General features: G+C 63.1%; 56 protein-coding genes (1 of these 56 running past the window's edge). 29 read left to right on the plus strand and 27 right to left on the minus strand.

Going from position 1 to position 57,671, the window contains the following annotated elements; all coding sequences use genetic code 11:
• The 3 genes from RE4_RS11335 to RE4_RS11345 all read left to right on the plus strand — a co-directional run.
• Window positions 1–1,266, plus strand: a 1,266-nt coding sequence (locus RE4_RS11335) for a nucleobase:cation symporter-2 family protein (protein WP_060938599.1), incomplete at its 5' end; no start/stop codon positions are given.
• Window positions 1,247–2,311, plus strand: coding sequence for an isopenicillin N synthase family dioxygenase (locus RE4_RS11340; protein ID WP_060938600.1), 1,065 nt, complete (start codon window positions 1,247–1,249; stop codon window positions 2,309–2,311). The genes RE4_RS11335 and RE4_RS11340, both read left to right, overlap by 20 nt.
• On the plus strand, window positions 2,308–3,093 hold the full coding sequence (locus RE4_RS11345; protein ID WP_060938601.1) for an alpha/beta fold hydrolase: 786 nt from the start codon (window positions 2,308–2,310) through the stop codon (window positions 3,091–3,093). The genes RE4_RS11340 and RE4_RS11345 overlap by 4 nt, the downstream gene beginning before the upstream one ends.
• On the opposite strand, the gene amaB is transcribed toward RE4_RS11345, so the two are convergent.
• Together amaB and hglS are read right to left on the minus strand one after the other, a co-directional pair.
• The gene (amaB, locus tag RE4_RS11350) at window positions 3,044–4,549 is read right to left on the minus strand and encodes an L-piperidine-6-carboxylate dehydrogenase (protein WP_060938602.1); all 1,506 of its coding nucleotides are present in this window, start codon (window positions 4,547–4,549) and stop codon (window positions 3,044–3,046) included. The two genes, RE4_RS11345 and amaB, sit on opposite strands and share 50 nt — an antisense overlap.
• Window positions 4,546–5,862: a 2-oxoadipate dioxygenase/decarboxylase gene (hglS, locus tag RE4_RS11355; protein WP_060938603.1), complete on the minus strand. Its 1,317-nt coding sequence runs from the start codon at window positions 5,860–5,862 to the stop codon at window positions 4,546–4,548. Before hglS ends, amaB begins: the two co-directional genes overlap by 4 nt.
• 30 nt (window positions 5,863–5,892) lie before the next feature.
• On the opposite strand from hglS, the gene RE4_RS11360 reads away from it, so the two are divergent.
• Together RE4_RS11360 and lat are read left to right on the plus strand one after the other, a co-directional pair.
• Window positions 5,893–6,357 (plus strand): Lrp/AsnC family transcriptional regulator, encoded by a 465-nt coding sequence (locus RE4_RS11360; RefSeq protein WP_019747732.1) that lies wholly within the window; start codon window positions 5,893–5,895, stop codon window positions 6,355–6,357.
• A gap of 66 nt (window positions 6,358–6,423) precedes the next feature.
• The gene (gene lat, locus RE4_RS11365; RefSeq protein ID WP_047890259.1) at window positions 6,424–7,752 is read left to right on the plus strand and encodes an L-lysine 6-transaminase; all 1,329 of its coding nucleotides are present in this window, start codon (window positions 6,424–6,426) and stop codon (window positions 7,750–7,752) included.
• On the opposite strand, the gene RE4_RS11370 is transcribed toward lat, so the two are convergent.
• The 6 genes from RE4_RS11370 to uraD form a co-directional block, all read right to left on the minus strand.
• A complete protein-coding gene (locus tag RE4_RS11370; protein WP_060938604.1) occupies window positions 7,749–10,460 on the minus strand; it encodes a molybdopterin-dependent oxidoreductase in 2,712 nt (903 codons plus the stop codon). The two genes, lat and RE4_RS11370, sit on opposite strands and share 4 nt — an antisense overlap.
• The gene (locus RE4_RS11375; protein ID WP_060938629.1) at window positions 10,457–11,266 is read right to left on the minus strand and encodes an FAD binding domain-containing protein; all 810 of its coding nucleotides are present in this window, start codon (window positions 11,264–11,266) and stop codon (window positions 10,457–10,459) included. Before RE4_RS11375 ends, RE4_RS11370 begins: the two co-directional genes overlap by 4 nt.
• A 7-nt stretch (window positions 11,267–11,273) precedes the next feature.
• The gene (locus tag RE4_RS11380) at window positions 11,274–12,587 is read right to left on the minus strand and encodes an 8-oxoguanine deaminase (RefSeq protein WP_232816936.1); all 1,314 of its coding nucleotides are present in this window, start codon (window positions 12,585–12,587) and stop codon (window positions 11,274–11,276) included.
• 53 nt (window positions 12,588–12,640) lie between these two features.
• The gene (gene pucL, locus RE4_RS11385) at window positions 12,641–13,558 is read right to left on the minus strand and encodes a factor-independent urate hydroxylase (RefSeq protein ID WP_024487453.1); all 918 of its coding nucleotides are present in this window, start codon (window positions 13,556–13,558) and stop codon (window positions 12,641–12,643) included.
• A gap of 64 nt (window positions 13,559–13,622) precedes the next feature.
• The gene (gene uraH, locus RE4_RS11390) at window positions 13,623–13,952 is read right to left on the minus strand and encodes a hydroxyisourate hydrolase (protein ID WP_020907070.1); all 330 of its coding nucleotides are present in this window, start codon (window positions 13,950–13,952) and stop codon (window positions 13,623–13,625) included.
• Window positions 13,949–14,467 carry a 2-oxo-4-hydroxy-4-carboxy-5-ureidoimidazoline decarboxylase gene (uraD, locus tag RE4_RS11395; RefSeq protein ID WP_060938605.1) on the minus strand — a complete coding sequence of 173 codons (519 nt, stop codon included), beginning with the start codon at window positions 14,465–14,467 and terminating at the stop codon, window positions 13,949–13,951. Before uraD ends, uraH begins: the two co-directional genes overlap by 4 nt.
• Before the next feature lie 116 nt (window positions 14,468–14,583).
• Here uraD and RE4_RS11400 point away from each other — a divergent pair, with 116 nt between their 5' ends.
• Entirely contained in the window at window positions 14,584–15,384 is an 801-nt protein-coding gene (locus RE4_RS11400) for a tyrosine-protein phosphatase (RefSeq protein ID WP_060938606.1), read from the plus strand.
• Here RE4_RS11400 and RE4_RS11405 read toward each other — a convergent pair whose 3' ends face one another.
• The 9 genes from RE4_RS11405 to RE4_RS11445 all read right to left on the minus strand — a co-directional run bounded on the left by RE4_RS11405 (window position 15,385) and on the right by RE4_RS11445 (window position 24,329).
• Window positions 15,385–15,747, minus strand: a complete 363-nt coding sequence (locus RE4_RS11405; RefSeq protein WP_019747741.1) for a VanZ family protein — start codon at window positions 15,745–15,747, stop codon at window positions 15,385–15,387.
• Window positions 15,744–16,094, minus strand: a complete 351-nt coding sequence (locus tag RE4_RS11410) for a hypothetical protein (RefSeq protein WP_003940792.1) — start codon at window positions 16,092–16,094, stop codon at window positions 15,744–15,746. Before RE4_RS11410 ends, RE4_RS11405 begins: the two co-directional genes overlap by 4 nt.
• On the minus strand, window positions 16,094–16,519 hold the full coding sequence (locus RE4_RS11415) for a DUF1707 SHOCT-like domain-containing protein (RefSeq protein WP_020907074.1): 426 nt from the start codon (window positions 16,517–16,519) through the stop codon (window positions 16,094–16,096). Before RE4_RS11415 ends, RE4_RS11410 begins: the two co-directional genes overlap by 1 nt.
• Before the next feature lie 76 nt (window positions 16,520–16,595).
• Complete coding sequence (locus tag RE4_RS11420; RefSeq protein WP_019747743.1) at window positions 16,596–18,392, minus strand: acetyl/propionyl/methylcrotonyl-CoA carboxylase subunit alpha; 1,797 nt, start codon at window positions 18,390–18,392, stop codon at window positions 16,596–16,598.
• A gap of 138 nt (window positions 18,393–18,530) precedes the next feature.
• The gene (locus RE4_RS11425) at window positions 18,531–19,931 is read right to left on the minus strand and encodes a condensation domain-containing protein (RefSeq protein WP_020969197.1); all 1,401 of its coding nucleotides are present in this window, start codon (window positions 19,929–19,931) and stop codon (window positions 18,531–18,533) included.
• 4 nt (window positions 19,932–19,935) lie between these two features.
• Entirely contained in the window at window positions 19,936–20,352 is a 417-nt protein-coding gene (locus RE4_RS11430) for a SufE family protein (RefSeq protein ID WP_003940804.1), read from the minus strand.
• Window positions 20,349–21,254, minus strand: a complete 906-nt coding sequence (locus RE4_RS11435) for a sulfurtransferase (protein ID WP_019747746.1) — start codon at window positions 21,252–21,254, stop codon at window positions 20,349–20,351. The genes RE4_RS11430 and RE4_RS11435 overlap by 4 nt, the downstream gene beginning before the upstream one ends.
• A gap of 118 nt (window positions 21,255–21,372) precedes the next feature.
• Window positions 21,373–22,836, minus strand: coding sequence for a condensation domain-containing protein (locus tag RE4_RS11440; RefSeq protein ID WP_060938607.1), 1,464 nt, complete (start codon window positions 22,834–22,836; stop codon window positions 21,373–21,375).
• Entirely contained in the window at window positions 22,836–24,329 is a 1,494-nt protein-coding gene (locus RE4_RS11445; RefSeq protein ID WP_020907077.1) for a condensation domain-containing protein, read from the minus strand. Before RE4_RS11445 ends, RE4_RS11440 begins: the two co-directional genes overlap by 1 nt.
• A 150-nt stretch (window positions 24,330–24,479) precedes the next feature.
• Between RE4_RS11445 and RE4_RS11450 the strand changes: the two genes are divergently transcribed.
• Window positions 24,480–26,177, plus strand: a complete 1,698-nt coding sequence (locus tag RE4_RS11450; RefSeq protein WP_046378326.1) for an MFS transporter — start codon at window positions 24,480–24,482, stop codon at window positions 26,175–26,177.
• Between the two features lie 63 nt (window positions 26,178–26,240).
• Window positions 26,241–27,551, plus strand: coding sequence for an HNH endonuclease signature motif containing protein (locus tag RE4_RS11455; protein WP_060938608.1), 1,311 nt, complete (start codon window positions 26,241–26,243; stop codon window positions 27,549–27,551).
• A 154-nt stretch (window positions 27,552–27,705) separates the two neighbouring features.
• Here RE4_RS11455 and RE4_RS11460 read toward each other — a convergent pair whose 3' ends face one another.
• From RE4_RS11460 to RE4_RS11470, 3 genes are read right to left on the minus strand one after another with little or no spacing between them, the layout of a single operon-like run.
• Complete coding sequence (locus RE4_RS11460) at window positions 27,706–28,347, minus strand: Maf family protein (protein ID WP_007731146.1); 642 nt, start codon at window positions 28,345–28,347, stop codon at window positions 27,706–27,708.
• A 15-nt stretch (window positions 28,348–28,362) separates the two neighbouring features.
• Window positions 28,363–28,704: an acyl-CoA carboxylase subunit epsilon gene (locus RE4_RS11465; protein ID WP_019747751.1), complete on the minus strand. Its 342-nt coding sequence runs from the start codon at window positions 28,702–28,704 to the stop codon at window positions 28,363–28,365.
• Window positions 28,701–30,341, minus strand: a complete 1,641-nt coding sequence (locus RE4_RS11470; RefSeq protein WP_060938609.1) for an acyl-CoA carboxylase subunit beta — start codon at window positions 30,339–30,341, stop codon at window positions 28,701–28,703. The genes RE4_RS11465 and RE4_RS11470 overlap by 4 nt, the downstream gene beginning before the upstream one ends.
• A gap of 115 nt (window positions 30,342–30,456) precedes the next feature.
• On the opposite strand from RE4_RS11470, the gene RE4_RS11475 reads away from it, so the two are divergent.
• The 5 genes from RE4_RS11475 to RE4_RS11495 all read left to right on the plus strand — a co-directional run bounded on the left by RE4_RS11475 (window position 30,457) and on the right by RE4_RS11495 (window position 34,713).
• Window positions 30,457–31,311: a biotin--[acetyl-CoA-carboxylase] ligase gene (locus RE4_RS11475; protein WP_019747752.1), complete on the plus strand. Its 855-nt coding sequence runs from the start codon at window positions 30,457–30,459 to the stop codon at window positions 31,309–31,311.
• A 118-nt stretch (window positions 31,312–31,429) separates the two neighbouring features.
• Window positions 31,430–32,005 carry an HdeD family acid-resistance protein gene (locus RE4_RS11480; protein WP_046378328.1) on the plus strand — a complete coding sequence of 192 codons (576 nt, stop codon included), beginning with the start codon at window positions 31,430–31,432 and terminating at the stop codon, window positions 32,003–32,005.
• A 74-nt stretch (window positions 32,006–32,079) separates the two neighbouring features.
• Window positions 32,080–32,646 carry a PH domain-containing protein gene (locus RE4_RS11485; RefSeq protein ID WP_021343702.1) on the plus strand — a complete coding sequence of 189 codons (567 nt, stop codon included), beginning with the start codon at window positions 32,080–32,082 and terminating at the stop codon, window positions 32,644–32,646.
• A 37-nt stretch (window positions 32,647–32,683) separates the two neighbouring features.
• Window positions 32,684–33,364 (plus strand): response regulator transcription factor, encoded by a 681-nt coding sequence (locus RE4_RS11490; RefSeq protein WP_003940916.1) that lies wholly within the window; start codon window positions 32,684–32,686, stop codon window positions 33,362–33,364.
• A gap of 26 nt (window positions 33,365–33,390) precedes the next feature.
• Window positions 33,391–34,713: a sensor histidine kinase gene (locus RE4_RS11495; RefSeq protein WP_021343703.1), complete on the plus strand. Its 1,323-nt coding sequence runs from the start codon at window positions 33,391–33,393 to the stop codon at window positions 34,711–34,713.
• Between the two features lie 26 nt (window positions 34,714–34,739).
• Here RE4_RS11495 and RE4_RS11500 read toward each other — a convergent pair whose 3' ends face one another.
• Window positions 34,740–35,357: a GtrA family protein gene (locus tag RE4_RS11500; RefSeq protein WP_021332550.1), complete on the minus strand. Its 618-nt coding sequence runs from the start codon at window positions 35,355–35,357 to the stop codon at window positions 34,740–34,742.
• 191 nt (window positions 35,358–35,548) lie between these two features.
• Between RE4_RS11500 and RE4_RS11505 the strand changes: the two genes are divergently transcribed.
• The 7 genes from RE4_RS11505 (at window position 35,549) to RE4_RS11535 (ending at window position 42,959) form a co-directional block, all read left to right on the plus strand.
• The gene (locus RE4_RS11505) at window positions 35,549–36,748 is read left to right on the plus strand and encodes a 5-(carboxyamino)imidazole ribonucleotide synthase (RefSeq protein ID WP_020907084.1); all 1,200 of its coding nucleotides are present in this window, start codon (window positions 35,549–35,551) and stop codon (window positions 36,746–36,748) included.
• Entirely contained in the window at window positions 36,732–37,244 is a 513-nt protein-coding gene (purE, locus tag RE4_RS11510; protein WP_019747756.1) for a 5-(carboxyamino)imidazole ribonucleotide mutase, read from the plus strand. Before RE4_RS11505 ends, purE begins: the two co-directional genes overlap by 17 nt.
• Window positions 37,245–37,251: 7 nt before the next feature.
• A complete protein-coding gene (locus RE4_RS11515) occupies window positions 37,252–37,629 on the plus strand; it encodes a hypothetical protein (RefSeq protein ID WP_020907086.1) in 378 nt (125 codons plus the stop codon).
• 35 nt (window positions 37,630–37,664) lie between these two features.
• Window positions 37,665–38,852 carry a sensor histidine kinase gene (locus RE4_RS11520; RefSeq protein WP_019747758.1) on the plus strand — a complete coding sequence of 396 codons (1,188 nt, stop codon included), beginning with the start codon at window positions 37,665–37,667 and terminating at the stop codon, window positions 38,850–38,852.
• Between the two features lie 35 nt (window positions 38,853–38,887).
• On the plus strand, window positions 38,888–39,580 hold the full coding sequence (locus tag RE4_RS11525; protein ID WP_019747759.1) for a response regulator: 693 nt from the start codon (window positions 38,888–38,890) through the stop codon (window positions 39,578–39,580).
• A 134-nt stretch (window positions 39,581–39,714) separates the two neighbouring features.
• Window positions 39,715–40,512 (plus strand): ABC transporter ATP-binding protein, encoded by a 798-nt coding sequence (locus tag RE4_RS11530; protein WP_019747760.1) that lies wholly within the window; start codon window positions 39,715–39,717, stop codon window positions 40,510–40,512.
• Window positions 40,509–42,959 (plus strand): ABC transporter permease, encoded by a 2,451-nt coding sequence (locus RE4_RS11535; protein WP_020907089.1) that lies wholly within the window; start codon window positions 40,509–40,511, stop codon window positions 42,957–42,959. Before RE4_RS11530 ends, RE4_RS11535 begins: the two co-directional genes overlap by 4 nt.
• Window positions 42,960–42,962: 3 nt before the next feature.
• Here RE4_RS11535 and RE4_RS11540 read toward each other — a convergent pair whose 3' ends face one another.
• Window positions 42,963–43,676 (minus strand): TIGR03089 family protein, encoded by a 714-nt coding sequence (locus RE4_RS11540; protein WP_020969208.1) that lies wholly within the window; start codon window positions 43,674–43,676, stop codon window positions 42,963–42,965.
• 21 nt (window positions 43,677–43,697) lie between these two features.
• Entirely contained in the window at window positions 43,698–45,230 is a 1,533-nt protein-coding gene (locus RE4_RS11545; protein ID WP_020907091.1) for an LCP family protein, read from the minus strand.
• A 66-nt stretch (window positions 45,231–45,296) separates the two neighbouring features.
• On the opposite strand from RE4_RS11545, the gene rfbD reads away from it, so the two are divergent.
• The 4 genes from rfbD to RE4_RS11565 are packed head-to-tail and all read left to right on the plus strand — an operon-like array spanning window position 45,297 to window position 48,976.
• Complete coding sequence (rfbD, locus tag RE4_RS11550; RefSeq protein ID WP_060938610.1) at window positions 45,297–46,136, plus strand: dTDP-4-dehydrorhamnose reductase; 840 nt, start codon at window positions 45,297–45,299, stop codon at window positions 46,134–46,136.
• Window positions 46,137–46,179: 43 nt separating this feature from the next.
• A complete protein-coding gene (locus RE4_RS11555) occupies window positions 46,180–47,094 on the plus strand; it encodes a glycosyltransferase family 2 protein (RefSeq protein WP_060938611.1) in 915 nt (304 codons plus the stop codon).
• Window positions 47,091–48,173, plus strand: a complete 1,083-nt coding sequence (gene manB / locus RE4_RS11560) for a mannose-1-phosphate guanylyltransferase (protein WP_019747766.1) — start codon at window positions 47,091–47,093, stop codon at window positions 48,171–48,173. The genes RE4_RS11555 and manB overlap by 4 nt, the downstream gene beginning before the upstream one ends.
• Before the next feature lie 32 nt (window positions 48,174–48,205).
• Window positions 48,206–48,976, plus strand: coding sequence for an SGNH/GDSL hydrolase family protein (locus RE4_RS11565; RefSeq protein ID WP_019747767.1), 771 nt, complete (start codon window positions 48,206–48,208; stop codon window positions 48,974–48,976).
• Here RE4_RS11565 and RE4_RS11570 read toward each other — a convergent pair.
• Genes RE4_RS11570 through cofD form a run of 3 tightly spaced genes read right to left on the minus strand, consistent with a single transcriptional unit; the run spans window position 48,967 to window position 51,905 of the window.
• A complete protein-coding gene (locus tag RE4_RS11570) occupies window positions 48,967–49,527 on the minus strand; it encodes an NUDIX hydrolase (RefSeq protein ID WP_019747768.1) in 561 nt (186 codons plus the stop codon). The two genes, RE4_RS11565 and RE4_RS11570, sit on opposite strands and share 10 nt — an antisense overlap.
• A gap of 3 nt (window positions 49,528–49,530) precedes the next feature.
• Window positions 49,531–50,916 carry a coenzyme F420-0:L-glutamate ligase gene (locus tag RE4_RS11575; RefSeq protein WP_060938612.1) on the minus strand — a complete coding sequence of 462 codons (1,386 nt, stop codon included), beginning with the start codon at window positions 50,914–50,916 and terminating at the stop codon, window positions 49,531–49,533.
• Window positions 50,913–51,905: a 2-phospho-L-lactate transferase gene (cofD, locus tag RE4_RS11580; RefSeq protein WP_003940958.1), complete on the minus strand. Its 993-nt coding sequence runs from the start codon at window positions 51,903–51,905 to the stop codon at window positions 50,913–50,915. Before cofD ends, RE4_RS11575 begins: the two co-directional genes overlap by 4 nt.
• Window positions 51,906–52,285: 380 nt before the next feature.
• Here cofD and RE4_RS11585 point away from each other — a divergent pair, with 380 nt between their 5' ends.
• The gene (locus tag RE4_RS11585; protein WP_020907098.1) at window positions 52,286–52,564 is read left to right on the plus strand and encodes a WhiB family transcriptional regulator; all 279 of its coding nucleotides are present in this window, start codon (window positions 52,286–52,288) and stop codon (window positions 52,562–52,564) included.
• A gap of 175 nt (window positions 52,565–52,739) precedes the next feature.
• On the opposite strand, the gene RE4_RS11590 is transcribed toward RE4_RS11585, so the two are convergent.
• On the minus strand, window positions 52,740–53,228 hold the full coding sequence (locus tag RE4_RS11590) for a metallopeptidase family protein (protein ID WP_003940797.1): 489 nt from the start codon (window positions 53,226–53,228) through the stop codon (window positions 52,740–52,742).
• Between the two features lie 80 nt (window positions 53,229–53,308).
• Here RE4_RS11590 and RE4_RS11595 point away from each other — a divergent pair, with 80 nt between their 5' ends.
• The 4 genes from RE4_RS11595 to manA all read left to right on the plus strand — a co-directional run.
• Entirely contained in the window at window positions 53,309–53,695 is a 387-nt protein-coding gene (locus RE4_RS11595) for a DUF3499 domain-containing protein (protein ID WP_020969213.1), read from the plus strand.
• A 127-nt stretch (window positions 53,696–53,822) separates the two neighbouring features.
• Entirely contained in the window at window positions 53,823–55,196 is a 1,374-nt protein-coding gene (locus RE4_RS11600) for a phosphomannomutase/phosphoglucomutase (protein WP_019747772.1), read from the plus strand.
• A gap of 163 nt (window positions 55,197–55,359) precedes the next feature.
• Window positions 55,360–56,454: a hypothetical protein gene (locus RE4_RS11605; RefSeq protein ID WP_060938613.1), complete on the plus strand. Its 1,095-nt coding sequence runs from the start codon at window positions 55,360–55,362 to the stop codon at window positions 56,452–56,454.
• Window positions 56,455–57,671 carry the 5' portion of a mannose-6-phosphate isomerase, class I gene (manA, locus tag RE4_RS11610; protein WP_060938614.1) on the plus strand. The gene runs 31 nt beyond the window's last position, so the window shows 1,217 of its 1,248 coding nt (coding positions 1–1,217); the start codon lies at window positions 56,455–56,457; the stop codon falls past the right edge of the window.

Below are 57,671 nucleotides of genomic sequence, written 5' to 3' on the forward strand. Positions count from 1 at the left end.
GGTGCCGCAGTCGGGCTGGACCGCAGCACGGTCGCGATGCTGATCAGTGCGGACTTGCTCGTTGCAGGCATCATCACGATCATTCAGAGCCTGGGCGTCGGCAAGGTTGCCGGTGTCCGCCTGCCGATCGTCTGCGGTGCGACGTTCGCCGGGCTGACGCCGATGATTCTGATCGCCAAGGAGTACGGCCTGCAGGCCGTGTACGGGTCCATGCTGGTCGGTGGCGTGGTCGGCATAGCGTTGGCCGTCCCGTTCGCCAAAATCGTCCGATACTTCCCACCCCTGGTCACCGGCGTCGTCCTCACAGTCATCGGCATCTCGTTGATCGGTGTCGCGGGAGGACTGATCGTCGGAAACGACCCGACCTCCCCGTCGTTCGCCGATCCGAAGAATCTGGCGCTGGCTGCCGCAGTCGTTGTGGTCGCGGTGGCGTTCATCTGCCTCGGTCGCGGGATGTGGACGCAACTCGGTGTACTGATGGCACTGGTGATCGGTACCGTGATCGCCATCCCGATGGGTCTGATCGATCTGAGTGGCGTCGGCGGCTCGGCCTGGGTGGGCTTCCCGATGCCGTTCCACTTCGGCGCTCCGGAGTTTCCCGTCACCGCCGTGGTGGCGATGAGTATCGTCATGGCAGTCGTCTTCGCAGAATCGACGGCGAGCATGCTGGCGGTCAGCGAGATCACCGGAAAGCCTTTGAAAAAAGCAGATCTCGCACGCGGGCTGGTGGCCGACGGCATGTCGGGAGTTCTGGGCGGAATCTTCAATGCCTTTGTCGACACCGTTTTCTCGCAGAATGTCGGCGCCGTTGCCACGACCCGGGTGTACAGCCGGTACGTGACCGCTACCAGCGGTGCCATTCTGATCGTTCTCGGCCTCATCCCGAGAATGGGTGAAGTGGTTGCAGCCCTGCCTGATCCGGTGGTCGGCGGCGTCGGAATCATCTTGTTCTCCACTGTCGCCGTGGTCGGAATCAACACACTGCGCAAGGTCGATCTCAGTGACCCGATCAACACCACGATCGCCGCCGTATCGGTGGGGATCGGTATTCTGCCGGAATTTGCGGAGGGGATGTTCGAGCGATTCCCCTCCTCGGCTCAGATCCTCCTCGGTAGCGGCATCACCTTGGCTGCGGCCTCTGCCTTTTCACTCAATCTGCTGTTCAATCACACCCGACTCGGTGAACTCGCGAGGCGATCGCGAGAGAGCCTTCCTGAACCCGCTACCAGCTCTGCAGGAGACGCCAGTGTCACAGTCCCAGTCTGATCCCTTCGAAGTTCCCGTCATCGACATCTCGCCCTACGTACTCGGTGGTGCCGACCGGGACAAGGCGCGCGTGGCCGCCGAAGTCGACCATGCCTGTCGGACTGTCGGTTTCATCCAGATTCGGGGCCACGGTGTTCCGGCCGATGTTTCTTCCGGCCTCGCCGAAGCCATGGACGACTTCTTCGGGCTGTCGATGGAGACGAAGTCGGGCTACCGAATCGAGGGCGCGAATCGTGGATACAGCCCGCCCAAGAGCGAGTCGCTGAGCTTGAGCCTCGGCGTCGAATCCGCGACTCGGATGAATGACTTCTTCGAGGCCTTCAACGTCGGAACCGAAGCCAGATCATTCACCGAACTCGAACTGTCGGAGGATGATTACGGAATCAATCTGTGGCCCGCAGTGCCAGGTTTCACGGAACGAGTGGAGAATTACTATGCCCATGGCGAGCGGGTGGCACGCACACTGACCACCATTTTCGAAGATGCGCTCGGTCTGACCCCAGGATTCTTCGAGTCGATCACCGATCATTCCATCGACGTACTGCGGATGAACAACTACGCATTACCCGAAGGGACGGTGACATTGGACGGTGAGTTGAAGGGTATGGGCGAACATACCGATTTCGGGCTGGTCACCGTGCTGTGGGCGGATCAGGTCGAAGGTTTGCAAGTACTCGGGAGCGACCGACGCTGGCACGATGTCTGGCCGGTCGACGGCGCGCTACTGGTCAATCTCGGGGATCTCACCGCGCGACTGACCAACGACAGGTGGATGTCCACGCTGCACCGAGTTGCGCCTCCGGTGGTGAACGGCACCATCAAGCGTCGGCGATCGGCGGCCTTCTTCCACGACGGAAACGTCGACGCGGTGATTGCGACTCTGCCGAGTTTTCAGGACGACTCCGGCTTGGAGTACGAATCCATTACCGTTCGCGATCACATCAAGGCCAAATTGGCCGGGTCGAGGCAGGGAAAGTCCAACGCCGCCGCAGGTCGTGAGGCGGCTCGGGTACTTTCGGCTGCAGAGCTCGAGATCAAGCAGTGAGTGCACGGAACATCGTCCTCATCCACGGAGCGTGGGCCGGCGGTTGGGTCTGGGATCGTGTGTGTGGCCCACTGAAATCGGCCGGCTTCAATCCCGTTGTGGTGGAGCTTCCAGGCTCGGGAAGTTGGAACCCCGACGACGTGATCGATCTCGACGCAGTTGCCGAACATGTTGTGGCAGTAGTCGATTCCCTGGACGGGCAGTGCGCCCTCGTCGGTCACTCCGGCGGAGGCATCGTGGCCTCACAGGTGGCTGAGTTACTGCCTTCGCGGGTAGCGGGTCTTGTGTACGTCGCGGGGATGATGCTTCCATCGCAGATGGACTTCGGGATGCTCTGCATCGAAGTCGGTCTGGCAAGTCCGGTCGGGATCTCACGTTGGTTGGTCCCCGTGGACGACGGGAATGCGACGGTGGTTCCGCCCGAAGCCGGTGCCGCTGTGTTCTTCCACGAAGCGCCAGTGGCTGATGCGATCTTCGCCGCGCGCATGCTCGTTCCACAACTGGAGTCGGCCCGCCTGATGGCACCCGTCTGGACGGAAGAACGATTCGGAACCGTCCCGCGTTTGTATGTCGAATGCACGCTCGATCGAACCGTGCCGATCGAAGCTCAGCGTGCCATGCAGAAACTTGTTCCCGGTGCCCAGGTGGTCAGCCTGGACACCGACCACGCCCCGCAGTTGTCGAGGCTCCCGGAGTTGATCGAAGCGATCGCCGATTTTGCCCAGAACGCGTTCAGCCGAACTCGACGCCTTGAGCCAGCGGCAACTGGTCCGAGTAGTTGACGGTATTGGTGGCTCGGCGCATGTAGGCCTTCCATGAATCCGAACCCGATTCGCGCCCGCCGCCCGTCTCCTTCTCGCCGCCGAATGCGCCGCCGATCTCCGCACCGGACGTTCCGATGTTCACGTTCGCGATGCCGCAATCGGAGCCGTCGGCGGCGAGGAAGCGCTCTGCTTCTCGCTGATCGAGTGTGAAGATCGAGGATGAAAGTCCTTGAGGTACACCGTTGTGCAGCGCAATAGCGTCGTCGAAGTCGGTGTAGGTCAAGACATAGAGGATGGGTGCAAATGTTTCCGCCCGTACCACCTCGGTCTGTGCGGGCATGCGAACGAGAGCAGGTGTCACGTAGAACCCGGATTCGCCGACGCGATCACCGCCACACACCACGGTTCCGCCGTCGCCGCGCGCGGCCGAGAGGGACTTCTGCATTGCCTCGTACGCGGCTTCGTTGATCAGCGGTCCGACCAGAACACCGGAATCGAAGGGACTACCGACCTGGAGTTGCGCGTACGCGGACGCAATGCGGTCGACGACGTTGTCGGCGATCGACTCGTGAACGATGAGTCGGCGCAGTGAGGTGCAGCGCTGCCCGGCAGTTCCCGCGGCGGAGAAGACAATTCCGCGCACGGCAAGCTCGAGATCCGCCGACGGCGTGACGACTGCGGCGTTGTTCCCACCCAACTCCAGAAGACTTCGTCCGAAGCGCTCGGCGACCCGCGGAGCCACGGCGCGGCCCATCCGCACGGAACCCGTGGCGCTGACCAAGGCCACGAGTGGGTTGTCCACCAGCGCCTCACCGACGTCACGTCCGCCGACGACCAACTGGTGCACGTCGATCGGTGCTTCACAATCCGCGAGCGCACGTCGCAGGAGCGCATGACATGCCAGAGCGGTCAACGGAGTGGTTTCCGAAGGCTTCCAGACGACGGAGTCGCCGCAGACCAGAGCAATGGCGGTATTCCACGACCACACCGCTACCGGAAAGTTGAACGCAGAGATGACCCCGACAACGCCGAGCGGGTGCCACGTTTCCGACAACCGGTGGCCGGGACGTTCGGACGGCATGGTGCGCCCGTAGAGCTGCCTGGAGAGACCGACCGCGAACTCGCAGATGTCGATCATCTCCTGTACCTCGCCGAGAGCTTCCGAGGTGACCTTGCCTGCCTCCAGCGTCACGATCTCCGCGAGATCCTCCTTGTGCTCGGTAAGTAGGCTGCCCAGCCGCCGCACCACCGCGCCGCGCGCCGGAGCGGGGACGGTGCGCCAGGTGAGGAACGCTCGATGAGCCGCCTCGACGGCGTCGTCGACCTCTCGGCCGGAGTGCTGCCGGACCGTACGCAGCTGTGTGCCGGTGATCGGCGTGTGTGCGCTCAGATCACCGGCGGGCCACTCGACACCACAGGCAGCGAGGGCTCTCTCGGCGCGATCGGCGAGGCTCGAAGGATCAGGCAGGTTCACGGGGAGTCCTCTGTGTTAGAAGGCGGAAGTGTTTGTAGGCGGGAGTGGTTGTTGGCGGGAGAAAGCAGGGCACGTGATGCCTCTTGTTGTGCGCGGTACAGCTCGAACGGATCTTCAATGGTGCGGTCGATGGCGCCCTCCAATCGATCCTGCCCGTATTCGGCGCCGGGCGCATCGGAAACGAATCCGGTCACGGAATCGAGATTGGACGCGAAGATCCCGGCCGCGGATGCCGGTAGGAAGTCCTCATAGACGATCGGGTCGCGGACGACAACAGTTCCTTCGTTTCGGTACGTGAAGTACGCCAACCCCGCGTCGTCGAGTCCGTCCTCGGTGTGCGGAAATTCGCTGCCCCAGTCGGCGTCCGCGGGCTTTGCGATCAGTCGGTCGTAGATCGCACGCCCGCTGGGGGTCAACGCGATTCCGCGTGCCTCGACCTCGCCGAATCTGACGCGGACAGGTTCTGTGGTGACCGATCCGTCCGGCCGCCGAAAACGTCTGTCTTCGGCGAGTGCGCGAAACGACGTCTGCCGCAGAAGCAGTGGCGGTCCATACCATCTCGGTGGGCCTTGGATGCGGTCGATCATGATGATGCCGCGCTCGGTCATTCGGCGGTACAACTCGTCGATGTCGAGCACTCGCGGGGTGAGGTGGTTGACATGTGTCGAGCCCTGGCCGGCGATGTCTGCGGCGACAGGTGAGATCGCGGCAAGTTCGCGATACCAACCGGCGTCGATGGGATCGGTGCCGAGCCGAAACGCCGAGGTCGCCGCTTCGACGAATTGTGTCGCCTCGGGCTCCGGTAGGCCGTACTCGCGGTTCGCTTGCCGTGCCCACTGCAGAAGTTCTGGAGAGAACAGGGTGCGGCGACGCAGGAACCCGGTGATCCGACGCTCGAGGTCGGTGTCGAAGAACCTGGAATCGGAGCCGGTCAGTACCGAAGTGAAAACACGAAACGGGTTCCGGGCGAGTTCGGCAGGTTCGGTGGGGCGAAACGCCGTCGAGACAACGGGAATGGGGGAGTCGGTGAGCCGGAGGTCGTAGTAGCCGACCGGAAACATACCGAATCCGCCGAAGACGGTGGCTACGTCACGTAGTTCGTCGAGAGTCCCCAGTCTGATGGCGCCGTGACGCTCGGCGCTGACTCTCGCCAGGCTGCCCAGGCGCTCCGCCGAATCCGGATGCTCGGCGGCAAAATCACGGTTCACCTGCATCGTTACATCTACCAAGGTGTTGTAAGCGGGGACCTCGTCCCCATACATCTTGGCGAGGGCCGCTGCGAACCGTGCACGTAGCTCCCAGGTTTCAACCATACGAATGTCCGATTGCGTTAGCCTGCGCAGGTGCGAGAAACAGAAACCAGTGACGCTGCCGGGGTTCCGGTCGACGAAACCGATCGACTTTTGATGCGTGAATTGGTCTTGGACGGCCGTGCCACTCTCGCGAGTCTTGCTGAGAAGGCCGGACTCTCGATCTCTGCAGTCCAGTCGAGAGTGCGTCGATTGGAGTCTCGCAAGGTGATCCGTGGCTACTCGGCGAAGATCGATCCGGAGGCACTCGGTCATAATCTGTCCGCATTTGTCGCCATCACTCCTCTCGATCCTTCCCAGCCCGACGATGCGCCTGCTCGCTTGCGTCATCTACCGGCCGTCGTCTCGTGTCACTCCGTGGCCGGGAGCGAAAGCTACGTCCTCCTGGTCCGGGTGGCGTCACCTCGGGCGTTGGAACGATTGCTGCAGGAGATCCGTACGGCAGCCAACGTCAACACGCGAAGCACCATCATCCTACAAACTTTTTACGACGAATGACGGGGGTTCCGTAACTTTTACGGCTTCCTATCGACACTTTCGTAAAATTGACATAATCTTCGCAGTATGAGTACTGCGATGCGAGACTTCGGTGACAGTGCGCTCTTTCCGGTCTACGAGGTGCTGAAGGCCAGCATTCTCGTCGACGGATTCGATCTGATTCTCGATGTGCAAAGGTCGCAGGGTTCGTATCTCCGCGACCTGCGAGACGGCACCGAGTTTCTGGACATGTTCGGTTTCTTCGGCTCTTCCGCCCTGGGGATGAATCACCCCGCGATCGCCGACGACGAGGAATTCCAGCAGGAATTGGCCGTTGTCGCCTCCAACAAGCCGAGTAATTCCGACATCTACACCGAGCCTATGGCGCGCTTCGTTGCGGCTTTCGCTCGGGTCCTGGGGGATTCGGCGCTCCCACACTTGTTCTTCGTGGACGGTGGGGCACTTGCGGTGGAAAATGCGCTCAAGGTTGCCTTCGACTGGAAGAGTCGGTTGAACGAAAGCCGTGGATTGTCAAGCGATCTGGGGACGAAGGTCCTGCATTTGACCGAGGCCTTCCACGGTCGTAGCGGATACACGATGTCGCTCACCAATACCGAACCGGGCAAGGTCGCGAGATTCCCCAAGTTCGACTGGCCCCGGATCGACTCGCCGTATCTCGCAGACGGTCGCGATGTCGAAGCTGCGGAGAGGCAAGCTCTCGAGCAAGCGCACCGAGCGTTTTCCGACAACCCCGACGATATAGCCTGTTTCATCGCCGAGCCGATCCAAGGCGAAGGCGGTGACCATCACCTCAGGCCGGAATTCCTGCAGGCGATGCAAGAGCTGTGTCGTGAGAATGACGCCCTCTTCATTCTCGACGAGGTGCAAACGGGATGCGGAATCACCGGAACCGCTTGGGCCTATCAGCAATTGGGATTGCATCCGGATGTGGTTGCCTTCGGTAAGAAAACGCAGGTGTGTGGCATCATGGCAGGCGGTCGAGTGGATGAAGTGCGCGACAATGTGTTTCACGTCAGTTCCCGGATCAATTCGACGTGGGGTGGCAACCTCACCGACATGGTGCGCGCCCGGCGGATACTCGAAGTCATCGAGCAGGACCGACTGATCGACCGCGCGCGATTCACGGGTGCGCATCTCCTTGCCCGGTTGACCGAAGTCTGCGGGCGCTACGCGGCGGCGACCGAGCCGCGCGGTCGTGGTCTGATGTGCGCGATTACCTTGGCGGACAGTGACCTTCGTGATCGCGTCGTCCAGCGACTGCGAGAAGACGAGCATGTGATGATACTGCCAACCGGGAAGAGAGGAATCAGATTCCGTCCCGCGCTGACGGTGACCACCGGTGAGTTGGACGACGCGGTCGACGCAGTCGAGCGAGTGCTCGAGCGCGAAGTCTAGGCTCTGGCCTGGAGTTCGCTCCACACTCGATCCGGTGTCATCGGTGTGGAGTGCATACGCACTCCACACGCGTTGGCTATCGCGTTTGCCAACGCCGGTGCTACCGGATTGAAGGGGGCCTCACTCATCGATTTTGCGCCGAAAGGCCCGAGTTTGTCGTACGTGTCGGCAAACAGTACTTCGGTGATCGGCAAATCTCCGATCTGTGGAACGTGGTAATTGCGTAGCTGAGGATTGATCACTCGGCCTTCTTCGATGACGATTTCCTCCGACAGTGCAGCGCCGAGGGCCTGTCCCACACCGCCTTCCACCTGCCCTCGCAGTTGTGCCGGGTTCATGACGGTGCCGGCATCGGCGGCCTGAACCGACTGCAGGATCTTCACCCGGCCGGTATCCGTGTCGACGGCAACGCGAAAACCGTGAACGTTGAACGAGACCGAGCGCGGTGTTCCGTCGTGGCGACCGTCAGCGGCGAGCGGGCCACCTTCGAGTAACGTCGCGAAATCGAGGCAACCGTGGGACGTTTCGACCCCGTCCGGCGAAAGATCGTCGATCTGCGCGCCGCGGCCACTCAATCGCACCGCACGGGTCAGTATTCGCTCGCGAAGGCGCTCGCAGGCGATCAGGAGCGCCTTGCCGGCGACCACCGTTCCCGTCGACCCGAATGCTCCGGTGTCGTATCCGCCGGCATCGGTGTCGGATTGAACAATCGTGATGCGATCGACTGTCGTCCGCAATTCGGTGGCCGCGATCTGTTGGTGAATCGTGGTGGTTCCGTTGCCGAACTCAGCGGTGCCGATGTTCACGACGTACCGACCGTCGGCCTCGAGTGCGACAGTGGTGTCGGAGAAGTGACCACGCGGCGGGATCGTCGCGATCATGGCAATTGCCATGCCCCGACCGATCTGCCAACGCGACCCTGCCGGTGCAGCCTCGCCGCGTCCGCTCGACAGTGCACTGTCGACGAGGTCGATGCACTGGTCCAGTCCGTAGCTGCCGAATTCGAGATCACCGTCCTCGACGTGCCAGTCGACAAAATCGTCTCCGGGTACGACGACGTTTCGCCGCCGAAACTCGAAGGGGTCCATGCCGAGACGATCAGCGAGCTGATCCATGGCCGACTCGACGGCGAAGATGATCTGGCCGAGCCCGTAACCACGGAAGGCGCCGGACGGAACGTTGTTCGTGTAGACCGCTTCGGCGTCGACGCGTTTGGTTGCAGCGCGATAGACCGCCATGGATTCGGCGCAACCGTGGAACATGACTCCGATCGAATGGTTCCCGTACGCCCCGGCGTCGGAAAGGACGTCGATGGCCAGTGCAGTGAGAGTTCCGTCGGCATCGGCGCCGGCGCGAACCGAAACTCGCATCGGGTGCCGTGACGGTGCGATGGTGAACTGATCGCTGCGGCTGAACTCGTAAGCAACGGGCCTACCCGTTCGCAGGACGGCGAGTGCGACCAGATCTTCGGTGAGTAGTTCCTGCTTCCCGCCGAAGCCTCCACCGACCCGCTTGGCGAACACCCGGATTCGGCTGCGATCGAGATCGAAGATGTGCGCCAATTCGTCCCGAACCAGAAACGGCACCTGTGTGCTGCTTCTGATGACGAGACGGCCGTCCTCGTCGAGCCACCCCACTGCGCCGTGAGTTTCCAAGGCCACGTGCTGGACTCGCGCAGTTTTCCACGTACCTTCGACGACTGCAGTGGCATCCGCGAGCGCACGGTCCAGATCGCCGACACCATCGTGAAGCGCGGCAACCACGTTGCGAGGGACTTCTGCGATCCGCGAGCTCTCGTCTTTGTCGCCGTGCAGAAGCGGAGCGCCGGGGGAACGCGCCAGATCTGGTTCGAATACCGCGTCGAGTACCTCGTAGTCGACTTCGATCAGCGAGAGTGCACGTTCCGCCTGCGTCGGGGTTTCGGCGATGACCGCGGCGACGCGCTGGCCGCGGAAACGGACGGTCCTGTCGAACACCCGCGTATCGTCCGGATCGTCGTTGCGGTCCTCGTGCCGGGCGGTCGAGAACAGCACGTCCGGACTGTCCTGAAAGGTGAGGACCGCGGCGACGCCCGGCGCCGCTTCCGCCGCTGCCGTGTCTATCCGGGTTATGTGTGCGTGTGCGTGCGGACTGCCGAGTACTGCGACGTGAAGCAGGCCGATCGGCTTCTCACCCGGGGAGAAGTCCATGGTGTACTGCTCGGTCCCCGTGACGATGCGTGCGGACGCCGGGGCTGCGATGGAACGCCCTTGTGCCCCGCCTGTTTTGGCGGTCTCGGTATTGGATGTACCCGCGAGGGCGTCACGAATGGACCGATAACCGGTGCAACGGCACAGGTTACCTTTCATCGAGCACGCGAGATCGGATTTTTGTTCGACCGACAGCGCTGATGCGGTGACTACCATTCCCGCTGTACAGAAACCACATTGGAATCCACCGGCGTCCACGAATGCCTGTTGAATGGGGTGAAGTTTCTCCGGTGTTCCGAGGCCGGCGGCGGTGACGACGTCGCGGCCGCCGAGGCGGTGGGCGGGAAATATGCACGAATGGGTGGGGTGTCCGTCGACCAGAACCGAGCAGGCGCCGCAGTCTCCGGCATCGCACCCCTTCTTGACGGAGTTCGCTCCGTGCTCGCGGAGGAAGGTTCGCAGGCACTGTCCGGGGCGGGGCTGGTCGTCGCGGGGAACTCCGTCCACCGAGTACTTCATTCCAGTTCACCTCGGATTTCTTCGGCGAGAAGGTCAGTCATCGCCTTCCGCCACGGCGCAGTTCCATGGACATCGGTGAAGTAAGCGTCTTCCGGAATCCTGCTGTGCAACGCATCCGCAAGTGCAGCGGCGTCGGGGAGTTCGTCGAATTTCAGAGCGTACGGACGGCGGGTCGCGGCGGTGATCGCCAGTGTGAAACCGTCGGCACCGCAGCGTCCGGCAACGGCTACGGCCGATCGCCCGAGTGACGTCTGTGCCAGTTTTCGCATCGCGGTACGTGCGGTCAGTGCATGCACGGGAATCCGGATACTGCGGATGATCTCGCCGGGGCCGAGCACGTTGCGAGAATCGTCGATGACGAAATCGACTACGGGGACTGAGTATTCGGTACCGTCCGGACGCCAGATCGTCAGTTCGGCATCGAGAGCGGTGCACAGAGTCGTCATCGCTCCGGCCGGGAAGGAGAGCGCGATGTTGCCGCCGACGGTCGCGTATCGCAACACCTTCCACGATGCGAGCAGTGCGTCAGCGCAGTGTTGGAACAGCGCTGCGGCGGACCATGAGGTGGGAAGACCGGCGCGGCACAGTTCCTCGATGGTGCAGGTGGCCGCGATTTCGAGACCGAGATCGCCGACCACGACAGCTTTCCAGTCGAAGCCCGCAAGGTCGACAAGAGTGGTCAGGTGCGGCTGCGGTTCCGAGTACAGCCAGGTGCCGCCGCCGATGAACCCGATACCGGGTGAGGCACAGGGGAGCTCGGAGCGGGTCCGCGGCACCAGAACTTCGTCGACGCTGTGCAGATCCATCGCTGCCTCAAGCCTTTCCGAGTAGGTCGCGGTGTGCGCGTGCGACATCCGAGGCCACGACGTCCTCGTCGACGGTGGTGACTCGTCCGTCGGCAACTACGATTCGCCCGTTGACGAGTAGTAACTTCAGCGGGGGCGTCGAGCCGAGTACGAGCGCCGCCACCGGATCGGTGATGCCGGCATGCGCGACGGTGTCGAGTTTCCACACCGCCAGGTCGGCAAGTTTTCCGACCTCGATCGATCCGATTTCGCCCTCGCGGCCCAGAACTCGTGCGCCGCCGATCGTTCCCAATTCCAAGGCTTTTCGCACCGTCATCGTCTGCGGTCCGCCCTTGGCGCGAGCAAACAGAAGCGCATGACGAGACTCCTCGATCAGACTGCATGCTTCGTTGCTCGCCGCGCCGTCCACACCGAGCCCCACGGTGACCCCGCCCTTCACCAGATCGGCGGCACGGGCGATACCGGCCCCCAGTCGCGCATTGGAGGTCGGACAGTGTGCCGCGGCAGTTCCGGTTCGCGCCATCGTCTCGATACCGGCGTCGTCGAGATGGACTGCGTGTGCGTACCAGACGTCCGGGCCCACCCAGCCGACGCGTTCCATGTATTCGACCGGCGTGCAACCGAAAAGCTCTCGGCAGAAGCTTTCCTCGTCCAGGGTCTCGGCGAGATGCGTGTGCATTCGCACGCCGTTTTCGCGGGCCAGCGTCGCGGACTCTCGGAGCAGTGACTCCGTCACCGAGAAGGGTGAGCAGGGAGCTACCGCGATCTGCAGCATCGACCCCGCATTCGGATCGTGCCAGCGGTCGATCACCGACTGCGTGCCGGTCAGGATGTCGTCGAGTTTTTCCACGACGTGATCCGGTGGCAGGCCGCCGGAACTCTGACCGAGGTCCATCGACCCACGACACGGGTGGAATCGAAGGCCAACCTGCGCAGCGGCGGTGATCTCGGCTTCGAAAACGTCGCCGGCGTCGCGGGGAACGACGTAGTGGTGGTCGGTGGTGGTCGTACATCCGGTTTTTGCCAACCAGGTGAGGCCGCCGGTGGCCGCCACGTGGACGGCGTCGGCGTCGATACCCGCCCAGACGGGGTACAGCGTGGTCAGCCACTCGAAGAGCGTCGAGTCTGCTGCCAGGCCACGGGTGATCCATTGGTAGAGATGATGATGTGTGTTCACCAGACCGGGCGTGATCAGGCAACCGTTGCCGTCGATCACGTGCGCATTGGGGTACACGGGAGCCTTTCCGGCCCCCACGTCGACAATCTTGTTGCCCGAGATCACGACGTAGCCGTCGGGGTGCTCGGAACGCTCGCTGTCCATCGTGACCACATGGGCATTGGCGACGACGAGAGTGGTCCCGAGGGCCGGGTCGGTCACGACAACCAACCTGAATAGGGTGTCCACGACGGCCCCGCGTCTGGTGCGTCGGATCGGCTGACCGCAGCTTGGATCAGCCCGTACGGACGATCGGCGGCGTGGAACACCTCGTTGTCGTTCTCGACTCCGAAGCGGCCGAGTGCATATTCGAAATGATGCTTGTTGGGTGCCGACAGTCGAACCTCGGCAATGATCGGAAACTCTTCGAGAATTGCCTTGCCGATGTGGAAGAGCGTCTGCTGCAAGGCAAGTGAATGCACCTGCGCGAACTGTTTGACGATTTGTGCCTTGATACCCACGTAGACCGATTCCCAGTCGACGTCGGTGGTGACGAATCGCCACTGGGCGACCAACGTCGTCGCCATGACGCGGTCGTCTGTCGGCTCGAGGATCGTGTACGGATCTTCGAGGAAACCCGAGAACTCACTACCGGTCGATTTGAGGATCACCAGGTCCTTCAAACCGCCGATCACCCACGTCCCGGCATCGGCTGTCCCAGTATCGGAGATCGTGATCGACGCCGTCCGAACTTCCTGACCCTTCCGAATCCAGGTGTAGTCGTGCTCGCTGCCGTCGACAATCGCACGCTCCCAAGCGTATTCCTCGATCTCGATCCGCGCGCCACTGACCGGTTCGATGTCGTCGACGAAATGACGGGCGAGTTCGAGTCCGTACGTCTCGATCGAGATCAGACCCTTTTCCTTGGCGTAGGAATAGGCCGTTTGTTTCTGCGTGTCGGTCGGCAGAACCTTCGACTGATCGCCGGTGAGGTACGCGTCGGCGAAATCTCCACGCAGGCAGGTGGAGACGTTGATGTCGTGGATCTCGTGACGAGGAGTGTCGCGGTAGATTCGGACTACCCTGTTCTCAGCTTTGCCGTACTGGTGACCGGTAAGTTCGATGGATCCGCTCAACCGGTCGGTGCTTGTAACACCGGTCGTGATGTTGCCGGTCGTGATGTTTTCGGTAGTCACGTGTTCAGCTCCCGCGATAGGTGGAATAAGCAAAGGGCGACAGCAACAGTGGGACGTGATAGCCCCGCGCCGTGTCGTCCACCCGGAAGGTCACTGTCACTTCCGGGTAGAAGTTCTCTTGTCCGTTGGTCTCGAAATACGTTCCCGTGTCGAAAGTCAGGGTGTAGTGACCGGTGACCAGACCACCAGGAGCAAGTTCGGGGATGCGGCCGTCGGAGTCGGTCTCGGCACTGGTGATCGTGACGCCGTCTCGATCACGAAGTTCGACGCGAATCCCCGCCGCGGGAATGCCCGTCGTCGCGTCGAGAACGTGCGTGCTCAGGGTCTTGCTCATGCTGCGCCTCCGGCGAGTGAATCGATCAGACGGGCAAGCCTGATTCGATTGATGGCGGCCAATTCGGTTCGAAGCACGGAACGCTCGGTCGCCGGGTCGTTTCGGAGACGGCCTCGAAGGATGTCGAGGAGCTCCGTTCCAGATTTCCCCGACGCGCAGACCAGGTAAACATGGCCGAATGTCTCTTCGTACTCGGCGTTCTTCTGTCGAAGTTCCGCGAGGACGTCTTCTGACGCGGACGAGACTTCCGACTGTTCACGGGTCGAGGCCGCGCTTTCGCTTCGCTCACCGATTCGTGGGTGGCCGGACAGAGCGTCGTCGATCTCGGACTCGGGAAGCTCGGCCAGCACCGCATCTGCTTTGTCGAACAGAGCTTCCAGATCGGTGAACGGGCGAGACGAGGCGATTTCCTGTGCCCACACGGCGGAATGGCAACACTCGAGCAGCGCCGCGACTGCCTGGTGGTCACCGAGCGCATCGAAGGCTCCGAGACCACTGGAATTCGTTGTAGGCATGTCCACAGGATTACTTGAGCATGTTACGGATCTGTAGCGCAGCAATTACGGGAGATGATGTGTCTCGATCTTATTTCTCCGGCCGCCCTTTTCCGGTGACAGATACATTCTCAGGTATGACCGATACTCCGAAGCTGTCTTCCGTCGTACCGTCCCTGGCGAACCTCCGAGACATCGGTGGCCCCGAATCGAGCTTCGGTGGCACCGTCCGCACCGGGAGTGTGTTTCGTTCCACCGATCTGGCATCGCTCAGTGCGGAGGGCGCACAGACCCTCGCCGATCTGGGCATCGTCACGATCTACGACCTGCGCACCGAGTCCGAACGCGAGGCGGCGCCGGATCTGACGCCGGACGGAATCCGAGAACTCGGCCTGGACGTATTGGCGGACAAGCAGTATCGCGCCATTCCGGCTCAAATGCAGCAGATGATCGCCGACCCGGCGTTTGCTGCCGAAGCGTTGGGTAGCGGCCAGGCGCTCGAGTACTTTCAGGGAAGTTACCGCGATTTCGTGACCTTGCCGAGTGCGGTCGCGTCGTACCGGCAACTGTTCGTCGACTTGGCGCAGCCGCCCAGCTCGCCGGCACTCATTCACTGCACCACGGGCAAGGACCGCACGGGCTGGGCCGCAGCCGCGCTACTGCTGTTCCTGGGTGCCTCCGAGGACGCGGTCTTCGCGGACTACCTCGAAACCAACAAGGTTCTGTTGCCGATGTTCGCGCCGCTCCTCGAGCGATTCGAGGCCAAGGGTATCGATCCGACCCTGCTCGAAGGTGTCCTCGGTGTCAGGCGCGAGTACCTGCAGGCGTCGATGGCAGAGCTCGCGCAGGTCCACGGATCGATCGAGGCCTACTTCACCGACGGCCTGAAGATCGACGCGTCGACCCAGGAACAATTGCGGAGCAACCTGCTCAGCTGATCAGGACCTGCTCGGCTCGTCGTCGCGGGCCGTTCGACGCCGCATCACGAGGCTGACGATACCGATCCCGATGGCGATGCCGAGCAGGTCGGCGGTGCCGTCCCAGATCGAACCGGAACGCGAAATGGGCAGCGCTGCTTGAAGAACCTCGGACGTCGCAGCAAAAATCACGAGCCAGACCGCGGTGATCCACGCCGGGATCCGGGCGTGCAACGAGGTGATCGCCAGCACCGCGAACATCAACGTGTGAGTGATCTTGTCGGTGTTCTCCGGGCTCGACGGGACGGTGGAGCCCGGGGAGAAGAGCATGATCAGGGCAATGACCACGGCGATCGCCAGCGGCCAGTATCGGTTGTTCTTCAATTCGTCTGCCCCTCGACGACGACGAGTCCGAGTGCACCTTCGGCGAATCTGGTGACAGCGTCGGCGGCTGTCGTGAGCGCCTCGGTGTGCCCGTCGCGGGCCCAGCCGGTCAGCAGGGCGGTGGAGTCGAGAGGCGTCAGAACGACCTCGGCGAGAAGCTCACCGGTGTTGGGCTGGCACACGGCCCAGGAGTAGACGCTGTTTTCGTGCCACTGAGCGCTCCGCTGACTCACATAATCGGGGTCGGTGATACCGCCGTCGGCAAGGGCAGGGCGGTCGTCCACACGCTCGTCTGCGCGCAGTGCTCGCAGATACCATCCGCCTGCGTTGATCTCGATCGGCTCCATCAGTCGGAGTCCCGCTCGCGGCGACGCTTGGCTTTGCGTTCCCTGTCGGTACCGAACAGCAGTGCACCGGCGAGGGGAATCGCGAGGAACCACAACCAGGTACCGGTAACGAAGAACAGGATCACCGCGAGAATCGGGATGACGGCCATGACGCGACCGGACCAGTCGGGGTTGAATCGTCGCTCCGCCGGTGCGGCGGGAGGCGTCACCATCGACAGGGGAGCGGTGCCTGGAGCTTGATAGTTGCCCGGTAGATCGGCGAACACCGGAACGAGTTCACTGCGAGTTGTTGCGGCACTGACGATTCCGCTTCTCTCGTCGAACTCCGTGACGGTGAGGCGGCCTGCGGCGAAGTGCTCGCTCAGGAGATCGAGTGCCTGCTCGCGTTCTGCAGTGCCGATGCGAATGTCGGGGACGTCAGCCATCGTTACAGCCTACTCAAACGACTGTGCGCCTTTCCGGTAGTGGGGACTACCGGAAAGGCGCACGGGGCCGGAGGCCTTACTTCAGTTCTGCGAGAACCGTTCCCTGCGTGATTGCTGCACCCGGCTCGACGGACAGTCCGGTGACGACACCGGCCTTGTGCGCGTTGACGGGGTTTTCCATCTTCATGGCTTCGAGAACCGCGATCAGGTCGCCTTCGGCGACTTCCTGGCCTTCGGTCACTGCGACCTTGACGACGGTGCCCTGCATCGGAGCGGTGACGGCGTCACCGGATGCTGCGCCGCCGCCGGCGCCGCCGCGCTTGCGTGCCTTCGGCTTCTTGCGGATGGCACCGGATGCTGCGCCGCCGCCGTTGCCGAGCGAGAACTGGCCCGGGAGGGAAACCTCGACGCGACGTCCACCGACCTCGACGACGACGTTCTGACGCGGCAGAGCCTCGTCCTCGTCGTCGACCGGTGCACCGGAACCGGCGTACGGCTCGATGGTGTTTTCCCAGTCGGTTTCGATCCACTTGGTGTAGATGTCGAACTTCTCGCCGTCACCGACGAACGCCGGGTTCTCGACGATGTGGCGGTGGAACGGGAGGACGGTCGCGAGGCCGTCGATCTCGAACTCGGCCAGAGCGCGCGATGCCCGCTGGAGGGCTTCTTCGCGGGTGGCGCCGGTGACGATGAGCTTGGCGAGCATGGAGTCGAACTGTCCGCCGATGACGTCGCCGGCGACGACACCGGAATCGACGCGGACGCCGGGGCCCGTGGGCTCACGGTAGACGGAGACCGGGCCGGGGGCGGGCATGAAGCCGCGGCCGGCGTCTTCACCGTTGATGCGGAACTCGAAGGAGTGTCCACGCGGGGTGGGATCTTCCTTGATGGAGAGTTCTTCGCCGTTGGCGATGAGGAACTGCTGACGCACCAGGTCGATGCCCGCGGTCTCTTCCGTGACGGGGTGCTCGACCTGCAGGCGGGTGTTGACCTCGAGGAAGGAGATGGTGTCGCCCTGAACCAGGTACTCGACCGTTCCGGCGCCGTAGTAGCCGGCTTCCTTGCAGATGGCCTTGGCGGACGCGTGGATGCGTGCGCGCTGGTCGTCCGTCAGGAACGGAGCCGGAGCCTCTTCGACGAGCTTCTGGAAGCGACGCTGCAGTGAGCAGTCGCGGGTACCGGCGACGACGACGTTGCCGTGCTGGTCGGCGATGACCTGAGCCTCGACGTGGCGGGCCTTGTCCAGGTACTGCTCGACGAAGCACTCGCCGCGACCGAAGGCTGCGATGGCCTCACGGGTGGCCGACTCGAACAGCTCGGGGATTTCCTCGATGGTCTGGGCGACCTTCATGCCGCGTCCACCGCCGCCGAAGGCAGCCTTGATCGCAACCGGTACGCCGTATTCCTTGGCGAATGCGACGACCTCGTCTGCGCCCTTGACGGGGTCCTTGGTGCCGGCAGCCATCGGAGCCTTCGCGCGTTCTGCGATGTGGCGTGCCGTGACCTTGTCGCCGAGGTCGCGGATGGACTGCGGTGACGGACCGATCCAGATGAGGTTCGCGTCGATGACGGCCTGGGCGAAGTCGGCGTTCTCGGAGAGGAAGCCGTAGCCGGGGTGGATGGCGTCGGCGCCGGACTTCTTGGCGGCATCGAGGATCTTGTCGAACACGAGGTAGGACTCGGCGGACGTCTGTCCGCCGAGGGCAAATGCCTCGTCTGCGAGCTTCACGAACTGCGCTTCTGCGTCGGGCTCGGCGTAAACGGCAACGCTGCCGTAGCCGGCATCCTTGGCCGCCCGGATGACCCGTACCGCGATTTCACCGCGGTTCGCGACAAGCACCTTCGTAATGTGCGCGCTGGCATGACTGGGCACTGAGCCTCCTGTGGTTCGCATAGTCTGTCTCCGCGGTGTATTCCTCTGGGATTTCACCATCGGGGGATTGGCATCACTTCGGAGTGTATGCATCGCTTCGGCGCTGGCTGTAACCGGATCGCTAAAGCCCACTCCGGCTTAGGAAACGGTTTCGAAAACTACCGATGAGTAGCTGCCGGAGGTGCCGGTGTCCGGTTCGGCGACGATTTCTTCGACGGTCCGGCGCAGTGCGGCCACGTAGGCGTGAACCGCGGCGTTCGCCGTCTCGTTGCCTGGATACCTGACTGCGAGATTGAGGCCTTGGGGTGTGCGGTTGATCCAGATGTAGACGTCGTGCGTGTATGCCTTGCTTCGAAGTGCTCTGGCGTTCCATTCGGGCCACTGTGCGGCCTCGGGTACAAAGCGAACGTCCATGTAGGACACCACGAATCGCGGTCGAATCGGGGTTTCGAGGTGCTCACCGATCCGATCGAACGGGACAGCGGCGGCAGGCTTGACCGAAGCGATCGATTCGGCGGCGCGTGTCGCGAGGTCGCCGAACGAACAGTCCGATCCAACGGCGAACTCGACCGGGCACAGTCCGACGAACCAGCCGAGCGCACCCGCCCACTCCTGAGCGCTGCGGGTGTGAACCGGCGTCACGACCTCGAATTGATCGGATCCCGCGACTTCGCGACCCACGGCCGCAAGTCCGCCGAGTAGTCCGGCGAAATAACCCACGCCGGCGGCTGCACACGTCGAACTGAAGGCCTTGGACTGCTCGGCGTCGAGCAGCCAGGTCGACAGGCCGTTCTGAGAATCGGTTCCGCGTTCACCGATCGGTAGCGGGAACTGGGGTAACCCGTCCGTTCCGAGAGCCTTACGCCAGATCTCCACCGCAGCCTTCTCGGCTTCCATGTCGGCCATCTGCTCGCGTTCGACGGCACCGAAATCGACGTAGCTGCCGACCGGAAACAGATTTGCAGCGCTGCCGGTCGAGGCCTCGCGGTACAGCGCTGCGATCTCGTGAGCGACCAGCACGATCGAGAAACCGTCGATGATCGAGTGGTCCGCCGCGAAGAACACGGTGAACGGACCGTCGCCACCGCGGGGCGTCAACGTCGCGAAGACGTACGACGGCCAACTGTGAGGGGACGCGTAATCGTCGAACAGGCGGTGAAGGTGGTCGAAGTTGTCCTGGCTGGACGCGTCGTAGCCGTGGCTGACGACCCCGATGTCGATTCCGCCGATCGGGACGGTGTGCCGGGTGATCTCGCCACTCGAGGGCTCGAGGACGGTATGCGAGCGCAGAACTTCATGACGGTCGATCCAGCGGCCGAGGGCGACTCGGAACGCATCGACGTCGAGCGGGCCGGAAATCTCGAAAGCTGTTCCCAGCCAAGACTTGTCGCCCGCGCCTGCAGCGGAACGGTTGAGATGTGCCTCGTGAATGTAGGAGACGGGCCGCGGATCCGGAACCCAAGGCCCGGTTGCGCACGGCAACCATTCGACGAGTGCGCCGGCCGGAATCGCATAGTCGGCCAGTTCGGTGAACTCCATGTTTTCAGCCCCGCAAGTGCCGCTTGATGCGCGCGAGCATGGCCGACATTCCGCGCAGACGGAGCGGGCTCACAGCTTCTGCGAGACCGAGCGCCGAATAGAAGTCGTCGGGTACACCGAGGATCTCGTCCGCGCTGTGACCGTCGAGCCCCTGCGCGAGGATCGATGCGAAACCACGCGTCGTGGGAGCCTCGGGGGGCGCGCTGAAGTACAGACGGACGTTGTCGCGATCCGAATCGTCGACCGAGAGGAACAGCGGCGACTGACACTCGGGGACCGGCTCCATCGCGCTCTGCTCGAGCTCCGCCGGCAACGGCGGTAGCTCTCGGCTGAACTCGAGAAGAAGGGTGAGCTTGTCCGAGGCGCCGACGGCTGCGAAGTCGTCGACGATCTCGGCCAGAGCCGAAGGAAGAGCGCTCATGACGCCGATACGGAGGAAGGAACTGCGCCGGGCTCTTCGCCCTGGACGATCGGGACGCGCACTGCATTGCCCCACTCGGTCCAGGAACCGTCGTAGTTACGAACGTTCGGGTAGCCGAGAAGATGGGTCAACACGAACCAGGTGTGGCTGGAACGCTCACCGATGCGGCAGTACGCGACGATGTTGTCGTCGGCCGACAGACCGCCGTAGATCTCGCCGAGTTCGGTGCGGGTGCGGAAGCGGCTGTCCGGTGCCGCCGCCTTCGCCCACGGGATGCTGAGAGCGCTGGGAATGTGTCCACCGCGCAACGCACCCTCTTCGGGGTAGTCGGGCATGTGGGTGCGCTCGCCGGTGTACTCCTGCGGAGATCGCACGTCGATGAGCGGCCCGTCGCCCAAGTGCGCAAGTACGTCGTCCTTGAATGCGCGGATGGGAGCGTCGTTGCGCTTGACGACCGGGTAATCCGTTGACGTGATGTCGGGAACGTCGAATGCGGTGTCACGGTTCTCGGCGATCCACGCATCGCGGCCACCGTCGAGAAGACGGACGTCCTCGTGGCCGAACAGAGTGAAGACCCACAGTGCGTAGGCGGCCCACCAGTTGCTCTTGTCGCCGTAGATGACGACGGTGTCGTCGCGGCTGATGCCCTTGCGGTTCATCAACTCTGCGAACTTCGCACCGTCGATGTAATCGCGGGTGACCGGATCGTTGAGGTCGAGATGCCAGTCGATCTTCACTGCGCCGGGAATGTGGCCGACGTCGTACAACAACACGTCTTCATCGGATTCGACGACCTTGAGGCCCGGCGTACCGAGATTCGCCGAGAGCCATTCCGTCGAGACCAACCGGTCGGGATGCGCGAACTCGGCAAACGCGGTTGAGGGATCGGGGGCAACGGGCACGGGCGTACTCCTGAAGACGAATCGTTCGGTTCGAACACGGACTTGATCGATTCTATGCGCTGCGCGCAAGGGGAGACGCCCGGAAGCAGGTTCTGCCTGCTCGTACCCGTTGTCGACACTAAATCCTCGGTGTTCCTGCCCCGACGCTCGAATCTCTCAATTGTTCGGTGACACTTCCGATCGGCGTCACGCCCCGGGCGCAGACTTCCCTCAGAATCCGGTCGAGATCGGTGAGGAAATTCACCATGGTTTCGTTTGCCGTGTCGGTGTCCGGGAAGCGCGAACGCAGCGAGAGACCACGGTTCGTTCGCGAAATCCAGAACTGGGCATCGTCGGCGACAGTCACATTGCTGATGTGATGAGCGTTGAGGAGATCATGATCGTCGGTGCCGGGTAGTTTGCGGTAATCGATGTACGACACCATGAAGACGTCAGTGCGCGTGCGTCGAATCTTGTCGCCCAAAGCATCTCGAACCTGGGCCATGGTGACGCCCTCGAGCGTCAACGCAACTCGGAACGACGCGTGCGTATGTGCAAGGGATGCACCGAAATCCGCATCGGGAGTGATCTGGACCGTGATCGGCGCGCTCGTGGTGAGCCAGCCGATGGCGTCGGCCCAGCGTGGATCTTTGCGGATGTGCAGCGGGAATTGCAGTGGAAGCGTCGCCTGTCCGGTGAACGAGTGGACGGAAAGTCCCATCGCAGTGAGGATTCCGGTGAACACGCTGCCGCCGGCGGATAGGCAGATCTCGTCGAACGTCGCGGTCAGTTCCTCGTCGAGCAGCACGCGCACATCGGCGCCCTGAGGCGCGGGCTTTCCTGCCTCGACGCCGAGATCCAAGGGGAAACTCGGCGATGTGCCACCACAAATCTCGTAGAACCTTGCCCACTCTCGGATTCGAGGGTCGTTGTCGACGGGAAGCAGAGCGTCGGCCTCCAGTTCGCAGTACCGCACGAAACTTCCCGGGTCACCCAGTCGGCTCATCACTGCGTCGACGGCCTCGTGGTCGGTCAGTTCGGGTATTGCGATCAGTCCCTCGTAGATCTGTCGCAGTTCCCCGAGAGCGATGACCAACGAGTAGCCGTCGACGAGGGTGTGATCGAAGGCGCTCAGGACCGTGTAGTGCTCTTCGCGTTCGACCGTGGCAAACGTGTAGGCGGGGAAGGTCAGTGGATCGCATACCGTCGTGAATCGCTTCTTGAGGTGCGCTCGGAGGACTTCGGTCGAATCGAACTTCACAGGTTCCGAAGTCTCGATGTGTGTGCCGTCGGGATCGAGTCCCATTCGGGTGGTGGTGAACTCGCCCACCTCGAATCCTGTGTGCAGAGTGTCATGGCGACTGATGAACAGGCGCAGCGCGAGATCGAGTGCGGGCCGATTCAGTTCTCCGGGAAGGTCGAATGCGGCTGCCATCCACACACTCCGGCCCATGCCGTGTGTTCGCGCAGTCTCGAGATGGAAATGTTGGTTGTACGACGGTGGTACTTCCGACTCGGTGACGGCGCCGTCCGCGGGCTGGAGCGACCATTCGGTGACGATTCCGGGCTCGAGTCCGTATCGATCGATCGAGGTGACATGCATCAGGACGCTCCCTCTGGTGCCGAGAACGAGTAGTCGCCCTGAGCTGCAACAGTTTTGATGATCTTGGAGACGTGCTCGGCGAAGCGGGTGGCCGATTCGTGGGCAATAGGGGTGTCAGGGTGGGACACGGCGATCCAGGTGCCGGTGTGCATCCGGTTGATCCACATCGACGCGATCTGCGTCTCTTTGCCGCCGACGATTCCCGTTGCCTTCGTCTCGGCGTAACTGTATGGATCCGGCATGCGGCGGCCGTCGATGTACGAGACGATCGGCGGTGGGGTGAGCGTCTTCGACAATCCGCCGGGTGCGGAATCCGACTCGGCCAAGCTCGACAGAACCAGATCGATGACTTGCTGCACAGAGACATCGAGGAGTGCCTTGCCGTCGTGGTACCCCTGCTGCCCGAGCTTTGCCAACTCGGTGAAGCGTCGCTTGTCGTCGACGTCGATGCCGACCGGGATCAGGTTGATGTACCAGCCCTGTGCAAACGAGTCGGCCTCGGTTCGTGTGCTGACCGGCGAGAGGGCGATGTACTTGTCGCGTCCGGCCAGTTCGAATTCCGCAATCGCGAGGGCGGTGAATATTCCACCGATGAAGTTGGCGCCGTTGGCTTTACAGACCGCACCGAACCTTTCGCACTCATTGTCGTCGGCCAGGTCGAAGCGTGAACCGATAGCCGGTTTGGGCGCGTCTTCCGCCCCGAGCGGGAGCGGAAATCCGGGGAACGAGCCGCCGCTGCGCATGAGGTAACCGAGCCACTGGTGCACTTCGGGGGACTGCATAGTCAGTTCGGTTGTTCGCTCGCGTTCGACGCGACCGAACTGTGCGTAACTTCCCGCGGGGCCCAGTTCGGGATGTGACCCGGTCGTTTCCGCGGCGTAGAGCTGACGCAATTCCGCGTACATCAGCACCATCGAGTTCATGTCCGAATGGGCGTGGTCGACTGCATGGAACAGGGTGAAGCTCGGATCGGCTTCGAGGTCGGCATGGTGGTGCTCGACGGCGCCGAACACGAAGGCCGGCCACTGAAGGGCACTGGTTTCCGTTGCGAACTTGGTTGCGACGAGTGCGCGGATCGCCTCGGATTCGGAGACGTCGTCGCCGACGCGGTACTCGAGTTCGATGCTCTCGACCGGCACCACGTGTCGACGGACCTCGAACGCGGTGTCCGCAGCGTCGGTGGTTGCTTCGTCGAAGGAGAACCAGCTGTGCAGCGTGTCGTGGCGACGGACGTAGCGCTGCAGGGCTCGCGTCATGGCGTCGCGGTCGAGTGTTCCTGCGAAATCGAAGGCGATACCGATCCACGGAGACTGCGGATCGCCCTTCTCTGCGGTGACGCGGGCGCGTCGCAGGTGGCGATCCTGCATCGTGGTCGGGGGTAGTTCTCGGTCGATCTCGGCTTCGGCGGCTCGTTGAGCGGAAGCATGCGTGACGCCCCATTCGATTACCCGTCCAGGAAGCGGGTGCCAATGGGTGATCAAGTTCAGATCCATCGAGTAGAACTCCTGCGTGTGTCGTCGAGAAGCCTGCTCTGAAAATGGGCAGACGACGAACTATCCCATCTGGGGGACTGAATTGTCCGAAATACTACAATCTAAACAAGAACAGGTTCTAGAAGCGTCCTGTTCGATTAGGATCATTCGGTGCTTCCGGACCCTTTAGGTGACGCTGTCGGCGCCGACCACAAGGGCGGACGACGAGCTGGTTCTCTGACGCCCTGGCTCGGGTTGGCGACGAGTCTGGCGGCGGCGTTCATGCAGTTGCTCGACGCGACGATCGTCAACGTCGCGCTTCCGAGTATCGCCGTCGATCTTCAAGCAGGCGTATCGGCGCAGTTGCTCATGGTCAGCGTGTACATCCTGGCTTTTGCGTGTTCGTTGATCACCGCGGCCAGGTTGGGGGACCTGTTCGGTCGTAGGGTTGTTTTTCTGACCGCCCTGTCCGTATTCGTCGCGGCCTCGTTGCTGTGCGGGCTCGCTCAGAGCGCGACGATGTTGATCGTCTTCCGGGGTTTGCAAGGGTTGGCGGCCGGTTCGATGTCCGCTCAGACGTTTGCCATCATCTCGGGTCTGTTTCCGAAGGCCAGGCATCCGCGAGTGTTCGGGATCTACGGTGCGACCATCGGGCTCGCAACGGTCAGTGGGCCTCTGATCGGCGGGCTGCTGATCGAGTGGAATCTCTTCGACTGGGGCTGGCGCCTGATCTTCTTCGTCAACATTCCGATCGGCATCGCCGCCTTGATTCTCGGGTATTTCCATCTCGTCGATGCTCGCGCTGAGCATGTGCGCTCACTGGACCTCATCGGCGCCGCACTGTCATCGCTGGCGCTGTTCCTGCTGATCCTTCCCCTGGCCGAGGGAAGGGCGCGTGGATGGCCCACAGGTCTTGTTGTCATGCTCGCGATGTCGGTGCCGGTGGCATTGGCGTTTGTGCTCTACGAATCGCGTCTGGCGAAACGAGGCGGCGATCCGGTCCTTCGTCTGGAGCTTTTCCGCGACCGAGCCTTCGCGATCGGCGCGGTTCTTGCGTTCGTATTCTTCGGAACCCTGACTTCGTTGATCTTCACCATCAGTCTCACGCTTCAGTTCGGGTTCGGGTTCTCCGCATTGCGAGCGGGCGTGATGACGCTCCCGTGGGCCGTCGGCATGGGCGTGGCTGCGGTTCTCTCATCCGCGGTGTACCGGATGCTTGGAAACCGCGTCCTGATCTTGGGGATGGTCGTCTTTGCCGGCTCGCTGATCGCGTTGTCGGTCATCCTCGAGCACGAAGGAACTGATCCACGCTGGCTCGCGCTCGCCGGTCCTCTCCTCCTCGGGGGCGCAGGGCTCGGACTGTTCGTGGCGCCACTGCAAACCGCGATCCTCGCGACGGTCGAACCCGCGCACGCGGGTTCGGTGTCGGGACTGCTACCGACCGTTCAGCAGGTTGGCAGCTCGATCGGACTGGCCCTGATCGGAGTGGTGTTCTTCTCGCTCGTTGCGGGGCAAGCTCCGCAAGCAGTGCAGGGGGAGCGGCCCGAGTACGTTGCGAATCTTGAAGCTGCCGGCGTGAATCCCGGCCTGGTCGACATCGCCGAAAAGGCATTTGTCGATTGCGCGACAAGTCAATTGGCATCCGGAACACCGATGGAGGTGGCGCCGGAATGTCGCCGCGAAGGAACTGCCGGCGCCGGGGGCCAAGCCGTTCAAGTGGCAGTTGATGCCGCGTACGCATCTACTCGCGCGGCGGCCGGCGAAGCGTTTCTCGAAGCCCAACGCCGCGTGCTCGCGATCATCGCAGCAATTGCGCTCGGCATCGGATTGGCCTCGACCGCCCTGCCGCGGGTCAATTCCCCAGTCTGAAAAAAATACCCTTGACTCGAACGGGTGTTCGAGTAGCCTGTGTTCAGGGGATCGGGGGATTCAATGAGTGTCTTGTTGTCGGATGTGGTGTCTGGTTCTGCGGTGGGGTTGCGCGGACGTCTGTGGCGGTTGTCTGCTTCTGAGTTGTGTGCAGCTGCGGTGTCGGCGAGTGCGGAGATTCTGCGTCTCGAGGCTGTTCGGGTGGCGGTGGTGGACGAGTTGTCGTTGCGGCCGGATGATCAGGTGATCGCGAGCCGCGGGGTGGGGTGCTGGTTGGCGGCGAACACGATGCTGCAGGTTCGGGACGGGAAGAAGATCGCCGCCCTCGGTGCAGCGCTGCGCCCGTTTCCGGCGGTGGCAGCTCGGTTCGATGTCGGGGACTGCTCGTTCGATCATGCCGTGTTGATCGTGGCGTTCTGCGAATCCCCGCCGAAGGGCATGCCGGACGAAGCGCTCCCTCGCTGTATCGACTTGTTGTTGGCTGCCGCTTCCGGAGTGGAGGCCACGACCACGAAGGTACGGAACGTGATCGCGACCTTGGAGCGAGTGTTCGAATCCGATGAGATTCCGCCCGCCGAAGATATCGACCGCAACGAGCTCCGGATCGCGTCGACGTTGAACGGTCGGGTGGTGGTGCGCGGGGATTTCGATGCTCTCACCGGTGAAATGTTGTTGTCGGCGTTGTCGAATCTGACGATGCCGACCCCGGCACCGGATGGAACCCCGGATTCTCGGTCGGCGGCGAAACGCACGGCGGACGGGTTCACCGAACTGATCCGCCGGTATTTGGACTGCGCCAAGACCGGTACGGATGGTGGTCAGCGGCCGCATGTGAACGTGCACATCAATGCTCGTGATTTGGCTGAGCATCGGGGTTGTGCCGCACAGTCTTCGGATTCGGGTGATGACGGCTCACTGGAGCCGGCCGATCTTGATGTCGGGCACATGTCCTGGCTCGGACCACTGTCCGTGTCGCAGACCAGACTCCTCGGGTGTGACTGTTTCCTGTCGACTGTTCTGCTCGACGACCACGGCGCGCCGTTGGATGCGAAACCCGGGAAACGGTTGGTGTCCGCCGAACAGCGAGTGGCGTTGATCGCCCGCGACAAAGGCTGCGCGTTCCCCGGCTGCACGTGTGTACCGGCCTGGACGGATGCGCACCATATTCGGCACTGGGCCAACGGCGGGCCGACGGTGATGAGCAACCTTGTCCTGCTGTGCCGTTCGCATCACCGGCTGATGCACCGCAAATCCAGGTTCGTCGGGAAATGGGAAATCCGAATCGGGGTCGACAACAAACCGTGGTTCATCCCGCCGCCCTCGATCGACCCGCGGCAGCACCCGCGGCCCGCGAACACCACATTCAAAACCTGAGGGGTCAAGCCTCTTCGGCGACAACAAAAACGACCAGCTTCGCATCGGCATGAACCCGATGCGAGGCTGGTCAGTGGTGCTTGGAGAAAACGTGCGTGGAGAAAACGTGCGTGGAGAAAACGTGCTTGGAGAAAACGTGCTTGGAGAAATCGTGTCAGAAGATGCTCTGCGTGCGCCAGAGATCCGAGACGGAAACCCCGACACGCTCGAGCAGTGTTCGTACCAAAGGTAATCCGATACCGATGACACTCGAGGGATCACCCTCGATCCTCTCCACGAACCAGCCGCCGAGACTGTCGAGCGTGAATGCTCCGGCGACTTGGAGCGGTTCGCCCGTTGCCAGGTATGCCTCGAGATCTTCGGTGGACGGTTGCGCGAAATGAACCACTGTTGCGCTGTGATCCGAGGCCATGCGAACGATGCGGCCGTCGGCGACGCGCAGGACACAGTGCCCGGTCAAGAGAGTGGCGCTGCGTCCGGCCATTGCGGCCCATCGCTTTCGGGCGATGTCTACGCTGCCCGGCTTGCCTTGAAGTTGCCCGTCGATCAGGAGCATCGAATCGCACCCGACAACGACTACGTCGGTGAGATTGTCGGCGGCGAGGCCGGGAACGATCTCGGCGGCCTTGGCTTCCGCCAGCACCGTCACGACTTTTTCGGGAGCGGCGTCGGGGCCGAGGTTGTCGGCAATCTTGTCCTCGTCGACGCCGGAGACACGCACAAGCGGCGAAACCCCGGCCGCCCGCAGAACTGCGAGGCGAGCCGGGGACGCTGAAGCTAGAACCAGTTGAGTCACGTCAGCAAGTGATCGTCAGCTGCGACGGATCGCGGGGTTCAGGTACGCGTACGGCGAGAACGGCGCACGCGTGCGGTGGAACTGAGTCGGATCGCCCCAGGTCTCCGCGGGAACATTCGACTCGGGAGCCTGACCGCTGCCGGCAGCCGCGGCAAGCACGCTTACCAGTGCCGCGATCTCGACGTCGGTGGGCGAACCCTTGACGATCTTGATGACCGACGCGTCGGAGGTCGACGTCTCGGTCAGCTCCGTGAGCGAAGCGTCCGTCGCGCTTCCCTCGACGACCGCACCGTTGGTCGGTGCAGTCTCCGCCAGTGCGACATCTTCGCTGAGAATGTCCTCGGTGGTTGCGGTCATAGGGGAATGTTCCCATGCTTCTTGGGCGGAAGGGAAACGGCCTTGCGCTCGAGCAGTCGCAATGCGGAAACGATTTGTCCGCGGGTGTGCGACGGAGGAATGACAGCGTCGACGTATCCGCGCTCAGCGGCGACGTACGGGTTGACGAGGGTGTCCTCGTACTCGTTCTGCAGCTTGAGGCGCAGTGCATCGACGTCTTCGCCGTTCTTCGCGGCTTCGAGAAGCTGCTTGCGGTAGACGAATCCGACAGCTCCGGATGCACCCATGACGGCGATCTGAGCGGTCGGCCATGCCAGGTTCACGTCGGCGCCCATGTGCTTGGAGCCCATGACGTCGTACGCTCCGCCGTAAGCCTTGCGGGTGATGACCGTGATCTTGCCGACCGTTGCTTCGCCGTACGCGTAGAGGAGCTTCGCGCCGCGACGGATGATGCCGTTGTATTCCTGCTCGGTTCCGGGGAGGAAACCGGGAACGTCGACGAGGGTGATGATCGGGACGTTGAACGCGTCGCAGGTACGCACGAAGCGAGCGGCCTTCTCCGAGGCGTCGATGTCGAGGCAGCCCGCGAACTGGGTGGGCTGGTTGGCGACGATGCCGACCGAGCGGCCGTCGACGCGACCGAAACCGACGATGATGTTCATCGCGCGCTCGGCCTGGACCTCGAGGAACTCGTCGTCGTCGAGGATGCGACGGATGACCTCGTGCATGTCGTACGGCTGGTTGGCCGAATCCGGGATGAGGGTGTCGAGTTCGATGTCCTCAGCGGTCAGGCTGTCTTCGATCGAACCGACGATCGGGTCGGTGATCTCGCCGCGGGGAGCTGCTGCCTGGTTGTTGGACGGCAGGTAGCTGAGCAGGTCCTTGACGTAGTCGAGGGCATCCTGCTCGCCGGAAGCGACGTAGTGGGCGACTCCGGACTTGACCATGTGGGTGCGAGCACCACCGAGGTCTTCCATCGTGACGTCTTCGCCGGTGACTGTCTTGATGACGTCGGGGCCGGTGACGAACATCTGGGAAGTCTCGTCGACCATCACGACGAAGTCGGTCAGTGCGGGGGAGTAGACGTGGCCGCCGGCGGCGGGTCCCATGATCAGTGAGATCTGGGGGATGACACCCGATGCCTGGACGTTGCGGTGGAAGATCTCGCCGTAGAGGCCGAGCGAGACGACGCCTTCCTGAATGCGCGCGCCTGCACCTTCGTTGATGCCGACGAGGGGGCGACCGGTGCGGATCGCGAGGTCCATGACCTTGACGATCTTCTCACCGTAGATTTCGCCGAGCGATCCGCCGAAAACGGTGGCGTCCTGTGAGAAGACACAGACGTCGCGGCCGTCGATGGTGCCGTAACCGGTGACGACGCCGTCGCCGACCGGGCGGTTGTCAGCGAGACCGAAGTTCACACTTCGGTGCCGTGCCAGTTCGTCGAGTTCGACGAAGGAGCCCTCGTCGAGGAGGGCGGTGATGCGCTCGCGGGCGGTCAGCTTGCCTTTGGCGTGCACCTTGTCGATGGCGGCTTCGCCGCTCGGTGCCTGCGCCTGGGCTTGGCGATTCCGCAGGTCCGCGAGCTTTCCCGCGGTCGTGTGGATATCGGGTGCGGCCGCCGCCTCCGGCGCGTTCGGCTCTTGGACAGTGGTCATGGACGTGAGCTTAACGAGAGTGCGTGGGGGGCTTCGAAGGCAGGTCCGATTGTCGCTGTCTTGCAGGCTCAAGCTACTGACCAGTACATTCTCGCTGTCGTCATAGGCTGGGGCTATGTGGACCGACTTGAACCGACCGCCCCTCGACGGCAATGCCCTACGACGCGCACTCGTGCGCAGTGACAACGACGACGCGCGCGTTTTCTGGAACCGCCTCGACGTTGTCGAGGAGACCGGTTCGACGAACGCGGATCTCCTTGCGCGAGCGGCAGATCCGGATGCCGACCGTCATGTTCTGATCGCCGAGTATCAGGCGAGTGCCCGTGGCCGTCATTCGCGCACTTGGGTGAGTCCGCCGCAAGCGCAGATCTCGATGTCGGTTCTGCTGTCGATGCCCGGAATGAATCTCACGGACATGGGTTGGCTCCCGCTACTGTCGGGAATCGCGGTCGTCGACGCGCTGCGGAACGTGGCCGAAGTGCCCGCAGAACTCAAGTGGCCGAACGACGTTCTCATCGGTGACAAGAAGGTCGCCGGAATTCTGGCCGAGGTGGCAAGGACAGCGCCCGATCCCGCGGTGGTGGTGGGCATCGGGTTGAACGTGAGCCTGGGTGTCGAGGAGTTGCCCGTCCCGACCGCTACATCACTCCTCATCGAAGAAGCATCGACTGTCGACCGCGACACCCTCGTTCGAGCAATCGCCCGTGAGTTGGCGACGCAATTCCGTGCTTGGGAATCATCGAAATGGGATACATCTGTGTTGGCTGCCGAATACCGGCAGCGTTGCGGGACGCTGGGCAAACGAGTCCGCGCGGTCTTGCCGGGCGACAAGGAGGTGTTCGGTATCGCGACCGACGTCGACACTTCCGGCCGCGTCGTCATCGAAATCGAGGGAACAGATGGGGAGACCTTTGCGGTCGCTGCGGGTGATATCACGCACCTTCGGGCCGCCCCGGTAGCCGAATCGTGAGCCTTGCCGGATTTTCTGGCACCAAAGTGCTAATTTTTGGCCCTGGCCGGTTTTCGAACCAACCGTCCGTCCTTCATTTCATTTAACTGCGGGATTTACTGAGCTGCCTAGGGGCGTCATGACCACACCGATCGTTGTTCCGACCGAAGCCGAGACGGCCGAGAGCGCTCGCCGCGTACTCACCGGTGTGACGGTGCTGCTCGGTGTCCTCACATTGGGCCTGGGTATCGCCGTACTCGCATGGCCGGATGCCACCCTTTTCGTGGTCGCGGTTGTCATTGCGATTCAGTTGTTCGGATTCGGAATCGTCCAGATCATCCGTTCGTTCGCGGACGTGGCGGCTTCGGGTGGAACTCGGACGCTTGTCGCGATCTCCGGCGCGTTGGCAGTGCTCCTCGGATTCCTGGTTCTCCGTAGCCCTTTGCAGACGGTGGTTCTGATCGCATTGGTGATCGGTGCCTGGTGGGTATTCCGTGGCGTTCTCGATCTGGTCGACGCGGCGTCCGGGCACACCGTCGATCGCGGTCTGTCGATCGTGCTCGGAGTCATAAGCATCGTCGCGGGTGCAATCGTCCTTCTGCAGCCCGAACTCTCGCTCGACGTCTTCCGCATCGTGGTCGGCGTGTGGATGGTGCTGTACGGCATCATCATCGTCGTGACCCCGTTGGTGCTGCGAAAGATCGCGCAGCCCTGAGCGTTGCCCTGAACGTGGGTGTGCCTGAAAGTCGGTGTGCCTGAAAGTCGGTGCGGGATGGCAGACTTCCCGTCATGGGATATCCCGAAGACGCCCTCGCTCAGGACGAGGAACTGATACTGCATCGCCATCCTCATTGGAAGATGTTGGTGCTTCCGGCGCTGACGTTCGTGCTTGCGACGGCCGTCGCCGGGTTCTTGTTGGGCCTCGCACAGACGAGATTGGACGGCACGGCTCGCACCGTGTCGTCCATCGCCATCGGAATCATCTGGCTCGGTGTCGTGGCCTGGCGATCGGTTGCGCCGTTCACGGTCTGGAAGTTCACGCATTTCATCGTCACCGATCGGCGAGTGCTCATCCGCCACGGAGTGCTCACGCATACCGGTATCGACATCCCCATGGGGCGGATCAGCAATGTTCAGTTCCGCCACGGCTTGATCGATCGAATGCTCAAGACCGGAACTCTGGTCATCGCCTCTGCCAGTGACGATCCGCTCGAGTTCGACGACATTCCTGACGTCGAGCACGTTCACGCCCTGCTGTATCACCAGGTTTTCGATTCCATGCAGCAGCCACCATCGCAGCCACCGCAGCGGCCGGCGGGTGAAAACGACGACCCGAACGATCGAAATGGCTGGTAATCAACGTGCAAAGGCGTGTTGTCCGTAGTCTGTTCGTGTGACTGCCGTATTGCTAGCCGAAGACGACGAGGCCATTGCCGCACCCCTCTCCCGCGCACTGGGGCGTGAAGGGTATTCGGTGACGGTCGAACCGACCGGACCCGCTGCGTTGCAGCAGGCGCTCGAAGGTGATTTCGATCTGTTGATTCTCGATCTCGGCCTTCCGGGCATGGACGGCCTCGAGGTCTGTCGACAGATTCGTGCGCATCGCACCTCGCTCGCCGTGCTGATGTTGACCGCCAGGACCGACGAAGTCGACTTCGTGGTCGGGTTGGACGCCGGCGCCGACGACTACGTCAGCAAGCCGTTTCGTCTCGCCGAGTTGATGGCACGTGTGCGAGCACTCCTGCGTCGCCACGGTGGCCGCGAGGACACGATCGTCGAGGTCGGTGGCATCAGGCTCGAGCCCGCGGCACGACGCGTACTCGTCAACGGCTCCGAAATCGCCTTGGCCAACAAGGAATACGAACTTCTGCGGGTCCTCCTCGAGCATGCCGGGGAAGTAGTATCGCGCGATACGATCCTTCGTGAGGTGTGGGGCGACGTCGAGCTTCGTGGATCGAAGACGCTCGACATGCACATGTCGTGGCTGCGCCGCAAGATCGGTGACGAGGGCCCTGCCGTGGAACGCAGAATTGCCACCGTCCGCGGTGTCGGTTTCCGAATCAACACCGACTAACTTCTCGAGAATCAGGAACTGCCGGCATGCGGCGTCGCATATTGCAGTCGATTCTCGCTGTCGTGATCATGACGGCGTTGCTGCTGGGGGTTCCGCTGATCTACACGGCGTGGCTCTGGGTGGAGGACGTGACGCGAAGTGATCTCCGGGTGCGCCTCGACCGGATGGCCGCTGAGGTCATCGCGCAAGAGGGGACGAACGGGCTCGTCGAAGGTGCGTTGAACACCGATTCGCTCAAGGTTCTCACCCCGAACGACGGGCGCCTCGTCGTCGTGTATCCGACCGTCGTCGACGGCGCTGCACGCGTCGACGTCGGTGAGGCGACGGTCAAGAACGCACTCGTCGAATCGCTCGCGATGGGAACGTCCGGCTCGTTGCGCCTCGAGGTGCCGTCGGAGAACTTGCGCACCCAGCAGAAGCAAGCGGTGATGGCCGTCGGTGTGCTCGTGCTTCTGTCCATCACGGCAGGCACCGTGGTAGCTGTGGTCACTGCACGTCGGCTTGCCGATCCGCTGCAGGATGTGGCCGACCGGGCGGCGCGCCTCGCCGAAGGTGACTTCCGGCCGGATCCTCGTCGGCACGACATCCCCGAACTCGACCGCGTGTCCGACGTCCTCGATGCGGCAACTGTGGAGATTTCGGTGCGGCTGCAACGAGAGCGCGCGCTGGTTGCGGACGTCTCGCATCAACTGCGCAGTCGACTGACTGCAGTGCGGCTGCGCCTGGACGAGTTGTCCGTTCACGAAGATCCTGACGTCGTGAACGAGGCCGAGGAAGCCATGGCGCAAGTGGACAGGCTCACCGACGGAATCGACGACCTGATTCGCTCGTCGCGCACCAGTGGGTCATCGGCGAGTCTGGTGTCGGTAGTCGGCGAGCTGGAACAGGTGACCCGCGACTGGCAGGCTCAGTTCGACGGAGAGGGACGCAGGCTCCGCCTACGCGGCGATCGCGCGGTGATGGCCGCGACCACAGGTTCGCGTCTGCGTGAAGCTGTTTCCGTTCTGGTCGACAATTCGTTCGAACACGGTGAAGGCACGTGCACGGTGTCTGTCCGATTGATCGACGGTACCGGGCGCAGTTCGTCTCGTCGTGACTCGATGGTGTGCGTCGAGGTCACCGACGAAGGCTCCGGCGTGGAGAACGATCTTGCACCGCACATCTTCGACAGAGGATTTTCGGGGGCCGGGTCCACCGGCGTCGGGTTGGCGCTCGCACGTGCACTGATCGAGGCCGACGGGGGCCGACTGGAACTGCAGAGGCGTAAGCCTGCCTTGTTCGCCGTCTTCCTGCCGGTGGCCAACACTGCGCCGACCGCGGACGTCGTTTCGCACCGCGAACCGCGCTGACCGAAAGGCTCGCGCAGACGGAAAACTCAGGAGTGCCCGAGCTCCTCTTCGGCATCAGGAATGACCGGGTCAGGCGCCGTGGTTTCGGATAACGCCGTGGTTTCGGATAACGCTGTGGTTTCGGACAATCCTGTGGTGTCGGACAGTTCGAGCGGTTCCGGATTCTCGTCGGGAAACACGAACTTGCGGAAGGCCCAGAATCGGAACGCCATCTGCAGCAGGTTGCCGATGACGTACGCACTGATGAAGTCGGCGATGTTCTCCGTCGCCAAGCTGACTTCGGGTACGCGCAGGTTGAAGACGTAACTGGAGATGTAGAGCGGTATGAAGCTGATGACGACGCCGATGGCGCTGATGATGAAGAACAGCGCAGCTTCGTGCGCTGGCTCACGGCCACCACGGTTCTTGAACGACCACTCGCGGTTGAGAATGTACGACGCGATCACCGCGACGACGCCGGCGATGATCTTGGCCGTGATCGGCTTGGATTCGAGGATCGACAGCTTGAGTGTGTAGAAGATGCCCGAGTCGATCAGGAAGGTCGTTCCGCCGACGATCGCGAATTTGATCAGCTCGCTGTGACGCAGAGCGATGTCACGAAACGGTTGGGGTATGCGGGCAATGACCCCGTCGACAAATGGCACAACAGATGAGTTTACGAAACGAAACCGCGTTACCACCAATTTGCCGCGGATTCATCAGCAGAATCACAGATTGGGAACGCTGAATGAACGGGCGAACGCGGCACATGACAACATAGAGAGCCGTGACCGGCAACAACGATCCCGCGCAGATCCCCGCCCGCCCGACCACCCCTCGACCGGCAAAAGCATCCATGCCCGTCGTCACCATGATCGGTGGCGGACAGTTGGCCAGGATGACTCACCAGGCGGCGGTGGCCCTGGGCCAGACGCTCCGAGTGCTCTCCGGGACTGCGGACGAGCCGGCAGCTCAGGTCAGCCCCGATGTCGTGCTCGGTAGCCACACCGACCTCGACGCTCTTCGCCGCGCAGCGGTCGGTTCCAACGCGTTGACGTTCGACCACGAGCACGTGCCGACCGAACATCTCGAGGTTCTTGTTGCCGAAGGCGTGAACGTTCAGCCTCCGCCGCAGGCTCTGATCTTCGCTCAGGACAAACTGCTGATGCGTCGCAAACTTGCCGAACTGGGCGCACCTGTACCCGCGTACGCCGAAGTGACGTGGGCGGAAGACGTCGTGCGTTTCGGTGCCGAACACGGTTGGCCGCTTGTCATCAAGGCAACCCGCGGAGGCTACGACGGCCGGGGTGTATGGATCACCGATGATCAGGACGAAGCAGAAGCCATTGTCACCGAGCAGTTGGACAAGGGTGTTCCGCTGATCGTCGAGGAAATGGTCTCGATGCGTCGGGAACTGTCTGCCATGGTTGCGCGGTCGCCGTTCGGACAGGGCGCTACGTGGCCGGTCGTAGAGACCGTTCAGCGCAACGGCCAGTGCGCCGTCGTGATCGCACCTGCCCCCGCCCTTTCGAGTGCCGTTGCCGAGGAAGCCGAACAATTGGCGCTACGCATCGCTTCCGAGTTGGGTGTCGTCGGTTCGATGGCCGTCGAACTCTTCGAGACGACTGACGGCACTCTCGTGGTCAACGAGCTGGCAATGCGCCCGCACAACTCCGGTCACTGGACGATGGACGGCGCACGCACCTCTCAGTTCGAACAGCATCTGCGTGCCGTTCTCGACTACCCGCTCGGCGACACCTCGCCGATCGCGCCGGTCACGGTGATGGCAAACGTTCTGGGTGCGCCGGAAGCGCCCGAGATGACGATGGACGAGCGTGTCCATCACCTCTTCGCGCGGATGCCCGATGCGAAGATCCACCTGTACGGCAAGGGTGAGCGCAAGGATCGCAAGATCGGCCACGTCAACATCGTCGGCGGCGCCGGATCCATCGACGATCCGAATTACGTTGCCGCAGTTCGGGAACGCGCCGAGCGCGCAGCACATTGGCTTTCGTATGCAGTTTGGACCGACGGATGGGATGTACACGGTGAGTGAGAGCGCGCAGGTCGGCCTGATCATGGGCAGCGATTCGGATTGGCCGACCATGGAAGCTGCAGCCGAAGCTCTGGCCGAGTTCGGTATCCGGTTCGAGGTCGGTGTCGTCTCGGCGCATCGCACGCCTCAGCGGATGCTCGACTACGCCAAGGAAGCCGCGGGCCGCGGAATCAAGGTCATCATCGCCGGTGCCGGTGGCGCCGCGCATCTTCCGGGCATGGTTGCCTCGGCTACACCGTTGCCGGTCATCGGTGTTCCGGTGCCGCTCAAGTACCTCGACGGTATGGATTCACTCCTCTCGATCGTGCAGATGCCGGCCGGCGTCCCGGTGGCGACGGTCTCGATCGGCGGCGCTCGCAACGCCGGTCTGTTGGCTGCTCGGATCCTCGGCGCTTCGGATCCCGCACTGCAGCAGCGGATGGTGGCTTTCCAGGAGAGCCTCGAGGCGATGGTGCTCGACAAGGACAAGGCGCTCCGCGAGAAACTGCTGGGCTGATCTTCTCGTGTGTGCACGGCGCGGACTGCCGCTGATCCGAGCGAGTCGGGGCAGCGCGCAGTCCGCATTCGTCACTCGCGTCGCGCTGTTCTACGCCGGGATTCTCGGCGCGGACATCCGCTTCGACGACGAGTCCGGGATCTTTGTCGCTTCCGGGCTGCGCGGCGGGTTCGCCAGAGGCGGAACAACTCTCGGTGGTGTGTACCTCACCCGGCGAAACACGACTCGATCCGTCCTTCGCCACGAGGCAGTTCACGCGGACCAATGGGCCAGGTACGGAATCGTATTCGGGCTGCTGTACCTGCGTGAGGAGTTGCGTCATCGCGGTCCGCGGAACCGGTTCGAAATCGAGGCCGGTCTCGAAGACGGCGGTTACCGCACCTGAGTGAAAGCTCGTGAGTAAAAGCTACTCTTGGCGGCATGGCTCGTTTTCCGACTAGTGAACGCTTCGTCCGCTGGAGCGCGGAACATGCTCGCGGTGTGGACATCTGCATTGCGACGGTTGCCGCACTGTTCAGCGTTGTCGTTGCGGTCGAGGCGAGTCCGCTGGCGGTGTTCGTCTCGCTGGGTATGACCGTTCCGTTGGCATGGCGACGCTCGCGCCCCGAACTCTCCGGCATGGTGATCGCAGGGTTCGCAGTTCTACACGTGATCTTCATCGGCAACACACTGCTCGCATCGGCCGTTGTCGTGCCCATCTCCCTGTACGCGCTGGCCGCCTATGGCGCTCGGTGGAGTTCGCTCACCGGCCTGGTGCTCGCGTTGCTCGGCTCGATTGCCGGAACTGTTCGATACTTCGGCTACGACGGAATCCCGGTGTCTTCGCAGGTCATGCAGTCCGTGGCCGTCATGATCTTCATGCTCGCGGTCTGGGCGTTCGGTGATTTGCGTCGAGTTCGCACCAAACAATTGGAAGGTCTGACCGAGCGCGCACGGTTGCTCGAACTCGAGCGTGCGCAGGAAGCGGAAATCGCGACGATCAGCGAACGCTCGAGGATTGCGCGCGAGATGCACGACATCGTCGCGCATTCGTTGACCGTTGTCATCGCTCAGGCCGACGGCGGACGCTACAGCGCGGCCAAGGATCCTCAGGCTGCAATCCAGGCGCTCGAAACCATTGCCTCCACCGGTCGCCAAGCGTTGACCGACATGCGATCGCTTCTGTCCGTCCTGCGTGAGGACACGCCCCGGGATTTCTCGGTGATCCCGGGCGCCGGTGATATCGACAGTCTCTTCCACGAGTTACGCAGCAGCGGACTCGACATCGCCGTCAGTGTGACCGGTGAACCACGCGAACTCTCTGCGGGTGCGGGGTTGACGGCGTATCGCATCGTCCAGGAATCGCTGACGAACGTTCTCAAACATGCGGGGCCAGGAGCACAGGCGAGCGTCGAGATGACGTGGGCTGAAACCGAACTCGTTCTCGGCATCACCGACGACGGACGAGGCGGCAGCGCCGCGCTGGTCGAATCGTCACCAGGCGGGCAGGGCCTGATCGGAATGGCCGAGCGAGCCAAGCTGCACGGAGGCAAAGTAACCGCCGGGCCGAAATCAGGCGGCGGATACAGTGTCCGGGCCGTCCTGCCGTATGAACGAACGTCTGGGTAGGTCTTGAAACGTCTGAAGGTCTTAAGGTGAGTGGCATGGACGAACACGTGGCTCCGATCGCAGTGGCACTGATCGACGATCAGCAGCTGGTCCGCGCAGGTTTTCGAATGGTCATCGACTCGCAGCCGGATTTGTCCGTGGTGGTCGAGGCTTCGGACGGTCAGCAGGCATTGACCGAGTTGGCGGCCCGACATGTCGACGTCGTCCTGATGGATGTCCAGATGCCGAAGATGGACGGCATCGAGGCGACCCGTCGGCTCCTGGCCGACCCCGATGCGCCGAAGGTCGTGGTGCTCACCACCTTCGACAACGACGAGTACGTGATGTCGGCAATCAGGGCGGGCGCCAGCGGCTTCCTGCTCAAGGACGTGCCACCGGAACAGTTGCTCGACGCCATCCGCACCGTGCATCGCGGGGACGCGGTGATCGAAGCTCGGGCCACTCGGCGACTGCTTCAGCACGTCGGACCTCTCCTGGAAGGTTCGGCGCCCGAATCGCAGTTGCCCGAAGAGCTGACACCGCGCGAGGTCGAGGTGCTCGAGGCCATGGCGTACGGGCTGTCGAATTCGGAGATCGCCGCAAAATTCCACGTCTCCGAAACGACAGTGAAAACCCATGTCGGACGGGTTCTTTCGAAGACTCATTCACGTGATCGTGTGCAGGCCGTCGTCTTTGCCTTCCAGATAGGACTTGTCCGGCGCGCAGATCTCCTCGGCACCGAGGGCTGACGCGCAGCCCTGTTCAGTCCTACCCCGGGATGACACCGGGCTCTCCAAGATCGCCCCGCGCTCCGACGCGGAGACCACTTGCGCTGCAATAACGTCGATTCCGTCATAGCGAGAAGCTTTACGGAGGGCAAAAAATGCATGCGCACACCACGACGGAACCAGCCGCAGTGCCGGCGATCACTGCCCGCGGTGTCACCAAGGTGTACGGCACCGGTGAGACCACGGTTCACGCGCTCGGCGGGGTCGACGTGGACTTCGGTCGTGAGCGGTTCACCGCGATCATGGGCCCGTCCGGCTCCGGAAAGTCGACGCTCATGCACTGTCTGGCCGGGCTCGACACGGTTTCGGGCGGACAGGTTTTCCTGGGCGACACCGAAGTCACGAAACTCGGTGACACGGAACTCACCGAACTTCGACGCGAGCGAATCGGATTCGTCTTCCAAGCGTTCAACCTGCTGCCGGTGCTCACTGCTCGGGAGAACATGCTGCTGCCGATGAAGCTGGCGGGTAGTGAACCCTCGCCCGAGTGGATGGACGAGGTGATCGGGAAACTGGGCCTGTCGAAGCGCCTCGACCACCTGCCGCACGAGTTGTCCGGTGGTCAGCAGCAGCGTGTAGCTGTCGCCCGCGCACTCCTGCCGCAGCCCGACGTGATCTTTGCCGACGAACCCACCGGAAACCTGGATTCCCGTTCCGGGACAGAGGTTCTGGGACTCTTGCGCACCAGCGTCCGGGAGACCGGTCAGACGGTCGTCATGGTGACACACGATCCGGTGGCGGCCTCGTATGCGGACCGAGTCGTGTTGATCGCGGACGGGCGCATCGCCGGAGAGATCGACCATCCCACCGTCGACTCGGTGATCGGTGCCATGCGAGCACTCGGTGCCGACGACCTGGCTGATGTTCCTGCAGTTTCGGGTGCACTGCGATGAGGGGTCTGGCTTTTGCCCAGGCGCGGGCACATGCCGGGCGCTATGTGGCTTCGATACTCGCCGTGGTGATCGCAGTCGGATACATCGTCGCGACTTTGACATTGAGCTCGACGGTCGATGCGAGTGTGAGTAAATCACTTGCGACGCAATACGAAACCACGGATGTCGTCGCCTCCGGTCCAGGCGTGACGGAAGAACTGCTGAGTGCGGTGCCGGGCGTCTCGGCAGTCGCCGACGACGTGTCGACGTATGTTCGTGTCGACTCCGAGGCAAAGGGCGCGTCCTACGGGGATGCTCTCTCGATCGCCGACAATCCCGAATTGCGTTGGGAGAACTTGTCGGAGGGTTCGCTTCCGGCCGGTCTGGGGCAGGTGTTGGTGAGCGCGGACTCCGGGATACCGACGGGTGCCCGAATCACTGTCACGGCAAGGGATTCGACGGTCGGTGCCGCTGCGCCCACCGCGCAGGTGGTCGGACTGGTCGATCTCTCCGGTTCGGCGCAACGACTGGGCGGGATCAAGATATTCACCACCGCCGAGCAGGTGAGCGCCTGGGCCGGGGACAGCGCCAAACGTGAGTTCCGTGTCGCCGGTGACGGTTCGCGCTCTCAGCAACAACTCGTGGATTCGATCGCGAGCGCGTTGCCCGCGGACTCCACCGTGTTGACAGGAGAAGAAGCCACCGACAACGCGGCAGCTGAATACATGGGCGGCACCAAGATCCTCAGCACGGTGTTGCTCGCCTTCGGTGCCATCGCCGTTGTTGTTGCCGCGCTGGTGATCGCCAATACGTTTGCCGTTCTGCTCGCCGCGCGCACTCAGGAACTCGCGTTGCTGCGATGCGTCGGCGCCACAGCCAAACAGGTTCGCCGGAGCATTCGCAGCGAAGCCGCTGCGGTCGGCGTGATCGCCTCGATGATCGGCGTCGGACTCGGTGTCGGACTTGCCTGGGCGATCGGTCGCGTAGCAACGGCCGCAGATGTGCCGGTTCCTCTTTCGTCACTGAGCGTCACCCCGGTGACCGTGCTGGTCGGTCTTGCCGTCGGCATCGTGATGACGATGCTCGCTGCATCTGCGCCCGGGCGGGCGGCAACGAGGCTCTCCCCGCTCGCGGCACTGCAGCCGATGGAGTCCAAGCCCGAGAGCGTTCAGGTATCGGTCGTGCGCCGGGTTCTGGGCGTCGTGATACTGCTCGCGGGCATCGCGATGACCGTCCTGGGAGTGACGAATCAGCAGGTGCCGGCGGCGACTGCCGGTGGACTCTTTTCGTTCCTGGGGATCGCAGCACTGTCCGGGCGAATCGTGCCCGCGCTGATCAATGCCGCCGGCGGAGTGCTGGCGAGACTGATCGGTCCGGTGGGAAGCCTGGCAGCAGGCAACGCCGGTCGGAACCCACGCCGGACCTCGGCGACAGCCACGGCCCTGTTGATCGGGGTGGCCTTGACGAGCACGCTCGTCGTGGGAATCGCGACGGTCAAGGAAGCCGCACCCGCGGCGATGGACAGTCAATTCCCCGTCGACGTCATGGTGAGCAGTTCCGGTTCGGCACCGCTTCCCGCAGGGTTGGGCACAGACATCGCCGCGGTCAACGGCGTCGGCGCGGTGAGCGGTCTGGACAAGGCCGAACTGACGATCGACGGGCGCGGTTCGTTGACCGGGTTCGGTGTCGACGCTGCTCGGTTGAAAGATGTTCTGCGTACCGAGATCTCGGTACCCGCGGCCGGTCAGTTGGTGCTCTCGCCCGCTGACCTGACCGAATACAAACTCTCGGCGGGTGAGACGGCGACGGTGCGCGGAGATCGTGGAGCAGTCAACGTCAGCGTGATCGAAGGTGTGAAAGGTCAACCAGCGCTGTTGGATCGAGGCGATCTGGGTGCAGCGGCCACCACGCCGACCACCGATTCCTACTGGGTCAGGTTGGGGACGGACACCGACGAAGAGGCGCTCGCTGCCACCGACCGCATCACCGAACTGGCACGCCAGGAAGCTCCGGGCAGCGATGTTCAAGGAATGACCGAAATGCGCTCGGCTCTCGATTCGATCCTCGACACCATGCTCATGGTGGTTGCCGGGTTGCTGTCGGTAGCGGTGTTGATCGCTCTGATCGGGGTGGGAAACACCATGGCACTGTCGGTTCTCGAACGGCGCCGCGAATCCGGACTGCTTCGCGCACTCGGACTGACCAAGAAGGGAATTCGAGCCATGTTGATCTGGGAAGCACTGCTGGTGGCAGGAGTCGCATCGGTGATCGGAGTGCTGTTCGGGATGGTGTTCGGTGTAGCCGGTACCGCATCAGTGTTCGGGATCGAGGACGTCGCCCTCAGCGCAGTGCCGTGGGCGCAATTGGTAGCCATCGTGTTGATCGGCGGAATCTGCGGTGTGATCGCGTCACTGCTCCCCGCTAGGCGGGCGGGGCTGGTGTCACCGGTGACAGCTCTCGCGAGCTAGCGTTCAGAACTGTTTCGTGACCTTTTCGGTGCCCACTCGGCGCGCGGTAGCTTCCGCGTCCGGGTGGGCTACCTGCACGAGTGAGGCGCCCGCGGCGAGAACGGCCAGAAGCCCGTCGATCAATTCGTCTGCCGTGTCCCACGTGCGGCTGGAGAGGACACGATCCGTCGACGCCAATTCGACGTTCTTCGCCGATGCCCGTGCGGCGTCGATCGTGTCCGCTACGGACCGGCCTTCCAGCGCCGAACCGGCTCCGGCGCTACGGAACTGGTCCCCGTGGACACGAATGGAGGTTGCGTAGTCGGCGACGCCGAGCGGAAGATCGCTCAAACCTTTGCCGAACGCGTCGAGTGAGAGTGCGGCTACTTCCGGTACGTCCGCAACATCGTCCAGACGGTCGGCAGTGACAAAAGCCAGTTCGGCGTCGGCGTCGGGGGAGAGGACCACCTCACCGCCTGCCCACCACACACCCAGCAAGACGGCGACGCTCTGCCAGTGCGCGGGAAGCAGCACGGCAACTTTGCCGCCGGGCTCGAGGGCGAACTCGTCCCGAACCATGTTCGCTGTCTTTGCCGCCCAGTTGGCCAGAGTGCTCGCAGACAATTCGATGCGCTCGCCGGTGGCGTCGTCGTAGTAGGTCACGCGAGGGCCGGCCGGGTCGGCAGCCAGGATCGGTCCGAGGAGGGCGTCGGTCAGGTTGTCTACAGGCGAAGGCACGTAATCAGCTTACGCAGCCGTTCAGTTAACACAGCGGGGACCGTTGGAGGCTGCATCGATCGGGGGACCGGGCGGTGCGGGGGTGGGGCTGGTCTCGGTGGTGCTCGCCGATTCAGTCGTGGTCGCTGCGCCTTCGGACGGAGATACCGCGTCCGCGGACTGCGGCCCGGAGTAGTCCTCGGCAATGACAACCCGAACCTTGCCCGAGGACAATGACGAATCCGCCTTGACCGTCAGACCGCCGAGTGCCTCGGCCACCGCGAGTGCAGCGTCGTCGTCCGCGGACTTTGCGAACACCGTCGATTCGGAGACGTCGGAGCCGGTGTTGTTGCCGACCTGTCCCTGCTTGTACCCGAGGGCACTCAATGCCTCGGAAACCCCGCTGGCCAACCCCGCGACGTCACTGGCATTAGCGACGTCGACCGTGATCGAGGATGCATTCACGGTGGTCGGTGCCTCGGAGGTCTCCTCCGAGTCCTCGCTGTCGGCGCCGACCAATCCGGCGATGTACTTCTTGACGGCCTTGGGATCGACCTTGACGATGGACTCGCCGTAATCGGTCATGCCGTTGATGTCGAGAACGGGAATGGTCTCGAATTGCACCTTTCCGCCGGCCAGATTCTGCAACTGCTTGGCGAATTCGATGATGTCCCAGTCGTCGTCGATGACGACGGAACGCTGAACGGCCGAGGTCAACTGACTGAGCTTGCCCGGGTCACTGAGGGTTTTTGCGCTGAGTACCTTACTGACGAGGGACGCCATGAACACCTGCTGGCGCACGATCCGGTCCAGGTCGCCGCGAGGAAGGTCGTGTCGTTGTCGCACGAAGCTCAGCGCGTCGGCGCCGTCGAGTGTCTGTTTCCCGGCTGCGAAGTTGGCTCCGGACATCGGTTCGTCGACTGGCGCGTTGAGGCAGACGTCGACTCCGCCCACTGCGTTGGTCAGCAGGACGAATCCGAGTAGACCGACTTCGGCGTAGTGATCGACGGTGATGCCGGTCAGATTTCCTACCGCTCCGATGAGCGCGGTCCGGCCGGCTTCCGTCGACTTCTTGTCTGCGTCGCTGTCGGACGACCCGTTGTTGACCAACTTCAGTCGCTCGGTTTCCTTGGTGGCACCGAACGCGGCGTTGATCTTCGACATACCGATACCGGGGACGTTGACGTACGCGTCTCGGGGAATCGAGATCGCGGTTGCCGAACTTCCGTCGTTGGGGACGCGGATCAAGATGATGGTGTCGGTGTTGGACGCAACTTCCTCACCAGCGCGCAACGAGTCGAGCTCGCTTTGTGAAAGCGGGTTGCCGTGTGCGTCGGTGCGACTGTCGGTTCCCACCATCAGAATGTCGATGGCTCCGTCCTTGCCCCCACCGAGGCCGAGTCCGCTTGCAGTGGCAAGGCTGTTTCTCAACGAGTCCACACCTCGCCATGCGAACCCGGTGACCAGCAGTACGAGCACGGAGAGCACCGCGACCGCTATGCGAGCCGGGCTCGTCTTGGTCCGAATCGGCGCAGGTCGTGGACGCGCGCGGCGCTGCGGTTGCTGGTGGGACACCCCTTCAGGTTACTGGTCCGATGCTCGGCCGCGGGTACCTCGACGCGGCGTGCCAGACTCAACCATGTGACGAATATCCTGCTCACCGGTGCCCGAGGGCAGCTCGGAACACGTATCGATGCTCTCGCAACGTCGGCGGGTCACACTGTGACGGCCGTCGGTTCCCGCGAGCTCGACATCACAGACAGCCGCGCGGTCGACGACTTCGTCTCGCCCGATTCGGTGCTGATCAACTGCGCTGCGTACACGGCGGTCGACGCCGCCGAGACCGACCAGGAGGGAGCGAGGGCGGTCAACGAGATCGGACCGCTGAATCTCGCGCGAGCGTGTGCGCGGGAGAGTTCGCGGTTGATCCACGTTTCGACGGACTACGTCTTTCCGGGTGACGCGAGCACTCCATACGACGTCGATGCACCGACCGGTCCCGCGACGGTCTACGGCCGAACCAAGCTGGACGGCGAGATCGCAGTACGAGAGTCGGGCGCCGACGTGGCCGTTGTCCGTACCGCGTGGGTGTATTCGGGTGTCGGTACGGATTTTGTCGCCACGATGCGCAGGCTCGAAGCCGAACGAGAATTCGTGAACGTCGTGGACGACCAGATCGGGTCACCCACGTACAGCGTCGATCTGGCCGGCGGCATCGTCGAACTCGCGCTGCGGGACTTCACGGGTGCGTCGACGTTCCACCTGACCAACGGCGGGCAAGCCAGTTGGTACGAGTTGGCGCGAGCGGTGTTCGAGGAGATCGGAGCAGACCCGGCGCGGGTGCGCCCGTGCAGCAGCGCGGACTTCGTGCGCCCTGCGCCCCGCCCGGCATATTCGGTTTTGTCCGAGCGCGCGTGGGTTACCGCGGGAATGACGCCGCTGCGTCCGTGGCGAGAGGCTCTGCACGCCGCTCTGGCGTGAGCATTGTTCGGGGCAGTGCCCGTGGGCGGCTAGGCTGACCGGCGTGAGTCCCAAGCTGGCCGTGGTAACGGTGACGTACTCCCCAGGCGAGCATCTCGAGAATTTCTTGAGCACGCTCGCCGCGGCGACGACAGAAAAACCCCAGGTCATCATGGCCGACAACGGGTCGACCGATGGTGCGCCGGAGGCGGCGGATGCCAAGTACGAGCATGTTCGTCTGCTTCGTACAGGGGGAAACATCGGCTACGGCGGAGCGATAAATCGGGCTGTGGCGGAGATCGATTCGTCGATCGAATTTGTCGTGATTTCCAATCCTGACGTCCAATGGGCACCCGGTTCACTCGACGAATTGGTCGCTGCGGCAAATCGGTGGCCAAGGGCCGGTGCACTGGGGCCGAAGGTCCTCGAACCGGACGGCAGCGTCTATCCGTCGGCACGAACGGTGCCCGACATCACCTCGGGCGTCGGGCACGCGTTGCTCGGCACCGTGTGGCCGAAGAACCCGTGGACTGCCCGTTACCGTCAGGAGAACGAGGCCGTCACCGAGCGCTCCGTCGGTTGGCTTTCCGGGTCGTGCCTGTTGGTCCGACGTGATGCCTTCGACACCATCTCCGGGTTCGACTCGCGATACTTCATGTACATGGAGGACGTCGATTTCGGTGATCGCCTCGGAAAAGCCGGGTGGCTCAACGTCTTTGTTCCCTCCGCTGTCGTGACCCATGCCAAAGGCCATGCGGCAGGCCGGCATCCGGAACTGATGCTGCCCGCCCATCATCGCAGCGCATACCAGTTCCAAGCTGATCGTCATCCGCACTGGTGGCAGGCTCCGCTACGACTTGCCTTGCTCGGTGGCCTGGCCGTGCGGTCCAAGATCGCCGTAGCTTCTGCTGTTCGCGAGCGCGCTCGCACCGACGACTCGACCGACAACCCATCAGTTTCGAACCACGGGGGAAAATGATGTCCGATCCGAATCCGACCGACGCCGTAATCCTGGTAGGCGGCAAGGGCACTCGGCTGCGGCCGTTGACGCTGTCGGCGCCCAAGCCGATGCTTCCGACCGCCGGCCTTCCGTTCCTGACGCATCTGCTTGCCAGGATCGAGGCTGCCGGTATCAAGCACGTGGTGCTCGGAACATCTTTCAAGGCAGAGGTATTCGAGGACTACTTCGGCGACGGCTCCAAGATGGGGCTCGAGATCGACTACGTCTTCGAGACCGAGCCGCTGGGCACCGGTGGCGGAATCCGCAACGTACTCCCGAAGTTGCGCGGCGACAACGTCATGGTGTTCAACGGTGACGTGCTCGGTGGCACCGACCTGAACGCCATTCTCGAGACCCACGAGAAGACGGACGCCGACGTGACCCTTCACCTGGTTCGTGTGGGAGACCCGCGTGCATTCGGTTGTGTTCCGACCGACGAGGACGGACGAGTCTCGGCATTCCTGGAGAAGACCCAGGATCCGCCGACGGATCAGATCAACGCCGGCTGCTACGTCTTCAAGCGCGAGATCATCGAACAGATCCCGGAGGGACGGCCGGTATCGGTCGAGCGCGAGGTGTTCCCGAATCTCCTGGCCGAGGGCAAGCGGGTGTTCGGCCACGTCGACTCGTCGTACTGGCGTGACATGGGAACCCCCGAGGACTTCGTTCGCGGTTCCGCCGACCTGGTGCGAGGCATCGCGCCTTCGCCGGCTCTCGAAGGTCCGCGCGGTGAGTCGCTCGTTCACCCCGGGGCGGGAATTGCGCCTGGCGCCGTCCTGATCGGCGGCACGGTTGTCGGCCGTGGCGCAGAAGTCGGCGCAGGTGCGCGCCTCGACGGTGCGATTCTCTTCGACGGCGCCGTTGTGGAAGCCGGCGCGGTGGTCGAACGATCGATCCTCGGATTCGGCGTCCGTATCGGACCACGAGCACTGGTCCGCGACGCCGTCATCGGAGACGGCGCGGACATCGGTGCGCGGTGCGAATTGTTGCGCGGTGCGCGCGTGTGGCCGGGGGTGACGCTGCCGGACGGTGGCGTGCGCTTCAGCACAGATGTGTGATCGTTAGCTGACCTACTGGAATACTGGCGGGTATGACTTCTCTTCCGAGCCGTTACGTTGCCCTCGGTGACTCGTTCACCGAGGGCGTCGGCGACGCCGACGAACGATTCCCCAACGGTCTGCGCGGGTGGGCAGACCGAGTGGCCGAGCAGCTGGCGGTGAACAACCCCGAGTTCCGCTACGCCAACCTGGCGATTCGTGGTCGCCTACTCGGACCGATCATCGACGAGCAGTTGGAACCCGCTCTGGCGTTGAAGCCCGATCTGGTGACCATCTACGCCGGCGGAAACGACATGATGCGTCCGAAGCTCGACATCGACGCGATGGTCGCCCGCTACGATTCGGCAATCGGCCAGCTCACTGCTTCCGGTGCGCAGGTTCTCATGTTCACCGCATACGACACCGGATGGTCCGCCTTCTTCGGCAAGCTCCGCGGACGCCTGGCGATTTACAACGAGCTTGTTCGCGAGGTAGCGGACCGCCACGGCGCGACCCTCGTCGACTTCTGGCGATTCTCCGAATATCAGGACCTACGGATGTGGGACTGGGATCGCCTCCACATGTCGCCCGCCGGGCACGAGAACATGGCGACGCGGGTGCTCGACGTACTGGGCGTCGAACACGGATTGATCGCGCCCGACCTCGGGCCTGCGCCGGTTCTCACGAAAGCGGAAACTCGTCGCGAGGATCGTCAATGGGCGCGAGAGTTCTTGGTGCCATGGGTAGCTCGGCGCGTGAAGGGAACATCTTCGGGCGACGGCGTGAGCGCCAAGCAACCCGAGCTGTCTCCGATTCAGTCCTGATTCTTGCGCTGATGGGCGAGCGCTACCAGGTGGTCGATGGTCTCGCGTTCGGCAGTCGGCGGTAGCGCGTCCACCGGCCACCACCGGAGGTCGGTGGACTCCGCGCTGCGGACGATATGTGAATTGTCCGGCGCCACAACAAGAAACCGTAGATCGAGATGTCTGGTCGGGACCCCGAGTGAGCACGTGATCGGATGTGTGTGGGCGGAGAGTAGGTCCGCGTCTATCCGAACGTCGTGAATTCCGGACTCCTCACGAGCCTCCCGCAATGCCGCATCGACTACCGTCTCGTCGTCGGGCTCGCAGTGACCTCCGAGCTGAATCCACCTGCCCACCTTGGGATGCAGGGTCAGTAGGACGTGGCAGCCACTCTCGTCGAGAACCAGAGACGACGCGGTGATGTGTCCCGGGGCATGGCGACGAAGGCAGCCGTCCGGAGCCGAATCGAGGAACGCGAGCATCGTGTGCCGCAGTGACTCGTCCGCTTCGGAGGACGTCGACCAGCCCTCCAGGACGCCCTTGGCGGAGGCGTGCAGCGATTCGGCTGACATGACCTACAGCTCCACCAACGCGTCCCCGGGGGCGGAGACCGTGCGCGGAGTCAGTGGTTCGAGGGGGTACCCGATTGCGACTGCGCCGAGTGGCTGCCAATCGGCCGGGAGATCGAGTTGTTCGCGTACGAGGTCGGCGGCGAAGATCGTCGATCCGATCCAGCAGCTTCCCACGCCGCGTGTGGCCAGCGAGACCAGCAGTCCCTGCACTGCCGCGCCGGCAGCGACGGTGAACATCGTGGACTCCGCCGCGGTACGTCGGGCATCCGGATAACTGTGTGCGCCGTCGGGCACGCAGAAGGGAATGACGACCTCGGGGGCATCGAACAGGATGTTTCCGCGGGCAACCCGCGCGTCGACGGATTCGTCGCTACGACCGTCCGCACGCAGATCGGCGGCCCACTTCTCACGCATCTGCTCGAGGAGCGACGTGCGGACCGACTCGGTCCGCAGCCACACGAATCGAACAGGCCTCGTGTGGTGGGGTGCTGGAGCGGTGAGTGCCTCGGCGATCGAGCTGCGAATGATCTCCGCGTCGACGGGATCACCTGCGAACTGCCGAACCGACCGACGCAACAGCAGCGCCTGGCCGCGGCCCATCGCCGTAGCCTCCTCGGTTCCCAGCCAGAACAGATCGTCCGGGCCGCGACGGATCAGATCCTGGCCACTCGAACCGTCGTCCTCGAATCGGAGTCCTCGCACGACGGCGACGGGAACGCCGCCGAGCTTGCCCTTGACCAGATCGCCCGCAGCGGCGATCTCGTCCGCGATCGCGATCTCGGTGACGATCAGATCGTTGCCCTGACTGTCCTGTGCCCCGAGGTAGCCGTGCAGGACCGGAATGCCGGAGGAACCGATCGCGGCATCGGTCTGCCCGTTGCGCCACGCACGACCCATCGTGTCGGTCACGACGACGGCGACGGACTTGCCCGTGCTCTCGAGAATTCGGGCACGCAGCCCCGCTGCGCTCGCATCGGGATCCACGGGGAGCAGGGCCAGTTCGGCACCGTCGACGTTGGAGCCGTCGATGCCCGATGCGGCCTGCACGATGCCGAGTTTGTTCTCGGTGATCAGAGTGCGGCCCTTGCGGGCCACGACGCGGACGGCTTCCTGATCCACCAGGAGGCGTCGTGCTGCGTCGCGCTCTTCCGGATCGGTCGGCGAGGAAACGATGCGACCCTCGACTTTTGAGAAGACCTTGCTCGTGACAACAACGACGTCGCCGTTCTCGAGCCACGGTGTCGCGTCGACGACAGCGGCGGCCAAGTCGTCTCCGGGTCGGAACTCGGGAAGGCCGAGCGCGGGAATGACTTCGATTGCGGCGCCGGGGGAGTGATCCCCGGGGGAGTGATTTCTGTCGCGGCTTGCTTCGGTTCCGGGCTCGGTCACAGTTCGACTCCGGCGATTTCGAAAGCCGTTCGAACCATTTTTGCGGTCTCTTCGGGGGACGTCATCAAAAGTGGGATGCTTCGCACGTCCACCCCGTCGATGTCGGCCGTGTCACCTTCGTCGACGAGCCAGCCGTCGAGAATGCCGTTGATCGAGCGAGCTCCGTAGTGGCGACCGATCGCCTCGGAAGTCGTCTCGACCCCGATCACTTCGAGGCACTCGTCAGCCATGCCGCGCAACGGTTTTCCACCGATGACGGGGGAGAGGCCGACAACCTTGGCCGCGGTGGTCCGCAGGGCTCCGCGAATGCCGGGCACCGCGAGGATCGCGCCGACGCTCACGACGGGATTGGACGGTGCGATCAGCACGATGTCGGCACCGTCGATCGCCTCGACCACCCCTGGCGCGGGCTTGGCCTGCTCGGCGCCGACGTGAGCGAAGCTGTGAGTTTCCACCTGTGCTCGATGGCGTACCCACCACTCCTGGAAATGAATCGCCTTCTGCTCACCGTCTTCCGGATCGGTGATCACAACGTGTGTTTCGCTGCGATCGTCGCTCACGGGAAGCAGTGCGACACCCGGATTCCAGCGATTGCACAACGCTTCGGTGATCGCGGACAACGGATATCCCGTGCGGAGCATCTGGCTGCGAATCAAATGCGTTGCGATATCGCGATCTCCGAGGCCGAACCAGTCCGGCTTCGCTCCGTATGCCGCGAGTTCTTCTTTCGCATTCCAGGTTTCGCCGGCGTGCCCCCACCCGCGTTCGGTGTCGATACCGCCGCCGAGTGTGTACATACAAGTGTCCAGATCGGGGCAGATGCGCAGACCGTGCATCCAGACGTCGTCTCCGACGTTGACGACGGCCGTGATGCGATGTGGGCCTTCGTATTTCTCGAGGGATTCACCACCGGCGATTCCGAGCGCATTTTGCACACCTTGAAGGAAACGGGCCCCGCCGACGCCGCCAACCAATACAGTCACGTTCACGACAACAGAGCCTAGGCGGTCGGCGCGTCGTCGTGTCTGGCGGGCAGAAGGTCCCGTCAATTGGGGGCCGGAATACTAATGGATTCATCTCGTTTAGCTTGACCGCGACACGCTGGACGTGTGTAATCTCAAATGTGTCATTCCAACCGCTACTTGTGAGTTCACTTGCAGCGGGGCCGGTTTCGAACACAGTTTCGAACGGTCGACGGGGTGGGGTTGAAGATGGAGTGAAAATTCTGCGCTATTACAGGTGAGGAGGCGGAACGATGCCCAATGAAAATGTCGAGATCAGTTCTCTCGCAATGACAGTAAGCGACGAACCGCAGACCGATTCCCGAGCAGGCGCAGCAGAAGGTGCCTGCAGCAGTGAGTTCGACGGTATGAGTACTCGGCCAGTGCTGAGTCTCGTCACCGGCTTCGAAGAATTGTTCGACACCATCGAGGATCAGTGGCAGGAGCGTGCTCTCTGCGCGCAGACCGATCCCGAAGCGTTCTTCCCTGAAAAGGGTGGATCGACGAGGGAAGCAAAACGGATCTGCCTCGGTTGTGAAGTTCGTGACGAGTGCCTCGAGTACGCGCTCGCGAACGACGAACGGTTCGGAATCTGGGGAGGGTTGTCCGAGCGCGAGCGTCGGCGACTCAAGCGGGGGATCATCTGATCTGCTGCTGAATCGGTTCTGTCAGCGTCGGGGCTGACGGGCGGTCTTCGAAAGTCTGACCTGCAACGGGGAATTGCAGGTCAAGCAACGACTGTTTTGTTCTTCGTGTGGATTTACTTCTTCGTGTGACATCAGTTTTTTCGTCTGACGGTGCGTCAGTCCTCGTCGGGCAGTATCAGTCCTCGTCGGGCAGTGTGGGGTCGATGACCTGTGGGTCGACGCCCAGATACGTGCCGACTTGATGGACCAACACGTCGTGCACCAGATCCGTGAGTTCTTCCGGATCCTTCGCGCGCTGCTCCAATGGGCGGCGAAACAGCACAATTCTTGCGCGAGTCGTATTTCCGTGACGGTCGATTCCGGCGGGTATCAGTCGTGACAGTGGAACCGGGCCGTCTGCGATGACCTCCGGCGGCCATGTGACGGACTCCGGATCGTGCGCGTGAATCTTCGGAACTTCGTCCACCGCGATGTCGAGTTTCGTCAACCGGTCGTGCCACGCGAGGTCGACGGGCGAGAAGGCGTCGAGCACCAGGAGATCGAACTTCTCGGCCCGGGTACGCCTGGCGGGCACCTCCGGGGGAAGTAGTGGTCCGCGCAGGCCACGGCCGTGTCGCTCGATGGAACGAGTGGTGACTGAGCGTCGGCGGCGGGCTTGTGGCATGGCGCCCAGATTACGACAGAAGAAACTGCTCGGTGTGTCCGAGTAGGTTCCGGACGTGGGGAGGGCTAGGCTCCGTACCTGTGAGATCTCTGCGTCGCTGCTGCCGCCCCGGGTGCAAGAACCCCGCCGTCGCGACGCTTACGTATGTCTACTCGGACTCCACTGCGGTTGTCGGGCCGCTGGCAACCGTCGCCGAGCCCCATTCATGGGATTTGTGTGACACTCACGGCTCTCGAATCACCGCCCCCAAGGGCTGGGAACTCGTCCGCCACGAAGGCGGATTCGCGTCGAGCACTCCCGACGAAGACGATCTGACCGCTTTGGCCGAAGCTGTACGTGAAGCCGGTCTCGGAGATCGCAACAAGTCCAACGTCGACGCAGATGAGGACATACGTCCCGCGGCTCCGAGTACTGCCCGTACAGGGCGTCGTGGACACCTCCGCGTACTGCCCGACCCATCCAACTGACGCGAGATTCGTCGCCGCAGACGCTAGGCTCGACCGAGTACTTCCACACCCGAGTACTGCGAATCTCCGGACGCCATGCGCCCGGACGTTCCCGTCTGTGAGGGTGCATGCACAAGGAGAGTTTTCAGTGGGGCGAACAGCCGAGTCGGTTGCTGCAATCATCAAGGCGTACGACGTGCGCGGCGTGGTCGGTGAGCAGATCGACGAAGATTTTGTCCGCGACGTGGGAGCGTCGTTCGCCCGTCTGGTCCGTGACGAGGCCGGCGCAGCCACGACGGTTGTGATCGGCTACGACATGCGTGCATCGTCGCCCACACTGTCTTCTGCTTTCGGTGACGGCGTGCTCGCTCAAGGACTAGACGTCGTCTACATCGGATTGGCGTCGACCGACGAGCTCTACTTTGCATCCGGTTTGCTGAACTGCCCGGGCGCGATGTTCACGGCGAGCCACAATCCGGCCAAGTACAACGGCATCAAGATGTGCCGTGCCGGCGCCAAGCCCGTCGGTCAGGACACCGGCCTGGCAGTGATCTCCGCCGAGGTCGTCTCGGGTGTTCCCGCGTACGACGGACCGGCAGGCACCGCCAGCACGAAGGACGTCCTCGAGGAATACGCGAGCTACCTCCGCGGATTGGTCGACCTGGCTGCGTTGCGCCCGATGAAGGTCGCAGTCGATGCAGGAAACGGCATGGGCGGCCACACCGCGCCGGCCGTATTCGGGCCGATGCCTCTCGAAGTCCTCCCGCTCTACTTCGAGCTCGACGGCACGTTCCCCAACCACGAAGCCAATCCGCTCGATCCGGCCAACCTCGTCGACCTGCAGGCCTACGTGCGTGAGACCGGAGCAGACATCGGCTTGGCTTTCGACGGTGACGCGGACCGTTGCTTCGTCGTCGACGAGAAGGGCGACCCCGTCTCTCCGTCCGCGGTGACGGCACTTGTCGCCAAGCGCGAACTCGCGAAGGAACCGGGCGCGTCGATCATCCACAATCTGATCACGTCGCGGGCAGTGCCCGAACTGGTCGAAGAACTCGGCGGCGTCGCGATCCGTACCCGAGTCGGCCACTCGTTCATCAAGCAGGAGATGGCCGAGACCGGTGCCGTCTTCGGCGGCGAGCACTCAGCTCACTACTACTTCCGCGATTTCTGGGGCGCCGACTCCGGCATGCTCGCGGCGTTGCACGTACTCGCCGCACTGGGCGAGCAGGACCGTCCGCTCTCCGAGTTGATGGCGGAGTACACCCGCTACGCGGCCTCGGGTGAGATCAACTCCACGGTGGCTGACGCGGCCGATCGCACTGCCGCTGTGCTGGCAGCATTCGCGGACCGCACCGAGTCGGTGGACCGCCTCGACGGTGTCACAGTCAGTCTCGAGGGAAATGCCTGGTTCAACTTGCGCGCGTCCAACACCGAGCCTTTGCTGCGACTCAACGTCGAAGCACCCACGTCCGCCGATGTCGACGCATTGGTGAACGAAATTCTGGCGATCGTCCGGGCTTGAATCCGAGTCTGATCGGTTTGTCGGTGAGCCGAAGCCCTGGGATAGTTGGGGGACTATCTCGGGAACGACTGCCTCGGGAACGAGGGCTTTGCCACCACAGACCGCGTAGAGCTGGAATGCTGGACGGTGCGGGAACTGCTAACGGAGAAGGGGGTGCGGTGAGATGACAGCGCCGATGCCGCTTCTCGACCTCGACGACAGCGAGGGTTTGTCGGCTGCCGATTCGGAAGGACTACTGCGGTCTGTGGCCATGGGGGGCGCACAGATTCGGGCCACCGCATCGGCCGTCGGCGAGGGTGTGATCTCTCGGCTGGCCGGCCTGCGCCCGCGCAGCGTCGTGCTGATTGCCGGTGCCGGTGGCGCTCGGCACGGAGCCAGGATCGCGCTTGCTCTCGTCGGAGCTTCGGTCGGTTGTCCGCTCCTCGTACTCGACCGGACGCCGTCGTGGGCCGGACCGTTGGACGTGATCGTCGTTGCCGGTGACGATGCCGGTGATCCGCGCCTGGTCGAATCCGTCGACAGTGCAGTTCGCCGTGGCGCCGAAGTTGTTGTCGCCGTTCCGGACGAGGGGCCCATGCGGGCCGTGGCGGCCGGGCGCACCATGTCGTTGCCGCCGCGGCTCTACGCCTCGCCGAGGCACACGATGACGCGGTTCCTCGCCGTCTTCCTCGCCGTTGCCGCCGAAATCGAGGGCAAGGGATCGATCGAGGACCGTTCGGCGGTGCTCGGTCGGATCGCCGACGCCGTTGATGCGGAGGCGCTGCGGGACGGGCCGGCCAACGAGGTATTCCACAACCCGGCCAAGTCGTTGGCCACCAGAATGAGCGGCCGGCGAGTCGTTCTGTGTGGGAGTGGTTCCGTGACAACAGCACTCGCAGAGTTCTCGAGCGTTTCGCTGATGAGCTCGGGCCTGAATGCCGCTGCCGCCGAGATGTCGGAGGTGATTCGTTCGGCGCGGGCGCTGTTCGCGCCGGACGCAGCTTCGCGTGATTCGGTGTTCCACGACCCGTTCTTTCACGATCCGCAACTGGACGGCGCACTGCCGACCCCGCCGGCGCGGGCGTTCGTCTTCGCGACCGAATCCACGCGCGGGGAGGCGAGACGCCGGATGGACGCACTGGCCGACGCCGATCTGGTGGTGGCGGCAGACGAAGACCAGACCAACGTGGTGATATCGGAGATGGAGCAGGTATTCGTGTTGGCGTTTCGAGTAGACATGGCCGCGGCGTACGTGCAGTTGACGGGCGGTGCGAAGTAAGTGCGTGAACTCGAAGGTGCACTTCGTTCTTACGCGTGGGGCTCGCGAACGGCAATTGCCGAACTACGCGGTCTTGCGACCCCGTCGAATCATCCCGAAGCGGAGTTGTGGTTGGGCGCCCACCCGGGCGACCCGGCGCGCGTGATCACCGAATCCGGAAGCGAGTCGTTGCTCGAGGTCCTGCACCGCGAACCCGAGCGTGAACTCGGCCGTGAGAACCTCGATGCATTCGGTGAGCGACTCCCATTCCTGCTCAAGTTGCTTGCGGCGGAAGAGCCGCTGTCGCTTCAGGCGCATCCCAGCGCCGTTCAAGCCGACGAGGGTTTTCGTCGTGAGAACGCACTCGGCGTTCCCATGGAGTCGCCGATTCGCAACTACAAGGACGGCAGCCACAAGCCCGAACTCGTTGTCGCGCTGAGCAGATTCGAAGCGCTTGCCGGATTCCGTGAGCCGACGCGGACTGTCAAACTGCTGCGCGCTCTGGCCGTCGACGAGTTGGAGCCGTACATCGGTCTGCTCGAAGGCCAACCCGATTCCGACGGACTCCGGGCGTTGTTCACGACATGGATCACGCTGCCGTCCACGGTGCTCGGGACGTTGCTCCCTGCCGTGCTTGCCGGGTGCATCACCTACGTCGCGCACCACGACGCCGAATTCGTGACCGAGATCCGCACCGCGCTGGAATTGAGCGAGGCGTACCCCGGCGACGCCGGCGTTCTTGCGGCACTACTGCTCAACCGCGTCACACTCGAGCCCGGCCAAGGACTGTTTCTCGCTGCGGGAAATCTCCACGCGTATCTCCATGGACTCGCGGTCGAGATCATGGCCAACTCCGACAACGTGCTGCGCGGCGGGCTGACGCCCAAACACGTCGACGTGCCCGAACTGTTGAGGGTTCTGGACTTCGTCGGGGCCGATATCGAAGTGCTCGATCCGGCCCCGTCATCAGGATCAGGTCAGTCAGGATCAGGTCAGTCAGGGTCAGGTAGATACGAGTACGTCACGCCCGCACCTGAATTTCGTTTGACGCGTCTGGAGTTCGACTCGAATGCCACCGACCTCGTTGTCGAAGCCGGCGGCCCGCGGATCCTGATCTGCACCGACGGCGCGGTCACTGCGACGTGCGGTGCCGACACTCTCGACCTCGATCGGGGCCGAGCCGCGTGGATTGCTGCCGACGAGCCCGTAGTACACCTGACCACACGAACCCCGACTGC

Origin of the sequence: Rhodococcus erythropolis NBRC 15567, from assembly GCF_001552595.1 — a bacterium.
Classification (GTDB): Bacteria; Actinomycetota; Actinomycetes; order Mycobacteriales; family Mycobacteriaceae; genus Rhodococcus_F; species Rhodococcus_F erythropolis.

Coding starts and splice junctions, on each gene's coding strand:
- hglS (WP_060938603.1), bottom strand. CDS start 5,862: ATGGTTGAAACCTGGGAGCTACGTGCACGGTTCGCAGCGGCCCTCGCC.
- lat (WP_047890259.1), top strand. CDS start 6,424: ATGAGTACTGCGATGCGAGACTTCGGTGACAGTGCGCTCTTTCCGGTC.
- RE4_RS11370 (WP_060938604.1), bottom strand. CDS start 10,460: ATGAAGTACTCGGTGGACGGAGTTCCCCGCGACGACCAGCCCCGCCCC.
- RE4_RS11375 (WP_060938629.1), bottom strand. CDS start 11,266: ATGGATCTGCACAGCGTCGACGAAGTTCTGGTGCCGCGGACCCGCTCC.
- RE4_RS11380 (WP_232816936.1), bottom strand. CDS start 12,587: ATGGACAGCGAGCGTTCCGAGCACCCCGACGGCTACGTCGTGATCTCG.
- uraH (WP_020907070.1), bottom strand. CDS start 13,952: ATGAGCAAGACCCTGAGCACGCACGTTCTCGACGCGACGACGGGCATT.
- uraD (WP_060938605.1), bottom strand. CDS start 14,467: ATGCCTACAACGAATTCCAGTGGTCTCGGAGCCTTCGATGCGCTCGGT.
- RE4_RS11400 (WP_060938606.1), top strand. CDS start 14,584: ATGACCGATACTCCGAAGCTGTCTTCCGTCGTACCGTCCCTGGCGAAC.
- RE4_RS11410 (WP_003940792.1), bottom strand. CDS start 16,094: ATGGAGCCGATCGAGATCAACGCAGGCGGATGGTATCTGCGAGCACTG.
- RE4_RS11415 (WP_020907074.1), bottom strand. CDS start 16,519: ATGGCTGACGTCCCCGACATTCGCATCGGCACTGCAGAACGCGAGCAG.
- RE4_RS11425 (WP_020969197.1), bottom strand. CDS start 19,931: ATGGAGTTCACCGAACTGGCCGACTATGCGATTCCGGCCGGCGCACTC.
- RE4_RS11430 (WP_003940804.1), bottom strand. CDS start 20,352: ATGAGCGCTCTTCCTTCGGCTCTGGCCGAGATCGTCGACGACTTCGCA.
- RE4_RS11440 (WP_060938607.1), bottom strand. CDS start 22,836: ATGCATGTCACCTCGATCGATCGATACGGACTCGAGCCCGGAATCGTC.
- RE4_RS11445 (WP_020907077.1), bottom strand. CDS start 24,329: ATGGATCTGAACTTGATCACCCATTGGCACCCGCTTCCTGGACGGGTA.
- RE4_RS11455 (WP_060938608.1), top strand. CDS start 26,241: ATGAGTGTCTTGTTGTCGGATGTGGTGTCTGGTTCTGCGGTGGGGTTG.
- RE4_RS11465 (WP_019747751.1), bottom strand. CDS start 28,704: ATGACCGCAACCACCGAGGACATTCTCAGCGAAGATGTCGCACTGGCG.
- RE4_RS11470 (WP_060938609.1), bottom strand. CDS start 30,341: ATGACCACTGTCCAAGAGCCGAACGCGCCGGAGGCGGCGGCCGCACCC.
- RE4_RS11475 (WP_019747752.1), top strand. CDS start 30,457: ATGTGGACCGACTTGAACCGACCGCCCCTCGACGGCAATGCCCTACGA.
- RE4_RS11480 (WP_046378328.1), top strand. CDS start 31,430: ATGACCACACCGATCGTTGTTCCGACCGAAGCCGAGACGGCCGAGAGC.
- RE4_RS11485 (WP_021343702.1), top strand. CDS start 32,080: ATGGGATATCCCGAAGACGCCCTCGCTCAGGACGAGGAACTGATACTG.
- RE4_RS11495 (WP_021343703.1), top strand. CDS start 33,391: ATGCGGCGTCGCATATTGCAGTCGATTCTCGCTGTCGTGATCATGACG.
- RE4_RS11505 (WP_020907084.1), top strand. CDS start 35,549: ATGCCCGTCGTCACCATGATCGGTGGCGGACAGTTGGCCAGGATGACT.
- purE (WP_019747756.1), top strand. CDS start 36,732: ATGTACACGGTGAGTGAGAGCGCGCAGGTCGGCCTGATCATGGGCAGC.
- RE4_RS11520 (WP_019747758.1), top strand. CDS start 37,665: ATGGCTCGTTTTCCGACTAGTGAACGCTTCGTCCGCTGGAGCGCGGAA.
- RE4_RS11525 (WP_019747759.1), top strand. CDS start 38,888: ATGGACGAACACGTGGCTCCGATCGCAGTGGCACTGATCGACGATCAG.
- RE4_RS11530 (WP_019747760.1), top strand. CDS start 39,715: ATGCATGCGCACACCACGACGGAACCAGCCGCAGTGCCGGCGATCACT.
- RE4_RS11535 (WP_020907089.1), top strand. CDS start 40,509: ATGAGGGGTCTGGCTTTTGCCCAGGCGCGGGCACATGCCGGGCGCTAT.
- manB (WP_019747766.1), top strand. CDS start 47,091: ATGATGTCCGATCCGAATCCGACCGACGCCGTAATCCTGGTAGGCGGC.
- RE4_RS11565 (WP_019747767.1), top strand. CDS start 48,206: ATGACTTCTCTTCCGAGCCGTTACGTTGCCCTCGGTGACTCGTTCACC.
- RE4_RS11570 (WP_019747768.1), bottom strand. CDS start 49,527: ATGTCAGCCGAATCGCTGCACGCCTCCGCCAAGGGCGTCCTGGAGGGC.
- RE4_RS11585 (WP_020907098.1), top strand. CDS start 52,286: ATGAGTACTCGGCCAGTGCTGAGTCTCGTCACCGGCTTCGAAGAATTG.
- RE4_RS11590 (WP_003940797.1), bottom strand. CDS start 53,228: ATGCCACAAGCCCGCCGCCGACGCTCAGTCACCACTCGTTCCATCGAG.
- RE4_RS11605 (WP_060938613.1), top strand. CDS start 55,360: ATGACAGCGCCGATGCCGCTTCTCGACCTCGACGACAGCGAGGGTTTG.